The sequence below is a fragment of the Clostridium intestinale genome (genome assembly GCF_035905475.1).
Classification (GTDB): domain Bacteria; phylum Bacillota; class Clostridia; order Clostridiales; family Clostridiaceae; genus Clostridium_T; species Clostridium_T intestinale.
On the sequence record NZ_CP121166.1, the window covers coordinates 1611856 to 1669526 of the forward strand.

The 57671-nt window shown below is 30.5% G+C and carries 53 protein-coding genes (1 of these 53 running past the window's edge); 6 read left to right on the plus strand and 47 right to left on the minus strand.

Annotation, left to right across the window (positions count from 1 at the left end; all coding sequences use genetic code 11):
- Positions 1–2 precede the first annotated feature (2 nt).
- Positions 3–908, minus strand: a complete 906-nt coding sequence (locus P8F83_RS08410; protein WP_326514243.1) for a helix-turn-helix transcriptional regulator — start codon at positions 906–908, stop codon at positions 3–5.
- Between the two features lie 94 nt (positions 909–1002).
- Here P8F83_RS08410 and P8F83_RS08415 point away from each other — a divergent pair, with 94 nt between their 5' ends.
- From P8F83_RS08415 to larA, 4 genes are all read left to right on the plus strand, one after another.
- Positions 1003–1581 (plus strand): 5' nucleotidase, NT5C type, encoded by a 579-nt coding sequence (locus P8F83_RS08415; RefSeq protein WP_326514244.1) that lies wholly within the window; start codon positions 1003–1005, stop codon positions 1579–1581.
- Between the two features lie 105 nt (positions 1582–1686).
- Positions 1687–2271: a DUF2238 domain-containing protein gene (locus P8F83_RS08420; protein ID WP_326514245.1), complete on the plus strand. Its 585-nt coding sequence runs from the start codon at positions 1687–1689 to the stop codon at positions 2269–2271.
- Between the two features lie 152 nt (positions 2272–2423).
- Positions 2424–2900 (plus strand): hypothetical protein, encoded by a 477-nt coding sequence (locus P8F83_RS08425; RefSeq protein ID WP_326514246.1) that lies wholly within the window; start codon positions 2424–2426, stop codon positions 2898–2900.
- A gap of 177 nt (positions 2901–3077) precedes the next feature.
- Complete coding sequence (gene larA / locus P8F83_RS08430) at positions 3078–4352, plus strand: nickel-dependent lactate racemase (protein WP_326514247.1); 1275 nt, start codon at positions 3078–3080, stop codon at positions 4350–4352.
- An 85-nt stretch (positions 4353–4437) separates the two neighbouring features.
- Here larA and P8F83_RS08435 read toward each other — a convergent pair whose 3' ends face one another.
- The 34 genes from P8F83_RS08435 to P8F83_RS08600 form a co-directional block, all read right to left on the minus strand.
- Positions 4438–6129 carry a methyl-accepting chemotaxis protein gene (locus P8F83_RS08435; RefSeq protein ID WP_326514248.1) on the minus strand — a complete coding sequence of 564 codons (1692 nt, stop codon included), beginning with the start codon at positions 6127–6129 and terminating at the stop codon, positions 4438–4440.
- A gap of 25 nt (positions 6130–6154) precedes the next feature.
- A complete protein-coding gene (locus tag P8F83_RS08440; RefSeq protein ID WP_326514249.1) occupies positions 6155–6745 on the minus strand; it encodes a TetR/AcrR family transcriptional regulator in 591 nt (196 codons plus the stop codon).
- A 162-nt stretch (positions 6746–6907) separates the two neighbouring features.
- On the minus strand, positions 6908–8920 hold the full coding sequence (locus P8F83_RS08445; RefSeq protein ID WP_326514250.1) for a Na+/H+ antiporter: 2013 nt from the start codon (positions 8918–8920) through the stop codon (positions 6908–6910).
- A gap of 239 nt (positions 8921–9159) precedes the next feature.
- On the minus strand, positions 9160–10380 hold the full coding sequence (locus P8F83_RS08450; RefSeq protein WP_326514251.1) for a Zn-dependent hydrolase: 1221 nt from the start codon (positions 10378–10380) through the stop codon (positions 9160–9162).
- Positions 10381–10393: 13 nt separating this feature from the next.
- Entirely contained in the window at positions 10394–11899 is a 1506-nt protein-coding gene (preA, locus tag P8F83_RS08455) for an NAD-dependent dihydropyrimidine dehydrogenase subunit PreA (RefSeq protein WP_326514252.1), read from the minus strand.
- A 25-nt stretch (positions 11900–11924) separates the two neighbouring features.
- On the minus strand, positions 11925–13292 hold the full coding sequence (hydA, locus tag P8F83_RS08460; RefSeq protein WP_326514253.1) for a dihydropyrimidinase: 1368 nt from the start codon (positions 13290–13292) through the stop codon (positions 11925–11927).
- Between the two features lie 131 nt (positions 13293–13423).
- Positions 13424–14452, minus strand: coding sequence for an ABC transporter substrate-binding protein (locus tag P8F83_RS08465; protein WP_326514254.1), 1029 nt, complete (start codon positions 14450–14452; stop codon positions 13424–13426).
- 30 nt (positions 14453–14482) lie between these two features.
- Positions 14483–15250, minus strand: coding sequence for an ABC transporter permease (locus P8F83_RS08470; protein WP_238907131.1), 768 nt, complete (start codon positions 15248–15250; stop codon positions 14483–14485).
- Positions 15251–15268: 18 nt separating this feature from the next.
- Complete coding sequence (locus tag P8F83_RS08475; protein ID WP_286904133.1) at positions 15269–16045, minus strand: ABC transporter permease; 777 nt, start codon at positions 16043–16045, stop codon at positions 15269–15271.
- A 2-nt stretch (positions 16046–16047) separates the two neighbouring features.
- On the minus strand, positions 16048–16857 hold the full coding sequence (locus tag P8F83_RS08480; protein ID WP_326514255.1) for an ABC transporter ATP-binding protein: 810 nt from the start codon (positions 16855–16857) through the stop codon (positions 16048–16050).
- Between the two features lie 70 nt (positions 16858–16927).
- Positions 16928–18079 (minus strand): iron-containing alcohol dehydrogenase, encoded by a 1152-nt coding sequence (locus P8F83_RS08485; RefSeq protein ID WP_326514256.1) that lies wholly within the window; start codon positions 18077–18079, stop codon positions 16928–16930.
- Positions 18080–18093: 14 nt separating this feature from the next.
- Entirely contained in the window at positions 18094–19419 is a 1326-nt protein-coding gene (locus P8F83_RS08490) for an aminotransferase class III-fold pyridoxal phosphate-dependent enzyme (protein WP_326514257.1), read from the minus strand.
- 169 nt (positions 19420–19588) lie between these two features.
- Positions 19589–20737 (minus strand): PucR family transcriptional regulator, encoded by a 1149-nt coding sequence (locus tag P8F83_RS08495; protein ID WP_326514258.1) that lies wholly within the window; start codon positions 20735–20737, stop codon positions 19589–19591.
- A 211-nt stretch (positions 20738–20948) separates the two neighbouring features.
- A complete protein-coding gene (locus P8F83_RS08500) occupies positions 20949–21764 on the minus strand; it encodes a hypothetical protein (RefSeq protein ID WP_326514259.1) in 816 nt (271 codons plus the stop codon).
- Entirely contained in the window at positions 21758–22453 is a 696-nt protein-coding gene (locus P8F83_RS08505) for an ABC transporter ATP-binding protein (protein WP_326514260.1), read from the minus strand. The genes P8F83_RS08500 and P8F83_RS08505 overlap by 7 nt, the downstream gene beginning before the upstream one ends.
- A complete protein-coding gene (locus P8F83_RS08510) occupies positions 22440–22814 on the minus strand; it encodes a GntR family transcriptional regulator (RefSeq protein WP_238907139.1) in 375 nt (124 codons plus the stop codon). Before P8F83_RS08510 ends, P8F83_RS08505 begins: the two co-directional genes overlap by 14 nt.
- Positions 22815–22961: 147 nt before the next feature.
- Complete coding sequence (locus P8F83_RS08515) at positions 22962–23873, minus strand: AEC family transporter (protein WP_326514261.1); 912 nt, start codon at positions 23871–23873, stop codon at positions 22962–22964.
- Positions 23874–24223: 350 nt separating this feature from the next.
- Positions 24224–25975 (minus strand): ABC transporter ATP-binding protein, encoded by a 1752-nt coding sequence (locus P8F83_RS08520; protein ID WP_326514262.1) that lies wholly within the window; start codon positions 25973–25975, stop codon positions 24224–24226.
- The gene (locus P8F83_RS08525) at positions 25968–27743 is read right to left on the minus strand and encodes an ABC transporter ATP-binding protein (RefSeq protein WP_326514830.1); all 1776 of its coding nucleotides are present in this window, start codon (positions 27741–27743) and stop codon (positions 25968–25970) included. Before P8F83_RS08525 ends, P8F83_RS08520 begins: the two co-directional genes overlap by 8 nt.
- Positions 27744–27982: 239 nt before the next feature.
- On the minus strand, positions 27983–28972 hold the full coding sequence (locus P8F83_RS08530) for a helix-turn-helix transcriptional regulator (protein ID WP_326514263.1): 990 nt from the start codon (positions 28970–28972) through the stop codon (positions 27983–27985).
- A gap of 181 nt (positions 28973–29153) precedes the next feature.
- Positions 29154–29831: an NlpC/P60 family protein gene (locus P8F83_RS08535; RefSeq protein WP_326514264.1), complete on the minus strand. Its 678-nt coding sequence runs from the start codon at positions 29829–29831 to the stop codon at positions 29154–29156.
- A 114-nt stretch (positions 29832–29945) separates the two neighbouring features.
- On the minus strand, positions 29946–30953 hold the full coding sequence (locus tag P8F83_RS08540; RefSeq protein WP_326514265.1) for a sugar ABC transporter substrate-binding protein: 1008 nt from the start codon (positions 30951–30953) through the stop codon (positions 29946–29948).
- 165 nt (positions 30954–31118) lie between these two features.
- Entirely contained in the window at positions 31119–32105 is a 987-nt protein-coding gene (locus tag P8F83_RS08545; RefSeq protein ID WP_326514266.1) for a LacI family DNA-binding transcriptional regulator, read from the minus strand.
- On the minus strand, positions 32105–33574 hold the full coding sequence (gene gtfA / locus P8F83_RS08550; RefSeq protein ID WP_326514267.1) for a sucrose phosphorylase: 1470 nt from the start codon (positions 33572–33574) through the stop codon (positions 32105–32107). Before gtfA ends, P8F83_RS08545 begins: the two co-directional genes overlap by 1 nt.
- A 20-nt stretch (positions 33575–33594) precedes the next feature.
- Positions 33595–34551, minus strand: coding sequence for a carbohydrate kinase family protein (locus P8F83_RS08555; protein WP_326514268.1), 957 nt, complete (start codon positions 34549–34551; stop codon positions 33595–33597).
- A 243-nt stretch (positions 34552–34794) separates the two neighbouring features.
- A complete protein-coding gene (locus P8F83_RS08560; protein WP_326514269.1) occupies positions 34795–35334 on the minus strand; it encodes a GNAT family N-acetyltransferase in 540 nt (179 codons plus the stop codon).
- A 55-nt stretch (positions 35335–35389) separates the two neighbouring features.
- Positions 35390–36487, minus strand: coding sequence for a phosphomevalonate kinase (locus tag P8F83_RS08565; protein WP_326514270.1), 1098 nt, complete (start codon positions 36485–36487; stop codon positions 35390–35392).
- 21 nt (positions 36488–36508) lie between these two features.
- The gene (locus P8F83_RS08570) at positions 36509–37870 is read right to left on the minus strand and encodes a tripartite tricarboxylate transporter permease (protein WP_326514271.1); all 1362 of its coding nucleotides are present in this window, start codon (positions 37868–37870) and stop codon (positions 36509–36511) included.
- 1 nt (position 37871) lies between these two features.
- Positions 37872–38138, minus strand: coding sequence for a hypothetical protein (locus P8F83_RS08575; protein WP_326514272.1), 267 nt, complete (start codon positions 38136–38138; stop codon positions 37872–37874).
- 13 nt (positions 38139–38151) lie between these two features.
- Positions 38152–39129: a diphosphomevalonate decarboxylase gene (gene mvaD / locus P8F83_RS08580; RefSeq protein ID WP_326514273.1), complete on the minus strand. Its 978-nt coding sequence runs from the start codon at positions 39127–39129 to the stop codon at positions 38152–38154.
- Between the two features lie 5 nt (positions 39130–39134).
- Positions 39135–40109, minus strand: a complete 975-nt coding sequence (gene mvk / locus P8F83_RS08585; protein WP_420022607.1) for a mevalonate kinase — start codon at positions 40107–40109, stop codon at positions 39135–39137.
- A gap of 4 nt (positions 40110–40113) precedes the next feature.
- Entirely contained in the window at positions 40114–41160 is a 1047-nt protein-coding gene (fni, locus tag P8F83_RS08590) for a type 2 isopentenyl-diphosphate Delta-isomerase (RefSeq protein ID WP_326514274.1), read from the minus strand.
- A 255-nt stretch (positions 41161–41415) separates the two neighbouring features.
- Positions 41416–41799, minus strand: coding sequence for a ribosomal maturation YjgA family protein (locus P8F83_RS08595; RefSeq protein WP_326514275.1), 384 nt, complete (start codon positions 41797–41799; stop codon positions 41416–41418).
- Positions 41800–41826: 27 nt separating this feature from the next.
- Positions 41827–42435, minus strand: coding sequence for a copper homeostasis protein CutC (locus P8F83_RS08600; protein WP_326514276.1), 609 nt, complete (start codon positions 42433–42435; stop codon positions 41827–41829).
- A gap of 245 nt (positions 42436–42680) precedes the next feature.
- Here P8F83_RS08600 and P8F83_RS08605 point away from each other — a divergent pair, with 245 nt between their 5' ends.
- Together P8F83_RS08605 and P8F83_RS08610 are read left to right on the plus strand one after the other, a co-directional pair.
- On the plus strand, positions 42681–44912 hold the full coding sequence (locus tag P8F83_RS08605; RefSeq protein ID WP_326514277.1) for a HelD family protein: 2232 nt from the start codon (positions 42681–42683) through the stop codon (positions 44910–44912).
- Between the two features lie 28 nt (positions 44913–44940).
- On the plus strand, positions 44941–45177 hold the full coding sequence (locus P8F83_RS08610; RefSeq protein ID WP_326514278.1) for an acyl carrier protein: 237 nt from the start codon (positions 44941–44943) through the stop codon (positions 45175–45177).
- A 128-nt stretch (positions 45178–45305) separates the two neighbouring features.
- Here the strand turns inward: P8F83_RS08610 and P8F83_RS08615 are convergent, their stop codons facing one another.
- The 12 genes from P8F83_RS08615 to P8F83_RS08670 all read right to left on the minus strand — a co-directional run.
- Positions 45306–47174, minus strand: a complete 1869-nt coding sequence (locus tag P8F83_RS08615; protein WP_326514279.1) for a PAS domain-containing sensor histidine kinase — start codon at positions 47172–47174, stop codon at positions 45306–45308.
- A gap of 213 nt (positions 47175–47387) precedes the next feature.
- Positions 47388–48263 (minus strand): aldose 1-epimerase family protein, encoded by an 876-nt coding sequence (locus tag P8F83_RS08620; RefSeq protein ID WP_326514280.1) that lies wholly within the window; start codon positions 48261–48263, stop codon positions 47388–47390.
- A gap of 72 nt (positions 48264–48335) precedes the next feature.
- Complete coding sequence (locus tag P8F83_RS08625) at positions 48336–48974, minus strand: class I SAM-dependent methyltransferase (protein WP_326514281.1); 639 nt, start codon at positions 48972–48974, stop codon at positions 48336–48338.
- Between the two features lie 268 nt (positions 48975–49242).
- Positions 49243–50073 (minus strand): phosphoenolpyruvate hydrolase family protein, encoded by an 831-nt coding sequence (locus P8F83_RS08630; RefSeq protein ID WP_326514282.1) that lies wholly within the window; start codon positions 50071–50073, stop codon positions 49243–49245.
- Between the two features lie 12 nt (positions 50074–50085).
- Entirely contained in the window at positions 50086–51294 is a 1209-nt protein-coding gene (locus tag P8F83_RS08635; protein ID WP_326514283.1) for a Tm-1-like ATP-binding domain-containing protein, read from the minus strand.
- 127 nt (positions 51295–51421) lie between these two features.
- A complete protein-coding gene (locus P8F83_RS08640) occupies positions 51422–52615 on the minus strand; it encodes a phosphoenolpyruvate hydrolase family protein (RefSeq protein WP_326514284.1) in 1194 nt (397 codons plus the stop codon).
- Between the two features lie 137 nt (positions 52616–52752).
- Positions 52753–53766 (minus strand): substrate-binding domain-containing protein, encoded by a 1014-nt coding sequence (locus tag P8F83_RS08645; protein WP_326514285.1) that lies wholly within the window; start codon positions 53764–53766, stop codon positions 52753–52755.
- Positions 53767–53851: 85 nt separating this feature from the next.
- A complete protein-coding gene (locus P8F83_RS08650) occupies positions 53852–54901 on the minus strand; it encodes a substrate-binding domain-containing protein (protein WP_326514286.1) in 1050 nt (349 codons plus the stop codon).
- A 131-nt stretch (positions 54902–55032) separates the two neighbouring features.
- Positions 55033–55317 (minus strand): toxin-antitoxin system YwqK family antitoxin, encoded by a 285-nt coding sequence (locus P8F83_RS08655; RefSeq protein WP_326514287.1) that lies wholly within the window; start codon positions 55315–55317, stop codon positions 55033–55035.
- Positions 55318–55538: 221 nt separating this feature from the next.
- A complete protein-coding gene (locus P8F83_RS08660; RefSeq protein ID WP_326514288.1) occupies positions 55539–56405 on the minus strand; it encodes a ketose-bisphosphate aldolase in 867 nt (288 codons plus the stop codon).
- 20 nt (positions 56406–56425) lie between these two features.
- Positions 56426–57277: a class II fructose-bisphosphate aldolase gene (locus P8F83_RS08665; RefSeq protein WP_326514289.1), complete on the minus strand. Its 852-nt coding sequence runs from the start codon at positions 57275–57277 to the stop codon at positions 56426–56428.
- A gap of 22 nt (positions 57278–57299) precedes the next feature.
- On the minus strand, positions 57300–57671 hold the 3' portion of the coding sequence (locus P8F83_RS08670) for a PTS fructose transporter subunit IIC (RefSeq protein ID WP_073019535.1). The gene runs 705 nt beyond the window's last position; only the last 372 of its 1077 coding nucleotides appear in the window; its start codon lies off the right edge, out of view; it ends in the stop codon at positions 57300–57302.

Below are 57671 nucleotides of genomic sequence, written 5' to 3' on the forward strand. Positions count from 1 at the left end.
ATTTATAAATAATTTCTTACAGCATCACTTAATCTATTTTTTATTTCTTCTCTTATATATTCTGGTTCTATAACCTCAACATCTGCACCAAAAGATAGTATATATCCATATACCCACTCCCCCTCTGCAAATGAGGTGTTAACTTCTATATATTCATCATTTTTATTATTTATATCTTCAATTTTAAACTCGTCATAAACTCTATGGGTTATTTTACGATTAAACCTAAGTATAAGGTTAATCATATTATTCTTTGAGGAGGAACTATCTATAAACCTTCCATCTCCATCTACAAAATCAAACACTTCATCTCTTATGATTAGTTCTCTTATTCTTGAGATTTTAAAGGTTCTATTAGCATTTCTAATTCTACAAAATCCAACCACATACCAAGCTTGCCCTTTAAATATTAATTTATAAGGCTCCGCTTCCCTTTTAGTTTCCTCTCCATCGTAATTTATATAATTAAAACTTATAACCTTATGACTTAAAATTGATGTTTTAATTTTATTAAACTTATTTTTTTCTTCTTCCCCACTTCCCCAACTAGAAAAATCAACTTCCAACCAGTTATAGCTGTTTGCATTTTTAAATAAAGCTCCTAGTTTAGTCAAAACTCCATCAATTTCAGGATATTTAACAGCCTTAAGATTATGCAAGGCATTTAACATTTCTGATTGCTCATCTTCTGAAAAAATAGATTTATTAAGAGTAAACTCTGGTAATATCCTAATTCCACCTTTATTACCCTTGTTTGTGTATATAGGAATATTAGCTAAACTAAGTGCATCTATGTCTCTATAAATAGTTCTAGTAGATACTCCAAACCGTTCAGCTAGTTCCTTTGCTGTGATATTTTCTTTATGTAAAAGAATCATCACTATTTCTAACAATCTATTAATCTGCATACTTTTACCATCCTTACTTATATATATTTAACCTATATTTAATAAAACCTTAACTTCCAAATGATAATATAAATCACATAAGGAGAGTGATTAAATGAAAAATTTAAACATCTGTATTGATATTGATGGTACAATAACTGATGCGTATTATTGGTTAAATCTTTCTAATAAATATTTTAATACCAATGTTTCTAAAGAACAAGTTACTGAATATTCAATTCCCAATGTTTTAGGTGTAGAAGAAAGTGTTTATGCTGAATTTTATGAAAATCATAAATTTCAAATTCATCTTGAGCAAGAACTTCTACCAAATGCTCGCAAACTAATAAATAAACTTAATATATATAATAATATATATTTTGTAACTGCTAGAGATAAAAGCTTAACTATGTTAACCCATGGTTATCTTAAGAAAAATGAAATTGCTTATGATGGTCTTTATGTTTTAGGTTCACCAGATAAAGTTGAAACAGCTAACCAACTTAATTGTGACATATTTATTGAGGATAGCTATGATAATGCACTTCAGCTTTCAAATGCTGGCTACAAGGTTCTACTAATTGATACGAATTACAATAGACTTCCTCTAAATGATAATATTACTAGAGTGTATAATTGGAAAGAAATATATAAAATAATAAATAAACTGTTATTACAATATGAGGCAATGTAATAACAGTTTATTTTTTCGTTAATGAGAATATTTTCTTCTGTTTATAAAGATATTAACTAAAGAGATACTATTTACTAAACTACTTACCTACGAGGTGGATTAATTATGAAGAATAAAAAAGATAAAACTTCTGTACAATTAGCTATTTTATTTGGAATTATTATTTTAATTACTTGTATATTCAATATTATAGAAAAACAATGGGAGAATATGTTTTTATCTTTATTAGCCTTTCTTTGTCTTCCTATTCCATTTATAATTAGCTTTATTTCTAAAGTCAAAAAAGTTCAATTACCTAAAAACTTTCTACTAATAGCCCTAACATTTAATTTTTCAGCTCAATATTTGGGTGAAATTTTACACTTTTACGAAAAATTTTGGTGGTGGGACTTATTATTGCATGGAGCATTTGGTTCTTATGCTGTTATAATTGGTATGAACTTAATTAAAGGAATTATACGAAAAGAAGCAGAAATAAGCGAAGAAAGATTTTTTGCATTTAAGACTATTTTTGCATTTACCTTTTCCATTACCTTAGAAACATTGTGGGAGATGTTTGAATACATTGGAGATCTTATACTTAAAACTGATATGTTGACAGGCGGAATACACGACACTGCTTCTGATATTCTTATAAATATTTTCTGTTCATGTATAACCCTAATTATTTATCGTATTCATAATAAATAATAAAGCTATAGTATTAATAGAATTTTAAATATCAAGACTTTTGTTACTATATTCAGTACCAAAGTCTTTTTTCTTAATATTTAAAAAGGTACACATTACTAATATATATTAATATATTAGTAGTAGTTAAATTAATTCTTGGAGATGGATATATGCCTTCATATAATTCCCCTGCAAATAATGGATCTACAAATAACTCCTCTATAAATGGCACTTCTATACGTCAAACTGGTAATGTACAGCTTGATTTAGAATTAATAGATAAAGAGATTGCCGCAGCATACATTGCTATTTTTGCTTATATAGTTCTTCTTTTTTCAGCACATGAAGATAAACAAATTATATATAATAGATTAAAAGGAACTGAACCTAATAATGCTGTTAGCCCAAATAGATTAGTTGCTTTATCAAATAGTCTAGTACTTATTGCTTATATTATTTTTGGCAACGTAGCGGATAGGAGATATGCTGAAATTGTTGAATCAGAAGCCATAGTAGATACTCCTCTAACTCCAACCCCTAACTTAAACATAAGTAAAGGATATAACATAGCAATTGTAGGCTGCATATTTAAAGTTCTTGGAGCTATGCAACGAGTAAATGAGGAGGACATTATAACTCTAGATTAGTTTAAATCTCTTTTTAACTTGCTATTAAGCTTTAATCTACTCTAAGATACCTTTATATGAGTATATATTTAAAAATCTCTGCCTTGCTAATCTTATGTACTACTAGCAAGGCTTTTTTATATTTTATTATATGTGTTAAAATATGGTTATCTATGATTTTTAAGAGGAGGAGAATTTATGAATACAATTGATATCCCTTATTCTAATAAAACACTAAAAATAACTATCGAGGATAAAAATTTAAAAGGTATTTTAGAATCGAAAGCAAATAATTACAGGGCTTCTATTTCTCAAGATGAAATCGTAAACAAAGCCCTTGACAACCCTGTAGGCAGCAATTCTTTAGAAGAACTAGTAAAAGGTAAAAATAACATTGTTATCATCACAAGTGATCATACAAGACCAGTTCCAAGTAAAATTACCATGCCTATATTATTAAAAAGAATAAGAAAGGTAAATCCGAGTATCAATATAAAAATACTTATAGCCACAGGTTTTCATAGACCAACTACAAAAGAAGAGATGATTAATAAGTTTGGCAAAACAGTTGCAGAAAATGAAGAAATAATAAATCATATCTCAACAGATGAGAGTACCTTAGTTAATGTTGGAACTCTCCCTTCTGGAGGGGAACTTTATTTAAATAAATTAGCTATTGAGACTGAGTTACTTATATCAGAAGGTTTTATAGAACCTCACTTTTTTGCTGGATTTTCTGGAGGCAGAAAAAGCGTATTACCTGGAATAGCTTCCGCAAAAACTATAATGGCTAATCATTGCTCTGAATTTATAAATAGCAGTAAAGCTAGAACTGGAATAATAGAGGACAATCCTATTCATAAAGACATGCTTTACGCTGCTGAAAAAGCAAACCTTGCATTTATATTAAATGTTGTTATAGATGAAGATAAAAATATTATAAATGCCTTTGCTGGAGATAGTAAACTAGCCCATGAAGAAGGTTGTAAGTTTGTAATGGAACTTTCAAGTGTAAAAAGCATACCTTCTGACATTGTAGTTTCAAGTAATGGTGGATATCCTTTAGATCAAAATATATACCAATCTGTAAAAGGAATGACAGCTGCTGAAGCTACTTGTAGAAAAGGTGGAGTAATTATTATGATAGCAGCCTGCAATGATGGTCATGGTGGACAATCTTTTTATGATAATGTTGCACAAGCTAAAAATCCTCAAGAACTTTTGGACAAGGTATTAACTGTTCCTCGAAATGAAACCATTCCTGATCAATGGGAATTTCAAATACTTGCAAGAATTTTATGTAACTATACTGTAATTATGGTTACTGATATGTGTGATCCAGATATGATTAAAAGTATGCATATGAAACATGCAAGTACATTTGAAGAAGCTTTAGAAATGGCTTATAAAATAAAAGGAAAAGATGCAGAGGTTGTTGTAATTCCAAACGGCGTAGGAGTAGTAGTAAAATAATAATTTTTAATACTAAAAGTATATAAATATTAAAGACACATATATCTTGTAGTCAACTATGGCTACTATACATGTGTCTTTATAATTATACTTTAAATTTGTCTATTAATTTATTTATATTTATAGTCATATCACTTAAATCTTGAGCTGTACTTGTAACTTCTTGAGAAGAAGCACTCATCTCTTCTGATGATGCAGCTATTTCTTCTGACGATGCAGAAACCTCCTCAGATATAGCTGTTAAAGATTCTATGTTTTTAACTATCGAATCTTTTTCATTTTTTATTGATATTGCTGAGGTATTTACAGACTCTATCATCGGTATTATACCATTAACAGACTGAATTATATTTTTAAAGGAATCCATAGTAGTATTTATTATGTTTATCTGATTACTAAGCTCAGAATTCATTCCATCAGCAGAGTTAATAATGTTCTCACTATCTTTTGATATATTGTTTATTAAACTATTTATATTCATTGAAGAATTTTTTGATTGCTCTGCAAGTTTTCTTATTTCATCTGCTACAACTGAAAATCCTTTTCCAGCTTCACCAGCTCTAGCAGCTTCAATAGCTGCATTTAATGCTAAAAGATTAGTTTTATCAGCTATACTATTAATTGCATTTGTTATATCATTAATTCTTAATATATTACCTTCAAGCAGGTTTATCTTATTCATGAATTCATTAAATGTAGTATTTATATTTTCAACTGATTTAAATAAGTGACTCATATCTTCGTTACTTGTATTTGCCATAGAACTTATATATTTAGAACTTGAATCTATTTCATAAATATCATTAACAATTTCCTCAACTTCGCTACCAAATTTCTCAAGTACAAAGGATACTTGTACTAGGTCTTCTGCTTGAGTTACAGTTCCTTTTGCTACCCCTTGTATAGCCATAGCTACTTCTTCAGAAGAGGATGCCATTTCCTCTGATACAGCAGTTAAATTTTCTCCTTTTTCTTGTAAATAATTTGATGTTGTTTTGATTTCTTTAACTAATGAAAATATATTTTTATTCATGCTATTTAAGCTTTCTGCTATATCTCCTGTTTCATCTTTTGCATCTATGTTGCAAACTTCCGTAAGATCTCCATTTGAAATCTTATTTAAGGAAAATACAATTTTTTTAATATTTTTTGTTATAGAATTAGTAAATAATATTGATATTAGGATAGCTAGTCCTACTATTGAAAAAGTTATTATTCCTATTGTTAACATTAAAGCATTAACTTCTGAATTTATCTTTGATTCCTCTATTCCTATGAATAATATTCCTATAACCTTATTTGAGCTATCTTTTATTGGTACATACTTTGCCCTATATTTAGAGTCAAGTACTTTAGCTGATCCAATATACTCTTTTTCTTTTGTTAAAACTTCATTTGCTACTTCCTCGGATACCTTTGTTCCAACAGCTCTTTTACCATCTGTTATAACATTTGTAGCAACTCTAGTATCTCCAAGAAATATTGTAGTTGGTGAATTTGTTGCTTCTTTAACGATATCTACAAATTCAGTATTATTATTTATAATAGTATTCCCTTTATAAAGCTTGTCTCCTTCTACTTTCCAATTACCAGGGTACTTCTCGTTTAAAATACTCTCTGCCAAATTAACATAGCTATTAAGGCTAGTATTCAAATTATTTACAACTAGATTTTTTATTTGAGAAAATACAACTCCAAAAACTGAAACTCCTAAAACTACTAATAAAGATATTGTCATTAATAAAATTTTGCCTTTTAATTTTAACTTGCTAACCACTTTCTTTTCCCCCTTAAGCTTTTATTTATGTGCCATAAAATTTATTTCTTACACCGTCCCAAAAATAATTCCAACTTTTATTAACTTTATCCATATTAAAAATATCTGAATTTAACTCCATTTGTATATTTCCTCGTAAGAGACAATAATAGAAATATGTTATAGCATCAATTTCCTCTTTTGTTAATTCTTCTTTGTTAATTCCATTTTGAATTATTTCAGAAATTAAATCATTCATTAAATTTTTGAACTTTTCTATTCTATCAATAATTTTTTCTGGTAAATCGTAAGATGTAACAAAAAACAAATAAGCTAAAAATCCTCCAATGGGTTTATTCTCTCTAATGTAATTAATACTTTCTATTAAAATATTTTCAAGAATAACTTTAGTATCACACCCTCTATTCTCATTAATAAGATTTAAAAACTTTGAGTAAATCTTTGAAGACTCATCTTCAAACACCTGTAAAAATAAGCTTTCTTTACTATCGAAATGTGCATAGATAGAAGGTTTTTTTATTCCTGCTTTTTGTGATATTTCAGAAATACTTACACTGTTATAGTGACCTTTTGAAAATGATTCAAAGGCCGCATCAAGTATTTTTTGTTTAGACAAATCCTCACCTCTTCCTACCTATCGTTAGTTCTTGTAAAAATATTAGCACCTTTTTACTTAATAGTCAATTCTAATTAATAATTTTTATTTATAAATATTTATTTCTATAAAAAGTAAAAACTCACAAATCTAACTAGATCCTGTGAGTTTCTAACTGTATATTTATTCTAAAAATAGTTCTTCTCCTATATTTGTAGCTTCCATGTAATTAAGTATACTTCTTAATTTATTAGCAGTTTCTCGATTGATTTTATTGTTTTCAAGAAGGTTTTGTATTTTATTTCTAGCCATTTGTAATGCCTTAAACTGTAATTCAGTTTTTTGTTTATTTAAACTCTCACTATCCTTTTTGTCATTTATAAGAAGCCTTCTAATAAAAGTTTTATAATATTCAATAACAAACATTGAGGCATTTCTATTTTCTTCATTTATTTGAGATTCTATTGCCTTTATAGCTGCCTTGGATGTTTTAATTTTAATTTTTTTTATACATTCCATATCTATATTATTTACTTCTGTATCTCTATTAAATAATCGTTTTAATGTTCTCTTCGTGGAATTAATATTATCATATACTCCAAGTGAAGGGTTCCTCGATAAAGAACTCTCTATTTTTCTTATTCTTTCCTTGACTATGGATATTATTTCTGAAGGAAATTCTGCATGTTCTAATAAACGTTTTAATTCTATATATTCTGCCTCCATACCAATTTTGAATATATCTTTTCCTATACGTCTATCTTGTATTGTTAATTTTATTTCCTCTTTATTACTTAAATTTTCTGACTTTATCCTTCTATAATCATAAATTAGCGACTTTGCTGCTGCTTTGTTATCATCACTCGTTTCTTCATTTATGGCCTCTATGGCAGTGTCGATAACTTTTATAAAAGCTTTTTCATTAAATGTACTCTTCTCCTTCTCCTCATCTTCCTCTTTTGCTATGATTGGTAAAACTGCACTTGCCATAATTATAGTAACAAGAATTACCCCCGCCGCAATAAAGATGATTAAATCTCTCTGCGGAAAAGATGCACCATTATTTAAATAAAATGGTATTGAGAATGCCCCTGCAAGAGTTACAGCACCCCTAACTCCAGAAAGTGATGTAAGTAGAGAGTGAAATAATCTACTGTTCTTTTTCTCTTCTTTATCCTTATTAGGTTTGTCTTTCCAAAAAACATAAACCCATAAAAATCTTAATAATATCAAAGTTGCTGTAATAACCAGTATATAAATCGATAATTTCAAATTGCTGACAGCATCGTCTCTTAATATGACAAACATAGCATCTGGTATCTGCAGTCCCAATATTAAAAATACAAGCCCATTTATTATAAATAGAACAACTGACCAAGTACTTCTTGATACAAATTTTAATTTTGATATTATAGGTTCAGAATTTTCTGCTGTTATGCTATAAACTATTCCTCCCGATACTACCGCTAATATTCCCGAAACTCCAATTTCCTCTGAAATTAGGTAAATTATAAAAGGTGTTATAAGCTGAATAAGCATGTGAAATGTTACATCCTCTAATCCTACCCTTCTTATAACTGAACTTAATTTTGAAATTAAAAAAGATATTAAAACACCGCTAAATAAACCACCTAGTGCAATTATAAAAAAACTAGTAGTAGCATGTGTTATTGAAAATACACCTGTAACAGTAGCTGCAATAGCAAATTTAAACGCTACTAGCCCAGAGGCATCATTCATAAGAGCTTCACCTTCTAAAAGAGCCATTATTGATTTAGGTAACTTCACTCTTTCAGATAAAGAGCTTACAGCAACAGCATCTGTTGGAGATAATATAGCCGCTAAAGCAAAACATGCTGACATTGGCATTTCCGGTATCAGCCAACTTATTACATATCCAACCACAACAACTGTTACTAAAACTAAACCAAGAGCCATTAAAATTATAGGACTTCTTATTTCCCATAGTTCTTCTTTTGATGTCATTTTTCCATCATTATATAAAAGTGGCGCTATAAATAGAACCATAAATAGCTCTGGTTCCAAAGTCATATGTATCCCCATAGGTAAGCTACTTAAAATAATTCCTATTATAATTTGTATCAAAGGTACTGGTATAAATGTAATTATTCTACTTAAAATATTGGAAGCCAAAATTCCTATAAGTAAAACTAAAACTGCTATAAATACTTCCATAAATATATCCCTCTTTCTTTAAAACATATCAAATTTATTATGCACATCTGCATTACATATTACAACTTTACTATAAAAATTTAAACTCTATATAAACTGCTATTTGTTAGACGCTCTTTTCAGAGTCTGTCTAATCCTTTTATTAAATTCCCTTAATGATCTATTACTAGTTCCTCCATTCCTTTATAAAAAAGAGCTGTCTGCAACTTGTGCGACAGCTCTATCCCATTTATTTCGATTTAGTTTTTATCAATATCTAATATTGTTTGTAATAATACATTAGCACCTTTTAAGCAATTTTCAAGTGGAGTAAACTCTTTTTCACAATGACTGTGCCCATTTTCGCTTGGTACAAAAATCATGGTTGTTGGAATTATTTCTGTTATAAATTGAGCATCATGTCCTGGCCCACTATACATTTTTTTTGTGGAATAACCATACTCTTTTGCATTTTTTTCTACATAATCTATAAATTCAGGGTTAAAGCGAACTGTATTACGTGACCATGCCTTTTCATAACTAGCTTCACACTTTTCAACCACCTTAGGAATTTCATTTATAATATCAAGAACCTTACTTATAACCTCTGAATCTTGATGTCTTGCATCTAAAGTAAACTTAACACAATCTGGAATAACTGTATGGATGTTAGGATGTGCTGATATTTTACCAGTTGTATATACTAACTTGCTATCAAGTTTATCAAGCTCATCATGTAGATATTGTATGGTTTTTACAGCTGCATATAAAGCATCTTTTCTATACTTCATTGGTGTTGTTCCTGCATGGTCAGCTTGCCCTATAAATGTAAATTCATAATTTATCATTCCGCAAACCCCTTCTACAACTCCTATATCTATTTTTTCATCCTCAAGTACTGGTCCTTGCTCTACATGTAGTTCTACTAAAGCCTTGTACTTCTCTAATGTAGCTCTGTTTTCTATTTCGCCCATGTAACCACTAGCTTCTAAAGCTTCTTTAAATGTAATTCCTTCAATATCTTTTGATGCTAACATAATATCCTTATCAAACTTGCCAGTTATAACTCCTGAGGACATCATTGCAGGTTCAAAGCGAGCACCTTCTTCATTAGTCCATACTACTACCGTAATTGGATGTTTATGTTTTATATTTTCAGTAACAATAGTTTCTGCTGCTTCTAGTGCCGTAAGTACTCCTAATATACCGTCATAATTCCCTCCTTGCTTAACTGAATCCATATGAGAACCACTCATTATAGCTGGAAGTCCTTCTTCACCAGGTATAGTTGCATAAATGTTAGCCATATCATCAGTTTTTATTTCCATTCCTAGCGCCCTGCATCTTTTGCAAAACTCTTCTCTTGCCTCTAGAGCTTCCTTAGATAAAGATAATCTTGTAATGCCTCCTTTTCCTGTATCTCCAAACTTACTAAAAGTTTTAATTTTGTCTTCAAGTCTTTCTTTACTACAAGTTAACATCTCAGTATCCCCCTTATATTTTTTGATTAACCCTTTTTCCTGGTGCCACAGCACTAGCTGGACAAACAGTTACACATAGTTGACATCCCACACACTTATTTGCAATAAGTATAGGCTTTTTACTTTTTTCATCCATTTTTATTGCTTGATGTCCACCATCATAACAGGATAAATAACATCTACCACAACTTACACATTTTTCTCTATTAAATCTTGGATAGCAGATACTATCCCTTTCTAATTCATCTGCTGGAACTATCTTAGGAAGTGCTTTCCCTACAATTTCAGAAATACTATGGTATCCTTGTGAACTTAAATATAACTTCATCCCATTTATTAAATCCTCAATAACTCTATATCCATACTGCATTACAGAAGTTGTAATCTGAACATTTTTACATCCTAATGCTAAAAACTCTGCTGAATCTCTCCAGGTTTCTATTCCACCCATTCCACTAAACTCTGCATCTTTTAACTCTTCACAACTACTCATGCTATGAATAAAACGAAGGGCTATAGGTTTTACTGCCTTGCCTGAATATCCACCAACACTTGTTTTACCTTCTACATTTGGTTCCGATTCAAAGGTTTCTAAATCTAAATTCATTATGCTTTTAATAGTATTAATAGCTGCTATCCCTGTAGCTCCTGCCTTCATTGCAGCTATTGCTGGAACTTCCATATTGCCTATGTTCGGTGTCATTTTAGCTAATATAGGTAGATTAGTTCCTTTTCTTGTAGCCTTTGTATAAAGATCTACTAAATCTGGATCTTGTCCAACATCAGATCCTACCCCTTTATTTGTCATGTGGGGACATGAAAAATTACATTCTATTATATCTGCTCCTGCCTCTGTCATTAATTTAGCTAAGGTAGTCCATTCATCTTCGTTTTGTCCCATAATTGATGCAACAATAACTTTAGTTGGGTAGTTTTTCTTTAATTTTTTTAAGAATTCAATATTTTCTTCTAATGTGTGATCAGAAATCTGTTCAATATTTTTAAATCCTACAAAAGGTAGATTCTCTTTTGTAAGGGCTGTAAACCTTGGAGAAACCTCTTTAGGCACAAACATACCTATAGTTTTAAAAGCCACTCCTGACCATCCCATATCAAAAGCCTTAGCCACCATCTCATAGTTACTACCAACTACAGAAGAAGATAAGAAAAATGGATTTTCACATTTAACTCCACAAAAATCTATTGATAAATCAACCTCTTTTTCTTCTATCTTTTGTTCACTAGATATACCTTTTAGTATTCTATCTATATTAACTGAATCGTTAATCTTACCTTTTAAACAGGCATCTTTACAAGCTTTAGATTCACACATATCACAAGGCAGGACATCAGGCAATTTGTTTACTGCTCCAGCCTTATTTTCAAATCTTAAAGAAAGAATAATACTATCAACTTCTACTGAATGAGGGCAAGCTTTTCGGCAAGGTGCCTCATGACAAAGTAAACATCCTGCAACATCCTCTCTAAGTGAAATATCTTTATATAATAAACTATTCATTTCATTGCCCCCTCCTAATACATCTTTATTTACGTCCTACTCTTTTAACAAACTTACCAAGTCCAGGTGTTCCAACAAAATCACCATTATCATATACTAAAGCTCCACGTACATAAGTTTGTACTGGATATCCCTTAAGTTTTTTACCTTCCCAAATAGTATGATCATAATCTGAATGCATGTTATCTACTGAAATTGTGAACTCTTTTTCTGGATCATATATAACTATATCTGCATCCTTTCCAACAGTTATAGAACCTTTCTGCGCACATCCAAATATTTTAGCAGGATTAGTTGAACATAGTTCCACAACTCTATTAAAACTTAACTTTCCTTCATTTGCTTTAGATAACATGTATGGATATAAGTTTTCAACCCCTGCACATCCATTAGGAATCTTAGTAAAGTCATCTTTACCCCAATCTTTTTCATAACTTTGGAATGGACAATGATCTGTAGCTACAGTATCTATAGCTCCTGTGTTAATAGCTTTCCAAAGTGCATCTTGACTTTCTTGTCCTTTAATCGGAGGTGAACATACAAAGTTTCTTCCATCTTCTCTTTTATAAACTTCACTAGTAAATTCTAAATATTGAGGACAAGTTTCTATATATATGTCATGACCTTCCATTTTAGCTTCTACAGCAGCTTCAAGTCCTTCCTTATCTGCCATATGAACTATATAAAGAGGGGCATCTACGGATTTAGCTATATGAACAGCTCTCTTATCTGCTTCTGCCTCAACATACTCAGGTCTACTTAAATAATGATACCAAGGGGAGGTTTTTCCTTCTTTTAAAAACTTTTCAATATTTAAGTCTATTAAATCTGGATTTTCTGCATGAAGATTTGTTATGGCACCCGTTTCCTTAGCTTTTAATAAAATTTTAGTGAAGGTTGCATCGTCTACCATCATTCCTTCTTTTTTATATACAAAAAAACATTTAAAGCTTGTTATACCGTAATTAACTGCATCTTCAAATTCATCTAATATCTTCCCATCATTTAAATCTGTTATAATGCAATGGAAGGCATAATCAACACAAACTTCTGGATCAGCCATTTCTCTTCTTCCCTTTACAGTCTCTAAAACACCACTGCCTTTTCTTTGCATTGGATAATCAAAAACTGTAGTAACTCCACCACAAGCTGCAGCTCTTGTTCCTGCCAAATAACTATCTGATGAAACAGTACCTCCAAAAGGCATTGCCAAATGAGTATGCACATCTATAGCCCCAGGTAAAATCATCTTTCCTTTAGCATCAACAACCTTTGCTCCTTTTTCCTCTAAATCTGTACCTATTGCTATTATCTTTCCATCCTTAACAGCTATATCAGCTACATATGTCTCACTTGATGTTATAATCATTCCATTTTTTATAATTAAATCCATACATATTCTCCTTTCATTTATATACCATTACTGCCACTTACACATCACCCATTTAGATGATGATAAGTCGCACTAAGCTTGTATATTTATGGTTCAGATGAGAGAATTCCCTCATCTGAACTTAAGTTTAATTACTTAGTTGCTTCATCCCAGTATTCTGAAGTAAATGTTGTTTTATCAACTACTGGATCTTTAGCTAAGTCTTTATTATAAAGTTTTAAGAATTTTGCTGTTTGTTTAACTGCATCCATATCTATTTGTCCTATTTTGGCTGAGTCAAAACCTTGTGGAGCTGCAAGTTTAGCTACTTCTTTAGCCATATACACCTGATGTTCTAAAGATACTGATTTATCAACATCATAAACAATTTTTCCAGCTGCTTCTGGATTTTTAACAGCTTCCTGCCATCCTTTAATAGTAGCTTTTAAGAAGCGAGTAACCACATCTTTATTCTTAGATGCCCATTCAGAGTTTACAAATAAACAATCTTCAAGCATTGCAACACCTTCATCATTCATGTTTATAACATTTAAATCACTTTCTGGAATGCCGCTTTCTAATAATAATCCAAATTCGTTATAAGTCATTGCAGAAGCTGCATCAACTGAACCTTCTTTTAATTGATCCATTGTATAATCTTGTTGAACTAACTTTAGGTCTGAATCCTTATTTAATTTATATTTTTCTAATAATGCAAGAACTTCATATTCATTACCACCAAACCAGTTAGCAACTTTTTTACCTTTTAAATCTGCTGGAGAATTAATTCCTGAAGATTTTTTAGAAGCTAATAATAAACCTGATTTTTGGAATACTTGTGCTATTTCTTGTAACTCATATCCTTGAGCTTGATAGGTCATTAAACTTGATACCCATGTAACTCCTATATCTGCTGCCCCGTTATATACATTTTGCTCTGGTATAATATCACTTCCACCTGGTAAAAGCTCAATATCTATTCCCTCTTCTTTGTAATAACCTTTCTCAGCGGCTACATAAAACCCCATAAATTGTGATTGAGGAAGCCATTTTAGTTGAAGTTTTACCTTATCTAAACTTCCATCTGTCTTTGTTGTATCTTGTGCCTTAGTCCCGCAGCTTACAAGGGTTAATCCCATCATTACTACGCTTAAACATAGAGTTAATAATTTCTTTTTCATTTTTATATCCCCCTTTTTAAATAAAATAATTTATCTTTGAGAAGCATGCCATTTTATAGCTCTGCGTTCTACCAAAAGAACAATTAAATATAGAACAATTCCTACTAAGGCTGCCATAACTATGTAAGACCACCCCATTGCCATCATCCCTTTTCTTAAGTTATCTTTTACTCCAAACCCAATACCTGAAGTAGATGCAGCAAAATATTCACTTATCATTGCTGCCATTATTGCTGCTGCAACATTTATTTTTAGTGCAGTTAACACACTAGGCAAACAATTAGGTAATCGAAGTTTAAAAAATATAACCCTCTCTGAGGAAGCATAGGATTCCAATAAATCTTTAGAGAAAGGCTTTAAATCATTTAACCCTCTATAAGCGTTAATTGCCATAGCTGCCATACAAACTACTGTTACTACGCCTACCTTTTGAGCAAATCCACTAGTAAACCAGCGATTCATTATTGGAGATAGTGCAACTATTGGTATTGCATTAAATGCTGCTATTATACTAAGTCCTGTGTATCCCCACTTTGGAAATTGTGTAGCTATTACAGCTACTAAAAATCCAATAAGACATCCTAAAGCTAGTCCAACTAAAGCTCCTGAAATTGTTACTATGGTATCTGCTATAGCTTTATCAAAATTCTTTTGCAGAGTCTCTATAATTTGTGATGGTATAGGTAGTTGAAAAGGCTTAAAACCTAAAACATCATGTATAAGTCCTTTTTGCCATATAAATATAACTAATATTCCAAATCCTAAAGGCAATAAAACATTTTTAACTTTTTCTTTCATGACTTCTTCTCCTTTCCCTTATGTAGTTTGTTTTCTCCATGGCATACATATCTTCTCAAAGAAAATCACTACAAAATAGCCCATAATACCCATAAGCGCACTAGTTACAACTGAAGCCCAAAATACATCTTTTGTTCCAGAATATAATGAATAAAGAAGTTTAACACCTATCCCGCCACTTGAACCTAACATATCAACTAATATTGATGCAGTTATTGCCATTGGCGCTGCTATTTTTAATCCTGCAAATAGATAAGGTAAACTATAGGGAATCATAAGCTTGTAATATATGCTTTTTTTCTTAGCTGCATATGAATATAGTAGTTCCTTCTTATCACTCTCAACACTATTAAGTCCACTCAACATATTAACTGAAACTGGGAAAAACGTTATATAAGCGGCTATTACTATTCTTGAAGTATTCATATCCTTAACTAAAGTGAATATTATAGGAGCAAGTCCTAATACTGGTATCATTTGTGACACTATCAAATAAGGCAACGCTATCTTTTCTGCTATCTTTGATAAACTCATAATAATTGCCAACACAAAACCTATTAAAGCTCCTAGTGCAAATCCTAAAACAGCTCTTGAAAAAGTAAGTCCAGCTGCTGAAACTAAATCGGTAAAATTCTGAGTAATAGATACAATAATACTATGTGGATAAGGTAACTTCGCATCAGCCATAGGGTCATTAATCACTTTATCTAGAAAGAAAGCAATCAATTCCCAAACTAAAAATACTCCAATAGTCCACACTAAATTGACTTTGTATTTTTCTTTCTTACTTAGCATTATCACACCCCCTCAAAGCTGTTTCTAATTTTAGTTATATAGTCATAGAATTTTTGTGTTTGTTTTGATTCCATATTTCTTGGTCTTGGAATATCTATATCTATTACAGCTGAAACACGTCCAGGATGTGGTGATAAAACAACAACTCTATCAGATAGGAAAACCGCTTCTGAAATATTATGAGTTACAAATACTACTGTCTTTTTTGTTTTACTCCAGATATCCAAAAGATCTTCATGAAGTTTTTCACGAGTAAATTCATCTAAAGCAGAAAATGGCTCATCCATAAGAAGAATTTCTGGATTAATTGCTAAAGCTCTTGCAATTCCAACCCTTTGCTGCATACCTCCACTTAACTCATAGGGATAATGTTTCCCAAACTTTGATAATCCTACTAGATCAAGCATTTCTGAAACCTTAGCTGTACGATCCTGCTTCTTCATACCTAAAATCTCCATTGGCATACATACATTTCTTCTAACTGTTCTCCAATCATATAAAACTGGATTTTGAAATACTACCCCAAACTTCTTTTGTAGTCTTATATCTCTTGGACTTTGTCCTCTTACTGTGATATTTCCAATAGAAGGTTGTAATAAATCTGCTATGATTCTAAGCAATGTTGTTTTTCCGCAGCCTGATGGTCCTAATAATGAAATAAATTCTCCTTCTTTAACCTCTAGATTAACATCCTTAAGAGCGGTTACCGGCTTTCCACCATTTTTATCTTGATATATCATGCTTAAATTTTCTATTTTAATTTCTATATTATTTGACTCTTCTTGAAATGTAGTTTCTATTTCATTAATCATACTTACTACGCCTCCCCTAAATATAAAAAATGACGCAAAACCTTAAGTTTTGCGCCATTGCAAATTATTTCTACCATAATCTTTCGTATATCTTTAATAAATCATCTTTTGAAACTTCTTTTATTGTATTTGATGGACTTCCACTGTTCATTGCATCTTGTGCCATCTTATCTACAAATTTATTAAACTCATCTTTATCTATACCATATTCTTTTAATGTAGGTATTTCACATACCTTACATAGCTCTGAGAGTTTATCTAAAAAAGCTTCTGAAGCTTCCTTATCACTTTTGCTTTCATCAGCTGCCCCGATTGCTCTTCCAATCTCACCAAATCTCTCATAGCTACCATCTAAAACATAGCTTAAACATTCCTTTATAAGCATTGCATTTGAAATACCATGTGGTACATGAAATAAAGCTCCTATAGGTCTACTCATTCCATGAACTATGGTTACAGAGGAATTGTTTATACACACTCCTGCTTCATAAGCAGCTATTGCCATTTCTTCTCTTGCTTTTTTATCTTCTCCATTTTTATATACAAGAGGCAAATACTTAAATATTTTTTTAATTGAAGATAAGGCAAAAGTATCTGTTAATGGATTAGCTTTTCTTGAAGTATAAGCTTCAACTGCGTGAGTTAATGCATCCATACCAGTAGCTGCTGTAACTCCTTTTGGAGCTGTAAGTGAAAACTTAGCATCAATAATTGCTAAATCAGGAAGCAGTGCTTCTCCTTTTAATAACATCTTTATATCTTTTTTTGAATCTGTAATAACTGTAAACTTTGTAGCTTCAGAGCCTGTTCCTGCTGTAGTAGGAATTAATACTAAGGGTGGAAACTTTCCTTCCATAGTTTGTCCCATGTAATCTGATATTTCTCCTTCAAGTTTTGTCATAGCTACTATTGCTTTTCCACTATCTAAAGGACTTCCTCCTCCTACTGCTATACAGAAATCACATTCGCCTTCTTTGTAAGCCTTAACTCCAGCTTCAATCATAACCTCTGTTGGTTCACCAGTTATTTCATTAAAAATTAAATAATCTATTTCCCATTTCTCTAAACAGTCAGTAATAATTTTAACTGTACCCATCTTAGTTACATTTTTACCTGATACAATAAGTGCCTTTTTTCCAAAGGATTTTATTATATTTTCACTTTGTTCAAGTGCACCATCTCCCATAATCGTACGTCCTGGTAAACTAAATTCATATGCCACTATTTTCACCTCATCTAGATAAATTCTTTGTCCACAATCTCAAGCACTTCATCTAATTTAGCTAACTCTTCAACTAGCTGCTCTTCTGTAATAATTAATGGTGGTGCTACAAGTATCATATTTTCATGAGTATAAGTCATAAACTTTCTTTCTTTAAGCATTCCTAAGATTTTTCCCATAACTCCTTCTGGATCTTTTCCATAAGGTACTAATGCCTCTTTTGTCTCTTTATCCTTAACTAATTCCACAGCTGAAAATAACCCAATATATCTTACATCCCCGACAGATGGATGTTTTTCCTTAATCTCTTCAAGTTTTTCGCCAAGTACTTTCCCAACCTTATTTACATTATCTAAGATGTTTTCTTCCTCATAATAATTAATACAAGCAAGTCCAGCTGCACAAGCTAGAGGATGTCCACTGTATGTTAAGCCACAAGATAATAAATTATCATCAAAATATGCTGCAATTTCACTACTTACTGCTACTCCCCCAAGTTGAACATACCCACAGGTTACACCTTTTGCAAAAGTTACGATGTCAGGTTTTACTCCAAAATTCTCAAATCCAAACATCTTACCTGTTCTACCCCATCCTGTCATTACTTCATCACATATCATTAAAATACCAAACTCATCACATAAAGCTCTAACTCCTGGTAAATAGCCCTTCGGTGGAATTATTATACCATTTGAACCTGTTATGGTTTCTAAAACTATAGCTGCAACACTGTTTGGACCTTCATATACTATCTGCTCTCTTAATTTTGCTAAATAGTATTTTGTTGCCTCTTCTTCAGATTTAAAATCTATAGCTTCCCTATAAATATACGGATCAAAAAACTTAACAAACCCTGGTATACCAGGTTCTAAAGTATATCTTCTAGGTTCACCAGTTAAGTTTCCTGCCCCAAATGATGATCCATGATAACTACGATAACGGCTAAATACCTTAGACTTACCTGTAAACATTCTTGCTATTTTAACAGCATTTTCATTAGATTCTGCACCTGCATTTGTAAAAAATACTTTTCCCATATTATCAGGCATTAATTCAATTATTTTCTTTGCAAGCTTGGCACGAGATTCTGCTCCAAAGGATGGACCTACAAAACAAAACTTGTCTACTTGTTCCTTAATTGCATCTCCTATTGCTTTATTCCCAAATCCAAGATTCATATTAACAAGTTGAGAAGACATATCTGTATATCTATTTCCATCATAATCCCAAAAATAAATTCCATCAGCTTTTTCAACGGATATTGGATTTAAATTTCCCTGTTTGCTCCATGATTGTAAATTATATTTCTTTAATGTACTTTTAATTTCCTCACCATTCATATCATAACACGCTCCCCTTAAATAAAAAGACGGAACTTATTCTATTGAACAAGCTCCGTCGCTGTTTATCAAATTTCTATTATTCATCTTTAACATGTTTATATTATATACCTGTGTTTTAATTAAATACAATGAATAGGTGACTAAATTTTTTTGTGCATATGCACACCTACATCAAATCTTTAATATAAAATCCTAAATAAAATCTTAACTTCTCATCTAATTCTAACGGATTAAATCCAGTTATTTTTTCAATTTTTTTAAGCTGATTATTAACTGTATTTCTATGAATATATTGTTTTTCAGCAACAAGACTTTGACTTCCGTTATTTTTTAAATATGTATATAAAAACTCCATTAAATCTGTATTATTTTCCTTATCATATTTCTCTAATTTACCTAAGGTCTCCTCATAATATGACTTTAGAATATTTTTATCCTTTGTATTTAATAAAATTTTATAAATATCTAATTTATCATAAAAAATTATCTCTTTGCCTTTTTTCTTAGCCATATTCATAGCTGTAAAAGCATTATTAAAATTTTCCGCCTGAACCTTTATTCCTGCCTTGTTTTCACCTACACCCATATAAATCTTACAGGAGTGCATATCCCATTCACTAAAGAAATTAGTTACAAAACTATTTATATTGTAGTCACTATAATTAACTAAAACCAAAACCCAGCAATCATTATGGGGAAAAGATATATAAAGCTCATGAATACTTCTAGCAATTCTTTCAGAATACATTCTAATTCTATTCATATTAAACTCTTCATCTTTTTCTCCTTCAAAAGACATTACAATAAAACAGAAATTACTATCCCTTAAATATCCATACCTCTCCATTTGAAGTATATGAGTCTCTAAATCTCCAATTTGAAATATAATATTTTTAATAGTTGTCGCAAGACTTATCTCCACTTGCTCACTTTGCATAATCCTAGAACATACATCCCTAGTTATATCAACCATCCTTGTTTCCCAAGGAATAGTATAAAGAGGCATGTTTACACTATTACAATATTTTATTACCTCTTCTGGAACCTCTTTAGTATAGGGCCCAATATTTATAACAAAGGCACTAGTTCCAACGTTATATAGTTTTTTCGTGTAATTTAAAAGCCAACCTTCTGTTTTATTAAGTATACCCGCAGTAAATACAACTTCATTTCCATGAAGAAATTTACTTACATCATCATCCTCTACGATATGTACCCACTCAACTAATTTGTTAAGTCCCTTGTTGCCTGCTATTAATTTCATTTGATAGAGTACAGCCCCATTTCCAAATAATTTTCCTACTGTAATTGACATTATATCGCCCCCAAGCAATTACATATTTTTATTTATTATATAACAAAAAATTTATCAAAGCGAATGTTAATATGCGTTATTTCATTTCCTTAAAATAAAAATAGAGATATAGAAATAGTAATTAGAAAAACTATTTCCACATCCCTATATATTTTTAAATTCTTTTGTTCTTATATTCCCACCAATTATTTTATACCAAAAGGCTCTTTCATTAGTATTCTATTCTTTTCTCCATAATATAAGATGTTCCTGCAAAAAAGAAGCTTAATATAACTATATCCAATATTATAGAACTTAAGCTACTTGCCATTCCTGTTGCTAATCCTTTAAAAAATGTAAAAGTTACTATTGGATAATTTTCAATTGCAATGGATAAGTATGTCATTATAGCTACTAACACTCCAAATGTTATAATACTTATAAAGGTTGAAAGCTTATTTTTATGAGTGATAGCTTTCGCTACAGCTGTACAAAAATTTATTAACAAATAAAATGCTGCGTAAGATAAAATCACAAAAATAATTGTAAATAGCAAAGAAAATGGATAATCAAGTATGATTTTAAACCAGTTATAAATTTGAGTTAATACAACTTTATCAAAATTACTCATAACTAAGATAAACATCATTACAGATGCAAGAGATATTATTGAACACCCAATAGTTACTACTATAGTTGATATTAACTTCGACAATACCTTTTTCCAAGAAGGTGCCGGTATCATAAGCTCTAAAGGAGCTTGCTTACCAGAAAGCTCTTTTTCATATCTTGTTACACCTTCAAAAAAAGGATATATACTTATAAGAAGAATAAATAAAAAATAAAATATTATACATATAAGAAATAAAAACCCGACTTTTTCACTTGTTATACTACCATCACCAAATAGCATTTCATTACCATTTCTACTGAGTAATATTCTGTTTGTAACTAATAATATTACTTCAATAAGAGCATACCCCAATAAAATATACTTCATACTTTTCCATTTTTTCATAAATTCATATTTTAATAAATTAATTAACATGCAAAAACCTCCCTATAAAGTTCATCAAGGGTTATACCTCTTTCTATTCTTAAATCCTCTGCATTTCCATAAAGCTCAACCTGTCCTTCTTTAAGAAAGTAAACTTCATCTAATAAACTCTCTACCTCATTAATAAGATGGCTTGTTATTATCATAGAACTTTCAAAGTTAAAGCCTTTTAAGATTGCCTTTAAGATTTGTTCTCTAGCTACTGGATCTACTCCATTTAAAGGTTCATCAAGCACTATTAATTTAGCGTCTCTAGCTAAGGTTAAAGCTAATGCTAACTTTTCCTTCATTCCTTTTGAAAGTCCTTTTACCGACATATCTAGCTCTAATTTCATAAAATCTAATAGTTCATAAAACTTTTCTGAGTTAAAATCCTTAAAAAATGATGTATATACCTTCTCTGCATCACTAATTTTCATCCAAGGATATAAAAAATCGCTATCTGGTAAATACGCAATCAACTCTTTTGTTTTATAACCTATCTCAGTATTACATACTTGAACTTTTCCATCAGTAGGTCTTGTTAAACCAGCTATTATCTTTAAAAATGTGGTTTTTCCACTTCCATTTGGTCCTAAAATACCTACTATTTTTCCTTTATCAACAGTTAAATCAACTCCATTTAAAGCTTTTTTGGTAAGATATTTTTTGCTTATTCCATTAACTTCAAGAATTTTCATTTAATTTTTCCTCCAATACCTTTAATAAATATTTAGAAATATCCTCTTTGTTCATTCCAAGTTCTTTCATTTCATCAACAAATCTTTCTGTGTATCTTTGAGCCTGGGTATCCTTAAGTTCCTTCAAAATGTCATCTCCCTCAACAATAAATGTTCCTATTCCTCTTTGAGAATATGTTATTCCTTCCCTCTCAAGTTCTTGAAAAACTCTCTGTACGGTATTTGGATTAACTTTAAAATTCTCTGAGAATTCTCTGACAGATGGCATTTTATCTCCCCCTTTAAGCCTTCCAGATACTATATCAGCCTTAATTTTTTGTATAATTTGCATATAAATCGGCGTACTTTCATTAAATTTCATAGCTGTTACAGCTCCTATCTATATTACTAGTGTACCACTATAATAATACACTCATATTTTAATGTCAATAGGCTCCATAAAAATTCTTTAGATAATTTTAAAAGCTACTATGAAGAAACCTCCTCATAGTAGCTTTTAAACTAATTTTTATGTAAATAACACTAATAAACCTGTCATTACGCAAATTGAAATTATAATACTTATTGAATTAGATAGAGCTGGCGCTGGGTTATCTGGATCTATCATTTTACTATAAACTGCTGAAATTGTTGATAGGGGAGCAAATAAAATGAGAATAATCATTTGTTTGGCCAAAATAGGAAGTGGTATTAAAAAATATACTAATACTGCTATTATAATATTTCCCATGTACCTAGTTCCTAATATCTTCATAACAGATTTAGCTTGCTGTTTAGTAATATTTATCTCTAACATAATCCCAATCATAAGCATTGCAAGAAATCCATTAGCATTTCCAATCATGGCTGCTATAGAAATAACTTCTTTTGGAATTACTATTTTAAAAATTGAAAGAATAAGCAAAAGAAGATATATATCAAATGGAAAAGATTTAAACAAAACCTTGAATAGATTCTTAAAGTTTATTCTCCCATTTCCTTCAACTTCATTTTTTGCAAGTGCATAAGAACCGCCTAAAACCATAAAGGAATTTCCTATATCAAACATACACATATAAACAAGAGCTAAGGGTTCAAAAAAACTTGCTGCAAAAGGAATAGCAAAATTACCAACATTATAGCCTGTACAATTAATCATATTAATTGCTTTTCCAATAGAAGAATTCTTATAACTTGTAAATTTAGAAAAATATAAATTAAATAAATTACTTAAAAACCCTACCAAAATTATTATAATTGCTGAAGAATTTATACTCATTCCACTTGCTCCAGATATTAAAGCTGCTGGAAGAGTTATATTCATAATTATCTTAGATAAAAAAATCCCATCATCTCTCTTAAAAAATCCTTTTCTCTTAAGCATGTACCCAATAAAAATAATAAAAATAAATCCTGCTGATTTAACCAATACTGCTTCCATTCTCATCACCTTTCTTCTTTTAAACTATAACTTCTACTTAATATTTTCTACATCTATTTCTATAAATAATTTCAATAGATTTTATTATAACATTAATTCACTCGTATTGTTTTCAAAATCAGCAATTGCATACTTTAGAGGATTCTTCCTTAATCAACTTACTTTTAATTTCTGATGTTCTGATGTTCTGATGTTTTGCGCAATTACGCAATTGCGCAATTGATTAATTGATTAATTGCGCATTGATTTTTTATAATGAAATAGATTTCTCTTAGGAAGCTTAAAAAGTTAAACTTATCTACTGAAAAATAGCAGAGAATTTCATTAAAAATCCTCTGCTACTATTTACTTTATACACTCCAGCCTAAACTTTCCTTTTGGATGTTATAAAGTTTTTCATACAATCCTTTATTTTTTATTAGGGTATTATGAGTGCCTTCTTCAACGACTCTACCATTATCTAAAACTATTATTTTGTCAGCTCCAACTACAGTTCTTAGTCTATGTGCAATCACAATAACAGTTTTTCCTTTTATTAATCTTGAAATAGCCTGCTGAATTAAAACTTCATTTTCTGGATCTAAAGAAGCCGTTGCCTCATCAAGAAGAACAATTGGTGCATTTTTAAGTAATGCACGTGCTATAGATATTCTTTGTCTTTCTCCTCCAGATAAAGTGCTTCCATTTTCTCCAAGCAAAGTATCATAGCCATTTGGTAAGCTGGCTACAAATTCATCACAGCAAGCAGCTTTAGCAGCCTCCATAATCTCTTCTCTTGTAGCATCCATATTACCAATTTTTATATTGTTATATATACTATCATTAAAAAGTACCACATCTTGAAATACAAAAGACATGTAACTCATCAAATGCTCAGGATCAAGGCTTTTTACATCAACTCCGCCTATTTTTATTGCCCCTTTATTTACATCCCAAAATCTAGCTATTAATTTTGATATAGTACTTTTACCAGAACCTGACGGGCCTACTAAGGCTGTTATACCATCAGCTGGAATAGCCATTGTAATATCTTTTATAACTGCTTTTTCTAAAGAATTCACTTCGTTATAAGAGAAAGTTACATTTTCAAAATTAATGTTATAATTTCTTAATTCAATATCTGTACTTCCTTCCATAATAGGTGTGTTAATTAAAGTTCTCATTCTTTTTGTTGATAATCTTAGATATAAAAGTTCTGGAAGGAGTGTTAATTCCACAAGTACTGGACCATATATTCTCACAACAATTAAGAAAAACATAAGTAAGGGAATTAATTCAATTTTCCCACCTGTTAAAAGATAAGTTCCTACAAAAACAGTAAGTCCTACACCAGCTTGTACAACTATTTGAGCTCCAGTAACAAATATTCCAGTTCCAAATTCCATTTGAATGGCCATCTTTTTCATATTTTTAAGAGCGTCATCTAATTTTTCAAACTTCTCTCCATCCAAACCACAAGCTTTAATTACTTTAATACCTTCTAGGTACTCTTGTACTTGGTCAGAAGCTCTAAGTTTAGCCTCTATTTGTTTTCCACTTAACTTATTTTGTATTTTTTTACTACCCAATATAATGAAAAATGCTATTGGTACAGTACAAAAAACAGTTAAAGCTAATCTCCAATCAAAAAATCCAAGAAGTATGGTTATAACTGATATAGAAATTCCATTAGAAATTAATTGAGGAATAATATGACTAAGAACATGCTCAGTAGTTGCACAATCCCCCATCATATTTGTTGTAAGCTCTGATAAATCCTTCGAATTAAAAAAGCTCATTGGAAGTTTTCTTATATGTTCAGCTATACTAATACGTGTTGCCTCTGCCTCATTATAAGAAGTTACATAGGTTTTCTTATAATCATTTTTGTTTGCAAGAAAAACTAAAATTGCAGCTACTATTCCAGCCCCCAAAAGCATCCACATCTTTTCCCAAGATATCTCCTCTTTCATAAGTGGTTTTAAAAGTTCTTTAAATATCTCTATCGTTATTCCAAAAGGTAGCATAAGAGAAAAATTTGTTATGGTACATGCTAAAATTGCCTTCTTTAAGTCTGAATATCCTTTATCACTTAGAAATAACACTTCTTTTAATTTAAGCATTTACTTCCACCCCCTCTTTAGTACCTATTTTCCAATCAAGAGATTTTGTATACATTTCCCACATATCATGGTATTTGCCTTTTTCCCGAATAAGTTTCTCATGTGTACCTTCTTCAACTAATATTCCTTTTTGCATAACTAATATTCTATTTGCACTCCTTATTGTTGATAAGCGATGTGCTATTATTATAACTGTTTTATTTTGAATTAATTTTTCAAAAGCTTTTTGAATCAAATATTCATTTTCTGGATCAGAAAAAGCTGTAGCCTCATCTAGTACTATTATAGGTGCATTTTTAACGATAGCCCTTGCTATTACTATACGCTGTCTTTCTCCTCCAGATAGATGAACTCCTTTTGTTCCAACTACAGTATTATAACCATTTGGAAGTTTCATTATAAACTCATGGCATTGAGCAGCTTTAGCGGCTTCAATAACCTCTTTATCTGATGCATGTTGATTTCCTATTCTTATGTTATCCATTATACTTTGCTTAAATAGAAACACATCTTGAAACACAAAACTAACCATGTCCATTAAATGAGAAAGACTAATATTGCGTATATCTACTCCTCCAATTTCTATGTTTCCTTCAGTTACATCATAAAAACGAGGAATTAAATGAGCAATTGTACTTTTCCCTCCTCCAGAAGGTCCAACTATAGCAGTTACTTGTCCCTGAATAGCTTTAAAGGATAAATCTTTTAAAGCTGAAGTTTCACTATCTTCATCATATGAAAAAGAAACCTTATTAAAGGAAATAGAATAATCTTTTGGCTTTTCTAAACTATCTTTATCTTCTAATACTTCTTTATTAAGTATTCCATCCATTCTCTCTACTCCCCCTATAATCTGCATACCATTACTGGATACATACATTATTTTCATCATTACGGAAGATATTGATGGAACAAAAATAAGATAAAATATAAAAGTTATTGCAAAAGATTCATAATCATTGGTTTTACTACCAATTAATATTCCCACTGGAATTAAGAATAAGTATATGTTATTTACTATTGTAGTAAAGCCTGACATATAGTTTTCCCAGCTTAAAGTATATGGAATTACAAAACTAGTATACCTTTTGATAGTCTCATGGAGTCTTCTAAAAGAATATACTGTCTGCTTAAAGGCTTTAACTACTGAAATACCACGAATATATTCTACAGATGCATTATTCATATCTTCTAGAGACATCTGATAGTTTTTCATCATAGCTTTTGCGCCTTCATTTCCATAAGCTTTAAATTCTAGCATAAAAGCTATTACTATTCCTACTAATGCAGCGAGTCCAAATCTCCAGTCAACTCCAAGAAGAATTATAAGCATAACTATAGGAGCTACAAAGGCTGCTACTATATCAGGAAGCTGGTGGGCTATAAACCCTTCTATTTTTTCAATATTTTCATCCATTATTTTACGCATCTTACCACTGCCAATGGTCAAATGAAAACCTAGTGGAAGTTTAGCTAAATGAGATGCAAAATTTACTTTTAATTCATAAAGTGTTCCAAAAGCCGCAAGATGAGAGCATACTAAAGCTCCAAAATACAATAAAATATTTAATATTATTCCTCCAAAAGCTATCCATCCAAAGTTTAATGTTCTTTCTACATCCAAACTATTGAAATCTCCATAACTCCCCATTATTTCGCCTATGATATAATAAATAGCTATATATGGAACAAAAGAAGCTATTGATGCTAAAGCTGAAAGTATGACCGAGCTAATCATTAAAGGTTTTTTAGTTGTAGCAAGTTCCATAAGTCTTGCTATACCAGTTTTTTGTTTTGTATTTTTCTCCACATTTATCCCTCTTTTCAATTTTTAAGTTTAAAAAGTTTATACCTCCTTATTATTGATAATCATTATCATCATATAACTAAAAAAAATATCCTATTTAACTAGGACACTTTTCCTTACTCACCTTATAATAGCTAAAACTCTTTATTCTTATCTACTTCTAAAAGACATTTATCTAGTTCTTAAAGACATACTATCTTTTATTTTGTTCTTGATTTAGAATATTCGCTTGGACTAAACCCATATCGTTCTTTAAAACTCCTACTAAAGTAACCTATATTACTGTATCCAACCATACTTGCCGCTTCTTTAACCTTAACTTCTGATTTATCTAATAATTCTCTAGCTTTATCCATTCTCTTGTCAACAACGTATTCGTATATGTTTTTCCCAAATACTTTCTTGAAATTATTTTTAAGTTTTGTTTGACTTATAAATGCTAACTTTGAAAGTTCATTGATAGTTAAAGGCTCAACATAATTACTATCTATTATTTCCTTTATTCTAGTTATATTTTGAAGATCTTCTCTACTAATGTTTCCTTCTATTTTCTGAATAACACTATTATCTTTTAAATCCTTTGCCATAGTAGTTAACAATTCAAGAATTTTCCCTTCTATATACAAAGGTTTTAAGCTTCCTGAATAATTACAATCTAAAATATCTTTAAGAATTAATTTACTGTTAAGAGACATAGATATCTTACTTAATTTTCCTACAGAAAAATCTGAAATAAATTCTTTAGTAAAATGTTCATCTATTACATTTCTAAATCTCTTTTCATCTATTCCCATTCCAAGCCCCATATATCTTTCTCCTGCATTCATTTGGCTTTTTGTAATAAATTCATAGCTATTATGTATAAAACACTCATTTTTTTCTAATATAAAACTTTCTTTATTATTTACATTTTTCCACTCAAAAAAATCAGAAACACAAAAGGATAAAAATAAGCAATTAACCTTAGCAACTTCATTAAAAATAATGTTTTCATTAAAAGTAAAATCGCAAATAGTTATCTTCATACTTTCATTTGGAATAATTGAAGAAAAGTATCCTCTACCAAAATCTTTAGGCAATTCATAAAAATAATCATAACTATCTGAATTAAATATATTTTCAATATTATTTTTTTTGAGCCTATCTTTTTTATCTATAACTTCAACATAAGTACACATTTTATCATACATATTTATCCACCCCTTAAGGATATCAATTTTACATTATAACTAATTGAAAATTATTATCAACTAAATATTAACTCTATGTCTCTATACTGTCAATGATTAAATGTAATTATTTGCCTAATAATTACATAAAAAAGAAACTATTCTAATGTCCTTTGAATAGTTTCTTACACAAAACTCGATTTTACTTTTTCATTAATCTTATTGGAATATAGCCATCCTTAATTAGAGCTTTCTTAGATCGTACATCTTTTCTTGCAACTGGAACAGATCCATTAGGTGTATTTATAACTACATTTTGTTCATATATTATGAGTTCATCTTTATTTTCCTTATTAGTTTCAACATATAACATTACGTGACCTTTTCCTTTACCGTCATCTAAAAGAAGGGCATCTGCTGGTTTAATCTCATTCCATGAAACTTTTTTAATATATCTTCCGTCTATCTTTTCTTTTTTCTCTACTGCATTATATAATGTTAAGGTAGTTTGTCTACTTATCCCCCAAGCTGCACTTACATAGCCCGAACAGTCATTACCATATAACTCACTACTATCTTTTATCTTTTTTAAAAACTCTTTGGCTGATGTTGCTTGGTAGCCATCCATACTATAGGGTATTCCCATATAAGTTTTTCCTTTAGAGAAAGTAAACTTTGCACTTTTGTCATTTAAGTCATATTTAGGAGTCCATTTTACATTAGCCATTTCCTCTGCTTTTTTAAGAATTTCTTTTCTAGTAGAATCTGATATTTCCTTATTGCTTGAACCACTAAAAAGTATAAATACACAAAAAGTAATAAGTAATCCTATTGGTATTAAAAATATGTTTATTATGTTCCTATAACCTTTAGTTCTCATGTATTCACCTTACCTTAATACTAAATTTCTGTCTTTTCAATCTTATTCAACATAAGGTAGGTATATTCACTTATTAGAAATATTTTATGTTTACTACAATATACTTTTTATTCGTTAAAATCCATCCTTATAATATTCAGTTTCTTTAAAAGTAGTGTACAAATTAGATTTATCTATAGCTATTGGTTCAATTAATATAGATGGTACATCTTTTTTTCCGTTATTTTTAATAGCATTGTAATCTATATATTTTCCTTCAACCAATTTTATAGCTGTCTCTATTGCTACTTTCCCGAGTTCTCTTGAATCTTTTAATACAGTCATGCTTTGTGTTCCTTGAATTATTCTTTGGATTGCAGCTAAATCAGCATCTTGCCCAGTAACTGCAACTTTTCCAGCTAGTCCTTGATTTTCTAATGCCTTAATTGAAGCCCCAGCTATTGCATCATTTGGTGATAATATAGCATCAACTCTATTAGCGCTTTTAACCAAGGCCTCCTCAACTATTTTAAAGGCATTATTTGGATCCCAGCCCTTTACCACTTGATCTGTGACAACTCGAATTTCTCTCATAAAAATAAGCGGCTGAATATAAGTCATAGCTCCCTCTCTAAGTAGTCCTTCACTTGGTTCTCCTGATAGAAGTATATAATTACCTTTAGGTACATTTTTAGTTAAATATCTTCCTTGAAATTCTCCAACTCTAATTATATTAAAACTTATATATACATCTACATTTGAGCTTTTTATCAATAGATCATAAGCTATAACCTTTATTCCAGCTTCTTTAGCTTTATCAACTAATGATGCTTCATCACCATGATCTATAGACGTGATAATCAAAGCATTTACCCCTTCAGACATAAGCTTCTCTACAGCAATTCTCTGCTTTTCTATATTAAAATCATTAAATTCTATTTTTATATTAACTTCTCTAAGTCTTGCTTCTCTCTCCATTGCTTCTTTATCTCTAACCCATCTAGACTCTCTTTGATTAGGCAAAATAACTCCTATAAACACATGATGTCTTGCTCTTTTTATATTATTTTTTTCTAAGCCTAATATATCAAAATTAATATACCTTATTGGAACACTAAAAACTTCTGGTTTTGATAAATACATATTTACCACCTATCTAATTTTTATCCTATAATTTAATATTCAAATTATAGACTTATAAGTACAACTTTCATTACCTAAATGAAACATTTTATGAAATTTATTAGCTTACACTAAAATAAACCTCATACATTATAAAAATGCGAGGTTTATTTGTTTAATTTATTATTAAGTTGTTTTTCTTTCAATTAAAGTTATAGGTAAAGTATTTTCAAGTTCTACTTCTTTATTTTCAATTTTATTTATTAATACCTTTATAAGAAGCTTTCCAATATCCTCTATCGGTTGTTTTATCGTAGTTAAAGGTGGAACTATTAAAGATGCTATATTAATATCGTCATAACCTACAATTTTTATATCCTCAGGTATTTTTTTGTTGAACTCATTACCAACTTGAATTAGGGATGCAGCTATCATATCACTACTTGCAAATACTCCATCAATATCTGGATGTTCCTTAAAAAGTTTATATGCAAGTTTTTTATAATTCTCAACTATATCAAGTTTCTCCTCCATAACTACGTAGCTAACTCCTCTTTCCTTTACTACATCCATAAAAGCTTCATATCTTCTATTAGCTGGTGTACTTAGTTTTAGTGGACCACTTATATGAGCTATTTTTCTACATCCTTTATCTATTAAAAGATTGGTTGCAAGTACTCCACCTCTATAATTGTCAGAGGTTACAAAGGGTATATCCATAGAAAAATCTCTATCTATAGCTACAATAGGCAATTTTGAACTTAAATACTCTGATGGATCTAGGGTATGACTTCCTATTATTATCCCATCTACCTGATTTCTTTTAAGCATTTCTATATAATCTTTTTCTTTTTCCTTCTCTTCATATGAGTTGCATATAAGTACCTTATAGTTTTCCTTATAAGCATAGTACTCTATGTAATTAGTTAACTCTCCAAAAAATGGATGAGCTACATTAGGTACTATTAACCCAATGATGTTAGATTTTTTCTTTAGTAAAGAACGTGCTACTTCATTTGGTTGATAATTAAGCTCTCTCATAGCTTCATATACTTTGTTTCTCGTAGCTTCACTTATATATCCTCTGTTATTTAAAACCCTTGAAACTGTTGTTACTGTAACCTCTGCTACCTTCGCAACATCTTTTATAGTTGCCATAATAATTCCTTTCATTAAACTATATATTGTGCTTCCCTGTCATCCTCATCTATATAATCTATTATAGTCTTATTGTTTTTAAGGTCTATAAATAATGTGCAATATTTATCTCCTTTTTTCCAATTAAGTTTAACTTCTTTTTTTGAAGAATCTAAAACCTTAAATTCTCCGTTAAAAGCGTCATAATTATTCCTAAAATCAATAAGTTTTAAAAGCCTTTTTACAACATCTTTATTTATGGCTTTATCTATTTCTTCTAAGGTAAAGTTGTGACGATTAATTTCACGTCCTTCACCAGTTTCTTTCACTGCTTCAACATCATTTTCTCCTGCTAAAAGCCCTACATAATAAACCTGTGGAATGCCTGGAGTAAAAAATTGAATAGCTCTAGCTGCCAAATATGCATCATCGTCGCAATCTAAAACAGAATAATAGGTGCACCTTATTTGGTGTACATCAAAACCATCTTCATCTTTGTGTTCATCTGATAGAATAAGGCTTAAATTAGATCCTCTTTCTAAACATACATCAACAAGTTTTTTAGCTTCCTTTGTATCTATAAGTCCATCCATATCAGGTTTAACTGGTATTCCATCATGACAATCAAGCATAGTGAATTGTTTCATTGGACGTACCTTTAGATATTCACAAAGTTTTTCACTAGATTTATTTAAAAGTGTTTCTAAAATCATATAAGGCAAAATAAAATCATATATCCAAAAACCCTTCTCAGCTAATTTATATTGAATAGAATAATGAGAATGAACTTCTGGAAGTAGTTCAATATCTAAAGAATCTGCTAATTCTTTAATCCAATTAAGAAAATCATATATCTCAGGTTCTACAAAAAAGCAACTGCTACCTAACTTTTTAATAACATACCCTATAGCATCTAACCTTACTATTTTTACTCCATTTCTACTAAAGTTTATAAAAAAATCTTCAAATAGCTTTTTAACTTTAGGTGAATTTATATCTAAATCTATCTGCTCTGAGGGAGTTGTTTTCCCAAAAGTCGTCCATACCCTCTCTTCTTCACCAGTTTTTTCTATTTTAAATGTTGAATAAGGCACTTCTCTTCTTAAAAACATTTTGTTTATATCTTCTTTAATAGGCTCTCCATCTTTCCATAACTTATCTAAGGTTATAAATAAGTCAACATGTTCTGATTCTCTTCCACTTTTTAAAAAGTCCTTAAAGTAGGAAGATTGTCTAGAAATATGATTAACCATTAAATCCACTAATATATCAAATTTTTCTCCTATAGCTTTTACATCTTCCCATGTTCCAAAACTAGGTTCTATCTCTAAATAAGTCAAGGGCGCAAAACCTCTATCTCCTGAGGATGGAAAAGGAGGTAAAATGTGAATTCCACCTTTAAAAGTATCAGGGAAATATTTTAATAATACCTTATTTAGTTTTTTTAAATCTCCACCTAATGAATCTGGGTAAGTAATAAGTTGTACTTTATTTTTAACTGCCATTCTTATTTCCTCCTAAAATATTATAAGCTATACAGCTTTTTTATTTCCTCTAATACAGGGAGCTCAACTACAGCGCCAGTAAACTTAAGTTTATATGCACTAACCCCAAGGCCTAAATCTAAAGCTTCTCTTATGTTATAGCCTTTTATAATCCCAGAATAAAATCCAGACCAAAAAGCATCTCCAGCACCCGTAGTATCTACTATATCCTTTGCCAATGTATCAAGCTTAATAGTTTCATTTCCATTTGAAATAAGTGCTCCTTCGGCTCCTAAAGTCATTATTACAAGTTTTGCACCTAGCTTTAAAAACTTCTTAATTTGATTTTCGTGGCTATCTTTGCCAAATAACCTTTCAGCATCATCTTCTGAAGGTTTTATAATGTCAACCTTACCTATCATTGATTTTATATATTCTATTCCATCTTCACCTTTTTCCCATATCTTTGGATGATAGTTAGGATCAAAACAAACTAAAACTTCATTTTTTCTAGCTTCTTCTAGAATTTTTTCAACAGTTAAACGTGATGGTGTTTTAGAAATAGGCCAGCAAGAAAAATGAACTATTTTAGAATTCTTTAACGCTTTTTCTAAGGATTTATTATAATCAAGATGGTAATCTGCTTCTCTATAAAATATAGGAACTGGACTTGTTTTGCTTTTTGTAACTAAAACCACACTAGTAGAATAGTCAACTTTTTGAATAAACTCTGTATTAATATCAGCATTTTTTAAATGATTAGTTAAAAATCTTCCAAGTCCATCATCCCCTACAGCAGATGCAATAAGAGAATTAATACCTAGTCTTTTACAGTTCATGGCAATGTTAGCTGGCGAACCACCAAAAAACTTATTATAACTATCACATTCAAAATCCTCACTATAGTCAGCAGTTATCATATCAACTAAGATTTCTCCTATAGTTAAAATATCATTTTCTTTATCCCTAAAATCTATTTTTTCATTAAAGTTAAACATCATACCCCTCCTTATATAAAGGTCATCTTATATAAAAAGTATACATTTTCACAAAACATATGTCAAACGATTGACATGCGCTATAAATATATATTGAAGTGACAAATAAAAAATCTAGCAAAACCCAAAGGCTCTACTAGATATCTTACTTATTAAAGTTCATATGCTTTTTTTAATTTCTTAATATCAATTTTTTCATTTTAAGAAAAGCTTCTGTAACTTTATCAAAAAAACTATATAATTTTAGTTAAAAATCTTACCATAAATTAAAGAATCATAATAACTTCCATCTATAAGATAAAAATCTTTTGATCTTCCTTCAAGTATAAATCCGTTTTTTTCTAAAGCCTTGGCTGAACCAATATTTACATCAACTACAAAAGCATTAAGTCTATGTAAATCAAGATGCTTAGAAACATACTCATTTACTAGTCTTATAGTCTCTACACCATAACCTTTTCTCCAATGATCCTTATCTAAAACATATCCAATTTCAGCATGTTTATCTTCCTCATTAAAGCCAAAAATCATGACTGTCCCAATGAGCTCTTTTCCTTCTTTAGTAAAAATAGATGCATAAAGATGAGTTCCATTATTAACTCTTCTTATGATTTCTTCAACAAACCTATAGGTCTCCTCTTCACTATTCATAAGTTTCCATCCAATAAAACGGGAAACATCTTCATCTGAAGCATATTTATGTATTGCTTTTACGTCTTCTATTTTTACAGGTGCAAAATATATCTTATCCCCTTCTAGACTTTGAAAAATTTCTTTATTCATAACTCTCCCCCTAAAATTCTATCTTATATTAATCTACTAATAATCAGAGTAACTATCAAGTAATGTCTTTAATATATACACCCATCTCTGATACTTCTAAATCTAAGGCTTCAATATCAGCTCTCTCCCATTCCCTATATAGTTCTTGCTTTTTATAATCTCCTTTTAAAAATGCTATTCCACAATCTCCTCCACCTGCTCCTGAGGATTTAGCACTTCCATATCTTTCTCCAATAAAACATAAATCAGTTAGCTTTTTTGTTTCTATTGTAATATAAGCCTTTTCTCCAAAGTTTTTTAAGGCTTTTCTATTTTCTGAAAGAGAACTGATACTATCTTCAAAACTATTTTCATTAAAAGCTTTGATTAGATTAGCTACAGCAATAGAACTTTCTTTTAAAAACTCCTTATATATATTAGGAGTTTCTTTTTTAAAGCTTTCTGCCTTTTGTATCATAGGGGAGGTTGAAGCCGTTTCTTTAGTCCATCCTACTGCTAACTTTAATTCCGAAGGAGGAGTTAATTTTCTAATAATTAGATTTCTCCAAGGCTTCTCTATAATATCTTTGATTTCACTTAAGTTCTCCAGCTCATTTAATAACCACTTTGAGTCAAATGCTGAATATTCAAGCCATCCTCCATAAACTCCAGCTGCTATATCTGCACCTGACCCATTTCCTTGGGTCTTTAAGTGAGCAATAGCAGAAAGTTTAAAGATTATATCAGGCTTAAGAAACTCATCTTTATTATGTAGTGCTAATATGGAGGAAACAGCTGCTACTACAATTGCTGCACTAGATCCAAGTCCATATTTTTTACCAGATGAGGCATCATCCAGTTGACTTTTTATTGATAACTTAAATGGAATAATCTCAATTGAATTTTCTTTTAAGAACCTAATAGCTACAGAGATTGAGTTTCTTAAAAAACTTAGCCTAAAGTCCTCTATACTAAATTCTACATTCCCATCTTTAATTTCAAAAAAAACATCTTCAAGTTTAATATCAGGGAGAAATAATTGATTTTTAATGCTAGGTTTAATACTTCCCTCTACATACCTGTTTATTGCAGCTACTATGCACTTTTGATTTTTCTCCAGCACAGCATACTCCCCAGCTATCATAAGTTTTCCTGGAACCTTTATATTAATCATTAATATCTCCCCTCTCTTAAATTAATATAAACCTGATAATGCTTTTACAATCCATGGAGCTGAATAAAGAATCATAAACATAACTCCATAATTAACTCCTAACCTATATAAAACCCCTGAAAAAATACCTATTAAAAGTACACCGACAATATTAATAACTCCTCCATCCATAAAGGCTAAAAGTAAAACCAAGCTGAAAAACACGCCTAAAATAGCTTCATGAGGAATCTTTTTAAATACAAAGGAACAAATCTTTTGAGAATACTTTACGGTGATAAAATAAGTAAAAGCTGATGCAATAACTGCTCCTATAAGAGTTGCAACAATAAAATCTGTTCTTGATAATATATGATGCATATTATTTTCTAATGTAAATACTGGTGGTGCATTAAACAATGGATTCCCTGGACCTAACGCTACGGGAGATAATGGAATACCTAACGCTAGGAGAGGAATTAAAATTCCTGAAATATAGGTTGCCTGTGCCAAAGCTTCCATACAAGAAACCGCAAGTGAAGCTTTCTCCACAGGATCTTTAACTCTACTTGAGAATAATTCCCCCAAAAAGGTGGTTAATCCTACTGGGCTTAGAAGAAAAGTAACTGATCCTATAAGTGAAGCTAATGTACTATACCCTACTTCTTTTTTAGTTAAGATTTTAAAGGGATTTGGAAACTTCTTTATCTCCTCTTCCTCTTTTATATATATTTTCTTTGTATCATATTTTTTCAAAGCATCTCTTTTATCTTTATTAAGAAGTTCAAATAAACTTAAGATAACAGGTCCTATAGTAATACCTAAGAAAAAAGAAACAAAAACATTAGTTTCTTTAGGTACTGCATTTATTCCCCAATAAAGATATCTAAGTCCTTGAATTAAAAGCGCAAAAGGTAATATAGAAGCAAGTGCTATCCATCTTTTTTTGCTCATTAAAGCTAATACTATGGCTCCAACAAAAAAAATAGCATCCCCATATTCCTTAATCGTCGTTGCAAACGGCACAATAAAACTTGCTAAAAATAAACTTACAGGTATAGAAACGAAGGTTCCTACGATAGCTCCTGACGCAATCTTTCTTATGCTTGTATTAGTTAAACCGTGCTTTTTAAGCACCATTGCATGCTCAACCATTGGCGTAGACATAACACCTGCTGGTATTCCTGCAATAGAAACAGGAACTGCATCAATAAGCTTACATGCAACTATTGCCGAAATAAAGAAAGATAAAACCACAACAGGTTCTACTCCTGATAAAACAAGTACTAATATTACCGGAGCAATAGTTGCAGTTTCATCTGCACCTGGGGCTGCTCCAATTATAGAATAAATCACCGCAGCTAAAGCTGCTGCTAGTATCATCTGTATAATTAAACTAATATCCATCCTAATTCTCCTTATCTTCCTTAACAAATATCCTTTTAGGCTTTATTAGAACAGAGCAAACAACAAACCCAATAATTGCACCAGCCAAACCAAAAAATAATGGCTTAGGTGGTTCATTTGGCGCAATAAAGTATCCTCCAAGGGTAGTAACACTGCATATAATAAGTGCCTTAACTAAGTCCTTAATATTTACAACATCCTCCCAAATTTCAATATTAACTTTATTATCATCTATATGTTTCATTGTTTCTTGGTTTATATCTTTCATAATTAAACTCCTATTATTCTAAATAAGTAACTCCTGAACCTGGATGACAAACTAAAACCTTCATAACACTTGAAAGTTTTAAAAGAGATTCATATACCATATTTTCATTCTCCTTAAGACAAAGCACCTTAACATTTGCTCCTGCATCTATGGTGAAAAATACTGGTATACCTGACTCTCTTAGATTTTGAATATGCCCCATAACTTCTAGAGTTCCATGTTCCCAATATAAAACAGGTGGTTTTGCTCCAAGCATTGTAGCATGCATCTTTAGAGCATTTTCTTCTGCAATATTTCCTAGGCTATAAAAATCTTTTAATCTTATGGCCTCTTCTGCTATTTTAATATCTTTTTCTACAGTATCTAGCCACCCTGAATAAAAAGGCGAGGTTTCTACTGTACGCTTCATTCCTTCTCTACTAGAAACCTTCTTTTTCCCTGAGGCTACCATTACTGAAAGTATGCTTATATCCCAATCTTTTTCTGATAACAGCCTAACTCCATGAGAATCTGTTCCATCAAATTTTTCACCTTTTTCCCATTTAACATATCCACCAAAGATTGAACGACAAGCAGAACCTGAACCTCTACGAGCTAACATTGATAACTCTCTTTCACTTAAGTTTAAACCTGCTGCCTTTGAAGATGCACAAGCTAAAGCTGCGAATCCAGATGCAGAAGATGCAAAACCAGCAGCTGTTGGTACTTTATTTTCTGAATTAACTTCTGCATATAATTTAGTTCCTGATAATTCTCTTACAATATCAAGAAACTTTGAAATTTTTCTCTGTTCTTTCTCTTCTGTTTCCTTATTATCTAATATAAAAATATCATTTTTAAGTTCTTCTTTAAACTCAACTGAAGTTATGGTATAAAATCCATCTAAGGTTATTGATATGCTGCTATTCATAGGAAGAATCAATTCATTATCTCTCTTTCCCCAATATTTAATTAATGCAATGTTTGTATTAGCTTTTGCCTTAGCTTTCATTTAGTTTAATCCTCCATTTTCTCGAAAGTATAAAGTTTGTTTTCCTTGGTAGAGAAACACCAGCTTTTAACTGCGCCAGAATTTATTAATTCTTGTGCAATTGATTTCCCATCCTCTAAACTATTTGAAAGTGCAATTATGCATCCTCCAAGTCCTCCCCCAGTTAACTTAGCTCCCAAGGCTCCATTTTTTCTAGCAGTCTTTATTAATATATCTAAACTTTCATCGCTTACACCCATATTTTCAAGTATCTCTTGGTTAGTATTCAGTAGTTCACCTAATAAATCCATATCTCCAGCTAAAAAAGCATCTTTGCTTTTTTCAACAAGCTTTCCCATTTCATCTATATAAGATTCCATTTTATGAGGATTTAATAAACTTCTATGGTGTACATTTTCTACAGCCTTACGTGTATCCCCAATCTTCCCACTATCTCCTACTACTATATAAAATGGTTTAGCACTTTTAATATACTGAACCTTCTTGCCTTTTTTAAAATATATAGCTTCCTCACTAGATACCACTTCCATATCAATCCCACTTGGGTTTCCATGGGCATATCTTTCCCCTATATTAACTAAATAAAATAATTGTTCTTTAATAAGATTTTGTCCATAAAATGAAAATAAACTTCTTACTATAGCTGTAGCAATTGATGCACTTGAACCTAAACCTCTTCCTATGGGTATTTCTGAATAAATATTAATAAGAAGCCCTTCATGTGGTTTATTTAAAATAGCTAAAGCCTCCTCTAAAACCAAAGAAAGCCCTCTAAGCTTAACTGGCATATCATTAATATCACCAGTATAAATTGATGATTCGAACCTTATGCCTCCATCATAGTTTTTTGTGATACATTTCACCTTAAGTGGAAAAGGAATTGCAATGGCCGGTTTACCATACACAACTCCATGTTCTCCTGTTAAAATTAATTTACTATGTGAATACCCTTCACCTATATCCTTTAATTTCTCATTCATGTCTTCACCTTTTATAATCCACAAGCTCTTTAAGTTCACCTTTTATCCTATAAGGTACACTTTTAAGCTCTTCTATATTCTTTTTACCTAAAAGAAACATCATTACTTTAGATTTATATATTATATTTTGAAGATACTCAAGTGCACCTTCATAACCACCATCTAAAAATGACTTTAATATAGGGCCGCTTATACCAGTCATATTGGCACCTAAACATAAGGCTTTTATTACCTCATCAGAATCTTTAACCCCACCGCTACACACAATATTTAAATCGTCACTTAAACTTCTTGCTTCAATAAGACTTAATGCTGTAGGTATTCCCCAATCAAATAGTTCCTCAAAGTGAAATTCTTTATTTCTTTCACTTTCAATTTTAATAAAATTGGTTCCCCCACTTCCTCCTACATCTACGTACTTTACGCCAACTTCTAAAAGTCTTTTAACTACATCTTTTGACATGCCAAAACCTATTTCCTTTACTATTACAGGTTTATCTATTTTCTTAACTATATTTTCAATATTCTTTAAAACACCTTTAAAGTTTCTATCTCCTTCAGGCATGCATATCTCTTGAGCAGGATTTATATGAATCTGAATCCCATCAGCCTCAATCATATCTATAGCTTTTTTAACATCATCTAGAGTTGAAAAAGCATTTATATTAGATAAAACAACACCATCTTTTAGTACTTGTCTTACAACTTTAAAAGAAGCTGAATAATTTTCATCATTAACTGCTATTGCCTGAGATCCAACTGCCATTGGTATGTTTAATTCCTTTGCAACCTTTGCGAGATTACTATTTATTTTTACAGCATCATTAAACCCTCCTGTCATGGCATTAATCATTACAGGGAAGTTTATTTGTTTACCTAAAAAACTCACTCTTGTATCTATCTCATTAAAATCAATCTCTGGTAATGAATTGTGCTCTAAATATATATATTTAAAATAATTATTTCCTTCAAAATCACCTTTAGAAAAATGCTTAACATGTTCCTTTTTTCTTAAAGATCTTATTTCACTTTTGGACGTTAAGTCTTCCATAATCACATTTCCTCCTCTAAAATATTGATTATATTTCTAGCCTTGTTGTGAGGATTTACAAACATAATAGCATAGGGAAATTAGTTTGTAAATGATAAATATTATCATTTAATATTAAATAAAAGGTGTTGCAAAGTAATTTTGCTAACACCTTTCAAAGTCTATTTCTATTTTACATCATTTTACCATATATACACATTACAAATAATTATCTTTTTGATGATATTTTTAGGAAAGCAGTTCTTCCTCTTAAACCTATTTATCTATTAATTTTTCATACCCACATAATAGAATACATCCAACTCCATAACACAATATATCTTTCCAATCAAATACTGAACCTATTACTATTCTAGCAAACCTATTGTCTTGTAATCCCAATACCTCAACTAATTTAAAATATTGAAGTATCTCAACAAAAGCTGAAAATATAAATATGTACAATGGCATTAGTTTAACCTTATAAGGTACAAATATTTTAATAAAACAATATAAGAGAACTACAACAAGTATATCTCCAACATAGGGCCTTATGAAATCATCATGAACATATGCCGCAATTAAAACTTCTGTTATAAAAAATATAATAAAGTCTACCAAATATTTAATTCTGCTATAAATAAATTTTTCTCTACTCATTTCTTTTACCCCATTAAGCCTATATAGCTAGACCACCTTACTTCCATGTATTTCATTAGCCCCTGTGTATTCTAATATTAAATCTCTGTTTTCTATATTTACACCTTTACCTGGCATAATAACAATTCTTCCATCTGCATAATCAACTAATTCTTTTAAAAAATCCTTGTTGCTAATTGCATCACCAGTTCCACCTTTAGTAAGAATTCTATCAACTTTAAGTTCTACAAGTTCATCAATAGCAGATTTTTTGTCCTCTATTTCATCAAAAGCCATATGAAAAGTAATTAACATAGGCTTAGCTATAGAAACTAGTTCTTTAATTATCTTTTTATCGATTTTAAAATCCTTAATTGCACCTATAACAACCCCATGGGCCCCTAAATCCTTTGCTATCTGAATATCATATTTCATTATTTCTAGTTCTTCATCATTATATATAAAATTTCCACCTCGGGGTCTTATAATAACCATCACAGGAATGTTTAATTTCTCTACAGTCTTTTTTATGGTACCATAACTTGGAGTTGTTCCGTCCTCCATAAGATTATCACATAATTCTATTCTATCTGCACCTTTTTCAAAAGCTAATAGAGCTTCTTTATAATTTCCAACACAAGCTTCATATATTTTCATTTTATTCCTCCAAAGCCCTATCTAAATCATATCTAATATTATAACATCTAAATCTCTAAAACAATAAAGGATTGTTATTATCCTAAATACATAATAACAATCCTAGCTCTTAATATCTTAAAGGGAAAATAACTCTCCCCTCACTTATATTATACCATATTAAAAATCTTAATATAAGACTTATACTGGCACATTTTTAGGAGTATCATAGAAAAGCTATCATACATTGAAAGGGGATTTTGAGATTGAAAAATAATTATGATCACTTAGGTTTCGAAAACAATCGCTTAAATCAAACTATATCAATAGCTGAAGAGCAACTCTCTTCCTTAAGAAAAAATAGTGAAAAGGTTCGTGAAGAAATACTTGAAGCTAAAAAACAGCTTAGGGAAGAAACAAATCACTCTTTATCTAACCTTTGGGTAAAGGATAATTTTTATGACCTTATAGAAATAGGACAATATGCTAAACCTATATCTCATAAAATTTCTGAATATGAAGTGGAAGCTGCTAAAATAATAGCCTTAGAAAAACTGCTTAACTCTCCTTACTTTGCTCGTATTGATTTTAAATTTCAGGATGAAGATGAATATGAGAATATATATATTGGTCGTTCTTCTCTTATAGATGATGATTCAAGTGAAATTTATGTTTATGACTGGCGCTCCCCAATATCAAGTATATTTTATCGTTTTGGAATCGGTGAAGCCTTTTATGAAGCTCCATCTGGGAAAATAACAGGAGAAGTTAATCTAAAACGTCAATATGAAATAAATAAGGGTAAGTTAGAATACTTTTTTGATGCAGATATACAAATTATAGATGAATTTTTAAGAAAAATGTTATCTCAAAACACTTCCTCTAAAATGAAGACAATAGTTGAAACAATACAAAAAGATCAAGATATGATTATAAGAAATATGGAAATGGACTTAATGATGGTACAGGGAGTTGCAGGAAGCGGAAAAACTTCAGTTGCACTACATAGAGCAGCTTATCTTATGTATCAAGGGTTATCAGATAAGCTATCTTCTAATAACATACTAATTATTTCACCTAATACCCTATTTGAGCAATATATATCAAATGTACTTCCTGAGCTTGGTGAAAAGAACGTAAATTCTAAAACCTTTGAAGAATTAATTATCAATATTTTAAATGGTCCTAAAATAGAAACTAGGAATGAACTTTTAGAAACATTACTTTCATCTAATGATAACTTAATAAAATGTAGTATGGAATTTAAATGTTCTAGTGAATTTGTTGAGATACTAAATCGCTTTATTAATGATTTGCCTAGAAGATGGATAGATTTTAAAGATGTTTATTATGATGGAAAACATATATCAAACAGACAACTATCAAAAAATAGAATACTAAATGAAAAAAGAGCAATAACTTTAAGTTCACGACTAAAGCAATTGGAAGCATCAATTCTTGAAGAAGTTCATAAAAATCATAAAAGTCGTCTAGAAAAGTTAACAGACTTTGTAACGACTTATAAAGAACATTCATTTGAACTTGAAGAAACAGCTCGTATGTTATCTATTTCTGAAAGTACAAATTTAATTAAAGAAATACGAAAGTTTACTGAACTAAACCCTTTAGAATTATATAGAAAACTATTTACTAACAAAAGCTACTTTTATAGTTTAGCTAAAGGTATGGATTTACCAGAAAATATTGAAGACATATTAGACTTTACCTTTAAAAATCTTGATAATGATGTTTTATCTTATGGGGATGCAGTAGCACTTTCCTTCTTAAATTTAAAATTAAATACAAACAATGGGTACAGTGAAATAAGACAGATAGTAATTGATGAAGCTCAGGATTATTATCCTATTCATTTTGAAATATTAAACTTACTATTCCCAAAATCAAGATACACAATTTTAGGAGATATAAATCAAACCATTGGAAAACAAGAAAATTTATCTTTATATGAAAGAGTAAATAAAATATTATGTAAGAAAAAATCCAGCTTAATTACAATGGATAAAAGTTTCCGATCTACTAGTGAAATACTTGAATTTAGCAAGAAATTTCTTTATGATGACATTAAAATCAATAGTTTTAGTAGAAAGGGTGAGGCCCCTATAGTTCATTCCTCTTCTACTTTAGCTGAACTTAAAGATAATATCATAAATGAAATTAAAACCTCTAGAGAAAATAATTATCAATCTATAGGCTTAATATGTAAAACTGAAAAAGATGCCTCTTCATTATATGAAAGCTTAAAAGATGAAATCCAAATAAAACTTATTAAAAGTGACAGCATGGCTACTTTAGATGGAACCTTTATAATTCCAATATATCTTTCTAAAGGTTTAGAGTTTGATTCTGTATTAATATTAAATACTGATAAAAATACCTATTACTCTAAAGATGATAAAAATCTCCTCTATATTGCATGCACTAGAGCCCTTCATAGACTTAGCTTATTCTATACTGGAGAAATGAGTCCCTTACTTTAATTACGCTAAAAATGAAAGGAGGAATACTATGATTTTTGAAAAAGTAGCTAAAATTATTTGTGAAGTTATTAATATTGACTACGAAGACATCACAGCTGATACTCAATTAACATCTGATCACGGAGTTGAACCAATCAGTATTGCAAAAATAGTTATTGAGTGTGAGAAAAAATTTAAAATAACTATTCATGATGAAGATGTTCATAAATTTAAAAGTATTAGTGATATTGTTAAATATATTGAAGATATATTAGATGAAGATTAACAAAAAAATTCATTAAAATAGAAGAAAGGAGTATATTAGATTTACTATTTAATCTAATATACTCCTAATTATTTTTTAGTTTTAGAAACAGAATAAAAAATGTCTGATATAACTTGTTGAGACACTTCTCATTCCACATTGCTTTCTTTCATTACTTCCCCATATACGTCTGCAAGCTCTAAATTCACCTTTTCAATAAAGTCTCCCTCTATTTCTTTCTCCATAATACATTCCTGATTATCCACTAATCTTATAGGTAAATTTACTAAAAACTCGCTTCCCTCATTTATTTTACTGACTATTTGTATATCTCCTTCATGGAGTTCTACAAATGATTTTACAAGAGATAAGCCTATACCTGTTCCCTCATGATTTCTTCTTAACGTCTTGTCCACTTGCATAAATCTTTCAAAAATTAACTCTAATTTATCTTCTGGTATTCCGATTCCATTATCCTTTACAGATATTATAATAGAATCCTCTGTATTTGATATAGATACGTATATTTTTCCTCCAGTATCCGTAAATTTTAATGCATTTGAAAGGAGGTTTAACATTATTCGCTCTATTTTGTTAGGATCAACTGCTACTATCTTTTCTTCCACATAGGTATCAAATATAAGCTCTATCCCCTTATTTTCTGCATACGGTATTACAGACATCGTAATATTTTCAATATAGCTTATAATATCAACATTTTGTAGTTGAAGAGTTATAAAACCTGAATCTAACTTAGTTACATCTAATATGTTATTTATTAGTCTTGTAAGCCTATAGCAATTTTGCTTCATGCTCTTAAGATACGCTTTCTTTTTTGAGATTCCCATTGGTTCATCATTTTCAATATATATATTAAGCAATTGGACCGATGAAAATATTATATTTAAAGGTGTTTTAAACTCATGTGATATATTTGAAAAAAAGTCAGTGATGTATCTATTGTATTCTATTGTTTCATTTAATAAGGCAACATTTCTTTTTACATCTTCTTTTAACTCCTGAACCTGCTTTATTGGAGTAATATCCCTCATTGTAGTTAATATGGCTGCCTGCTTATCATATATACAGTAGGTAGATATATTGTGGAGGACATACTCTTCTCCTTCACTATTTTTTATAACTTCTTCAAAGGAAATATTCGTATACTTATTTAATAAGATTTCTTTATAATAGCTATTTGAAACCTTATCTTCTTTTTTATATCCTGAATCAATTACATACTCATATTTATTAGCACTATCATCCCCTTGATTAACCCCAAACAGATTTAATGCTTTTTCATTTAGAAATAGTACCCCTTTTTCATTATGAATAATGATAACCTCTGAAGAACTTTTAATTAATAAATCATAACAAGCTTCATTTTGTATCATCATATCCTCAATATAATTATGCTGCTTTAGTTGTATCTCTAATTCATCCTCTAACGCTTGTATCTGCTTTTGCTCTGATATCACATAATTACCTAATATCCAAGCTATTACTCCAAATATAACGCACATAAACAAATCATTTTCAAATCTGTAGCTTTTAGTTATATCAGTAATATTATAAATTAAACTTAATCCCAAAACTATAAATGATGAAATTCCAGCTATTTTTAAACCATACCTTTTCCCAAAAGAAATGGTTGATGAAATAATAATAACCATAAACATAACCTTATACTCGCCACTGCTATTATTTTTATTTAATATCATTAAGGCAGTAGTAAATATTATAAAAATACTATCTTCAATAATCTGATTATTATAACTTTTTCTCTTTACTCCAATGTAAGAAAATAAAAATCTCAAAAAAAATCCTATTCCAATTGAAATAGGAATAATAGCCACCTTAAAGAAAGGTAGATACTCCATAACATTTATATCAACTAAATTTTTTTCAATATAACGTTTGTTACTATTTAATAATATAATAGCAATTAAAATAGTGTATTTTAAAACTGCTAATATAAGAATATTATTATTAGTATTTTTACTTTTTATATATTGCACTTTTTGACCTCGTAAAACTTTTTATTTTGCCAAAATTTATTATGTATTATATTATGTGGATAATATAGATGATTATAGCATACTTCGACATGTAGAAACAATATTTTGTATCTCCTGTACATTATAATATAGAAATAACTATACTTTTTTAATATTTAAAGAAAAAAGCTGTACACCATTATTTAGTGCAACAGCTCTATCACTTACATATTATTATTTTATTTCTATAGTATAATCACAATTATAGCTTGACCCTTTTTCTAATGTGATTATCATCTCTTTATCCTTAAACTCACCAGTATACCCATCTGTATCTGCTATACCATGCCAAGGTTCAATACATACAAAGTCAGCAGTTTTTGCTTGCCATAACCCCATATAAGTAAGATCATTATAAGATAAAGTTACAGTTTTATCTGAAGTTTTGCTTTTTAAAGCAACTTGTTTTGAATTCATATTCTTAAATACAAGCGCACCATCTTTAAATAACTCACGTGTTATTGGCAATATGTTGTTATTTTCTAATATAACTTCTGATTTATTATTTATTAATACATTAGCATCATTCATAAATAATCTTTCAAGAGTTTCATTACATTCAAATTCAAGATAATAATCCTCAAATTTACTTTCTTTATCTAATGGACAATTAAATCCTGGATGTGTTCCTATTTGGAAATACATCTCCTTGTCATCTACATTTTCTACCTTATACTCTATATTAAGTTTGTTTCCATCAACAGTATATGTAATAAATAAATTAAATTTAAAAGGATACATTTTCAAAGTATCTTCATTATATGAAAGCTTGTAAACAGCTTTTGTATCAGTTTCTTCAACTAATTCAAATTCACTTTTTCTAGCAAAACCATGATTGCCTAGTTTATATATTTCTCCATCAACTTTTATTTCTCCATTATTCACTGCACATACATTTGGAAATAATACAGGTGCTTTACCATTCCAAAGCTTCTCGTCTCCACTCCACATGTATTCACAACCGTTTTCAAGTCTTTTAAAACTAACTACCTCAGCTCCTAATGTTTTAATTTCAGCAACTACTAAATCATTTTTTATAACTTTATTCATTTCATAGCTTCCTTTCTTCATTTAGACTTTGATAATATTTTATCAAAGTTTTAGTTAATAAGCAATAGAAGCTTATTTTTCCTTTGTTATTTTCTTCAAAACAAATTCAATAGCTTGTTTCTCATATCTGTATTTATTAATCTTTGTTTCTTCACAAAACTTAATCTCAAATTCACCAAAATAATATTCAATACTCTCTTTATCAAAAAATCTTTTATAACCTTTCTCTGTTAAAAGGAAGTTCTTTTCAATTTCCTCACCATCAAAAGCTCCATAGTTTACATCATTCACAGAATTTACTCTGCCTATTAAATAACCGCCTAACTTTAATACTCTGTTTAGTTCATTAGCTATGCTTTTAGTTGTTTCATCATTAAAATAATGAAGAGATAAATCAGCTATAATTACTTCAAGACTTTCACCCTCAAAAGGTAATTTCTTAGAAATGTCTAACTTTATTGTTTTTGCACTAAGAATATATTTATTAACCATATCTAACGATTCATCCGAATAATCGCAAGAAATAACCTTATATCCTCTCTCCACCAAATATAAACTGTCTCCACCAGAACCACAACCTAAATCAATTATATATTCATCTTTGACTTTATTCAAAATGTCTTTATATTTATCAAGCCATAGGTCATATGTTGGTTTTTGTTCTTTAACGGTTTTGTAGATATTGTTCCAGTAATTGTTGTTAGTATACATCCTAATACCCCCTTACATTTATCATTATATCTCTTTTTAGAATATTAATCTTAATTTTCAATAAGATAACTGTATAATAACTACTTCTATAAATTCCCCTTATCACTTTAATTCCAATATCCTCAATAATAGCGCCTACCTTCGTGATTCTCTTACATTCTTACCCTTGCTATGCAATATGAAAATAATTATAAAAAATTAGTCTGTGCAGCTAGCATAAGATGATTTTTACACCATCTTATGCTATCTGCACAGACTTTTAAATTTATTATTTACTTATTTCCTTAAACATAGCTGTTTGCTCTTTGATTCCTTTTTCAGCTGCAAATCTCTCAATACTAGATGCACCAAAGAATCCATCTATTCCTGCTGTTCTTTCTATTACATATGCAGCATCTTCTGGTTCTGCAATAGGTCCACCATGACAAATCACCATGATATCTGGGTTAACTTCTTTACCAGCTTTAATAATTGCTTCAATTTTTTCTACACAATCATCTAGAGTAAGGGCTGTTTTTGCTCCAATTGTACCTTTTGTAGTTAATCCCATATGTGCAACTAATATATCTGCACCTGCTTCTGCCATTGCTTTGGCTTGTTCTGGATCAAATACATAAGGAGTTGTAAGCATGTCTAACTCATGTGCTTTTCTTATCATATCAACTTCTAAATCATATCCCATGCCTGTTTCTTCTAGGTTTTGTCTAAACACTCCATCAATTAAACCTACTGTTGGGAAGTTTTGAACTCCATTAAATCCTTGCTCTTTTAATTGTTTTAGGTATACTTCCATAACTCTAAATGGATCAGTTCCGCAAACTCCAGCTAGCACTGGCGTATTTTTAACTACAGGTAGAACTTCTGAACCCATCTCAACTACGATTTGATTGGCATCTCCATAAGATAATAAACCAGCTAATGAACCACGTCCCGCCATTCTATATCTTCCTGAATTATATATAATAAGCATGTCTGCTCCACCAGCTTCACTACTCTTTGCAGTAATACCAGTACCTGCTCCAACTCCAAGTAATATCTTTCCACACTTAACTTCTTCTCTAAATTTATTAATTATTTCCGTTCTTGTCATTGTATTCATTTCGTTTCCTCCTTACAATTTCATTAAATCTATTAATTTTTGTGCAGCTGCCTCTGCAAATTCTATGTCATTAATGGCGCAATCCATTTCAACAATTTCTACTATATCTTTATTTACACCCGCTCTTAAAGTATCAAACAACATCTTATCTTCCTCAGCACCATAGAAAACTTGTCCCTCTACATCAATAGCTGATACCCCTTTTAAAGGTAAGAACAAAACAGTTTTATCTTTTGCCATATTTAACTTTTCAACAAGCTTTTTACCTATGGCTTCATTTTCCTCCACAGTAGTTCTCATAAGTGTTACTGTTGGGTTATGTTTGTAAAGATTACGTCCTTTAAATTTCTCTGGCACTGTTTCGTATGGTCCAAAGTTACACATATCAATTGCACCTACTGACACAACTTGTGGAATATTATTTTTAGCTGCCCCCTCTAATCTATGTGGTCCTGCATTTAACACTCCGCCAATAATCTCATCTGCCCACTCTGTAGTTGTAAGATCTAATACTCCTTCAATAAAGCCACCATCAATCAGACTTTCCATTGTTTGTCCACCTACGCCTGTTGCATGAAACACAAGCACTTCATATCCTCTATCTTCAAGATATTTTGAAGCTGCTGTTACACATGGAGTTGTAACACCAAACATAGTTGCAGCTACCAGCGGTTTCTTTTCAACAACTTTTTTATTCTCAAACTTAAGCATACCTGCTATTGCAAATACTGCATTTGTAAAAATCTTAGTTGAAATTGAGTTAAGTCCTGCAACATCTACAATTGATGGTATCATAACAATATCGCTTGTTCCTACATATTGAGAAGTATTTCCTGACGCTACTGTAGATACCATAACCTTTGGTACCCCTATTGGCAAATTTCTCATAGCAGGAGTTACTAATGAAGTTCCCCCTGTACCACCAAAAGAAATAATTCCATCAAATTTACCTTGTTTATATAATTCAGGGACTAAATTTTCCATACCTTTTGATAACATTTCTGTTGCCAAGGCTCTGTCTTTTTTTCTAACAAGAGTCTCAATGTCTATCCCAGAAGCCTCTGCTATTTCTTTATTAGATACATCAGGTTCAAATATTGGTTCAAACACCCCAGTATGAATTGTAAAAGTACCAAACCCCAAACTTTCAATTAACTCTTTAACATAGGCATATTCATTCCCCTTAGTATCAAAGGTTCCTGCAATAGCGATTGTTTTCATTTTTTCCCCTCCCATTTAAAATTCTTGAGAACGTTCTTCCATAAAAAAATAGTATGATCAACTTATAAGTCAATCATACCTTTTTCATCTTTTCATGTAAACGTTGTTATGTCCTATGTTTTTGTGCTTATGTTATATTTCTAGTTTTATGTTCTTTGGGAGAATAGCCTTTATACTTCTTAAACATCTTACTAAACTGAGTATAATCTTGATACCCAACAAGTGGAGCTAATTCAGATAGCTGAATATTTTTTCTACTTAAAATCTCTGCGGCCTTATTTATACGAAACTTAACTAAATACTCTGGAAAACTGCATCCAACCTCTTTTTTGAACAAGCTGCTTAAATATCCTCTAGATACATGAGCAACCTTAGCTAAATCCAAAAAGGAAATCTCATTCATATAGTTTTGAGCAACATATTCCTTTACAAATTCCACATAATCATAATGCTTTGTTATACCATCTAACATTTTTACCATTAAATCATCTTCATCAAGTTTTCCAGATACTTTAAAAGTTTTTGTTATATTAATAATTGACTTTTCAGAAGGAATCCTTTCAAAAGCTGAGCCCCCTATATATCCCATTAAATCCTTATTATTGTTATACATATATTGAATATCAACTGGAGTTTTAACAGGCCCTCCATAAATTAATTTAATTACATCAGGCTTTAACTCATTACACTTTCTAAATATCTTTTCAGCTTTCCTCTTAGCACCTTCCAGTGAAAACACCTTCTTCGCACCTAATAATCCTCCTCCAGTTAAACCTAAATGTACACAGATAACATCAGCTCCAACATTAATCATTTGTTCTGCCTGGATTTCATCAAATACAAATGCAACAGTGAACAATCCTTTATTATGAGCTATTTTTATTGCCTCAACCTCATTTAAGTAATTGAAGCCCTCTTCCTCAAGAGCCTCTCTAAACTTTCCATCTATAAGTCCTACTGTTGGATAATTATTTATTCCTGAAAATCCAGCATCAATTATTTCATCTATATAGCTATTCATCTCTTTTGTAGGGTCCATGGCATTAACCCCAAAAATAATTGGTATATCTTTTACTAGTGGTATTATTTCTTTAGACGCAAAATCCATCACCATATCATTGCTATTACAAAAAGGTAAAAACCCTGCTAGTGAACCTCTCCCCATTTGACGGAACCTGCCTGAATTTAACATCAAAAGTAAATCTGCTCCAGCATTTTTGGCATGTTTAGCAGTCATTCCAGACCCCGTAGCCACTCCAATTATATGGTTTTCTTTTTTTATTTGTAACTTGAGATTTTCTAAGATTTTTTTACTGTGCATACTCTATAAATCTCCTATTTTTATATGGATGAAATAAGTTCATAATTATATTATAGCTCTATTAAAAACAGCTAGTAAACCTATTATCTCTACTAGTTGTAATTTATATCTTAAAATTATACATACCTTAATTTAATTTACATAAGATATTCTTTAGCGTAACCCGTTTCCTTAAGTTTGCTATAAACATTAGATTTGTCTATAAGTATTGGATCTATAAGTATTGTTTGCACGTCTACCATTTCATTATTAACTATGTAATCATAGTTAATACTTTGTCCTTCTATTAAATTTATTGCAGATTCTATGGTTATCCGTCCCAATGTCATTGAATCATTAAGCAATGTCATAGCTTGGGTTCCTTCTAGAATTCTTTTTATAGCTTCTGGATCTGCATCTTGCCCTGTTACAATAACTTTTCCTTGTAAATTTTCTTCAGATAGAGCTTTAATCACCGCTTCAGCTATATTGTCTGTTGGAGCTAAAACCGCAACTATATTTTTGTCTTCAACTATTATTTTTTTTACTACATCATATGCCCGATCAGACATCCATCCTTTAACTGCTTCATCAGCAACAACTTTAACTTTTCTAGTATCAATAAGAGGAGTGATATACTCCATTGCACCTTTTTTTAATAATTCACCATTTGGACATCCATACAAAATAATGTATTTCCCTTCTGGAACTTTATTAATTAAAAATCCTCCTTGAATCTGTCCTGCTCGTAATATATTAAAACCTAAATATAAATCTACATGACAATTATTAATAAGAGCATCTTGTGCTATTATCTTAATCCCTGCTCTATTTACTTCATCAAGTATTTCTTTTTCCCCCTTGTGATTTACAGATCCTAACACCAAAACATCTATCTTCTCCAAAATCATTCGTTTAATTATTGCTATCTCTTTATTTATATCAAAATCGCTATACTCAATACTTATATCTACCCCTTTAAGTTTAGCTTCATGCTCCATGGCATATCTTATCTTACTCCATCTAAACTTTTCTCCAGAAGGTAAAATCGCACCAATCTTTATACTTTTATCATGTCTTTCACTTACACAAAGAGGGGGATTGATCTCTAAAATACTTTTATTTACATATTTAACTGAGCAATAAAAAACTTCTGGTACCGACAAGTACATAAATATCCCCTTTTTTTAGTTATCTATTATTAGGATATTCTTTTTGCCTATATATAAGTACATTTTTTATTACGATAACAAATCATTACTCTTTTAGTTCATTGGTTTTACTAAGAACATTCTCTTTATCTATAAGTGTTGTATCAATTAGTTCGTTAATTTTACTAAAGACATTCTCTTCATCTATAAGTATTGGATCAATTAGTACAGATATTACATCAGCTTTCCCGTTATTTATTATATAATCATAATTTATACTTTTTCCCTCAATTAAATTTATCGCTAAATCTATAGTTGTCTTCCCAAGCTTTATGGAGTCATTTAATAATGTCATAGCTTGTGTTCCCTCAATAATCCTTTTTATTGCCTCAGGCTCTGCATCTTGTCCTGTTACAATAACTTTTCCTTGCATGTTTTCTTCTGTTAAAGCTTTAATCGCCCCTCCTGCAATTTTATCCACTGGAGCTAAAATCGCATCAATATTTTTATCTTTAGATATAATTTTTTTTATTATATTGTACCCATTCTCCGGTAACCAGTTCTGAACTTCTTCATCTGCTACAACTTGAATTTTACCTGTATAAACTAGTGGCCTAATGTATTCCATAGCACCTATTTTAAATACTTCGCCATTTGGTGAACCATGAAGTATAATATACCTTCCCTCTGGAACCTTTTTAGTAAGGAAACTTCCTTGAAGTTGCCCTGCCTTAAGCATATTAAACCCTACAAATAAATCCACATGTGAATCATATATAAGTGCATCCATAGCAATTATTTTTATTCCAGCTTTATGCACCTCATTTAATATTTCATTACCGCCTTTAAGCTTTACAGAGGTTAATATTAAAATATCTATATTCTCTAATATAAATCCTCTTATATTCTCTATTTCTTTATTTATATCCCAGTTACTAAATTCAACTCTTATTTTTATACCTTTGATATTAGCCTCTTTTTCCATAGAAGCTTTAGCTATATTCCATCTCTTTACTTCACTTGAAGGCAAAACTGCCCCTATTTTTATTTTTTTGTATTCATTTTCTCTTACGAAAAAAGAATAATTTATATCTAAAATATCTTGTTTTACATATCTAACTTTGCAATAAAATACCTCTGGTATAGATAAGTACATATATATCACCTTTTCTAATTATCTATTACTAGAATATTCCTTTAAGATGTATATATGTACATTTTTATCATCATAACTTTACTTAAATGATTATATTCTTCACTTTAGAGATTATGTTTTAGATAATATTATTACTCTTTTTTCTTGCGATTAGTAGTTTTGTACTTTTCGCCTTTATTATCATAGGTAATCCACTCACCAATAGGTTCTCCATTTTCGAAATACCCTGAGCGTTTAATTGTACCATCTGGCCTATACCATTCCCAGTAACCATCTGGCTGATCATTTACCATCTTCCCTTTTGACCAGGGAGTTTTTCCATTAGAGTGATATTTTATTGTGTATCCATCTATAACTTCCATCTTCTTTTCTTTAACGCCATTAGCATGAACTAAATCACATTTCTCCTTATCCATCTTACTTCACTCCTATATATAAATTTAAAACTTCCATAATTATGTTTTTTATGTTCAGATGTTAACATTTACCTATATTAATGTCAATGATATTCTCTACAAAACTTAATGTATTTAAACAACCTAAAGTTAACAAAAGAAGCCCTCTTTTATTCCGTAGAAACTTTATTTCAAGTCTCATTAACATCCTAAAAGAGCACTTCTTCTTTAAAACTTATATTCTATTTATAAAACTTTACTTTATCACCATCATTAAATAGCTCTATCTTGTTATATATAACCTTCTTCATTTCTTCAATACATGGAGGATATATTGCATTAGGTTCACGAGCACTTAAGTCTTCCTTTAATATTTCACGACATTTTCTGTAGAAAGCATCCTTAATATCACTTGAAATATTTATTTTACATACTCCAAGTTTTACTGATTCTGCTATCTCTTCGTCTGGATTAGCTGACCCTCCATGTAATACTAAAGGTATATCTACAACATCTCTTATTACCTTTAACAAATCTAGCTTAAGTTCAGGCTTCATATCCTTAGGATATATTCCATGACATGTCCCAATTGCCACTGCTAAAGTATCTACTTCAGTTCTTTCAACAAATTCTTTAGCTTTATCTGGATCCGTATAGATTATTTTTTCTGTTCCATATTCTCCACCATTACCTGTTGTTCCTATGGTTCCAAGTTCTGCTTCTACAGAAACATTAAGTGGATGCGCTACTTCTACTACTTTTTTAGTAAGTGCAATATTTTCTTCAAAAGATAGATGTGATGCATCAATCATAACTGATGTAAAACCACATCTTATAGCTCTTAAAATCTGTTCAAAACTTCCGCCATGATCTAAGTGTATAACCACTGGTACTTCTGACTTATAAGCTTCTTCTTTAACTGCTGCTATAAAACTATCCTCAATAAAAGATAATTCGTCTGGATGGATAGCAATAATAACTGGTGCCTTCTTTTCACTGCATGCCTCCATAACTCCCTTTAATATCATATTGCTGCTTGTATTAAAAGCTGGTACTGCAAATCCTTCTTTTTGTGCTACCTTTAATAGGTCTTTCATATTCATTAACATAATCCATACTTCCTTTTCTTTTAATTTTTATTATTTGATCCTGATAATCTAATATAATCTCTTACAATTTGAATACTTTCCTTCTCTACCCTATGCATCATTACATAATAATTTATATCTGGCTCATTTTCTAATATTGATTTAATAGCACTAACATTATAGTTCATGAAATCACAACCAACATTAATTTTATTTATTCCATTTTCAACTGATTTTAAGATATTGCTTTTCCCAGAACCAGATCCTCCATGAAGAACTAAAGGCATTTTTGTTAGCTCCTTTATGGTCCTTAGTCTGTTAAAGTCAAATTCTGGTACCATTCCATCAGGATAATTTCCATGGGATGTGCCAATTGATATTGCTAGAGTATCTATACCAGTTTCTTTTGCAAATTTTAATGCCTCCTCTGGGTCAGTATACATTTGCTCACTTGTATAGGCTTCCCCTTCTGTTCCACCTAAACATCCAATTTCCCCTTCAACACTTACGCCTTTTGGGCGAGCATAATTTACAACTTCCCTTGTCATCTCAATATTACCCTGAAGATTAAAACGTGAAGCATCTACCATTACTGAAGAAAATCCATCATCTATTGCTTTTTTTAGAAATAAGACTTCTTGTCCATGGTCAAAATTTAAAGCAACCTTAATATTAGTCCTTGCTGCTAGAGTTTTTACAATAGGTGTTATAAGTTCACTATCACAGTGATCTAAAAGATGCTCCTGAACAACATTTATTATTATTGGTGCATTTTCAAGTTCTGCTGCTTTTATTACAGCTCTTGCTGTTTCTAGATTAAAACAATTGATAGCCATAACTGCGTAATTTTCTTTATTTGCTTTATCTAGCATCTCTTTCATCGAAACATACATAAGCTTTCTCCTTTTGATTTAATTATTTTATCTCTATTCCAGATAAATCTACCTCTTCTTCCTCTTCATCTAGAATCAAGTCTTCCTTTGCATCCTTTTTAAGAACAACAAGTAATAATGCAGTTACTACAGATCCTACTGTTAATGCTATTAAAAAGCCTAAAGGATTTTGCATAGCTGGCACAATAAACATTCCACCTGAAGGCACTGGTGAACCTACATTTAAAAGCATTATTAGCATTCCACCAATAGCTGCCCCAAAAGAACAAGAGAATATTACTCTAAGTGGATCAACAGCGGCTATTGGTATAACACCTTCTGTAATCATACATATACCCATTGGAAAGGCTATTTTTATATTATCTGATTCCCCTTTAGTGTATCTTGATCTTCT

Coding starts and splice junctions, on each gene's coding strand:
- P8F83_RS08410 (WP_326514243.1), bottom strand. CDS start 908: ATGCAGATTAATAGATTGTTAGAAATAGTGATGATTCTTTTACATAAA.
- P8F83_RS08415 (WP_326514244.1), top strand. CDS start 1,003: ATGAAAAATTTAAACATCTGTATTGATATTGATGGTACAATAACTGAT.
- P8F83_RS08420 (WP_326514245.1), top strand. CDS start 1,687: ATGAAGAATAAAAAAGATAAAACTTCTGTACAATTAGCTATTTTATTT.
- P8F83_RS08425 (WP_326514246.1), top strand. CDS start 2,424: ATGCCTTCATATAATTCCCCTGCAAATAATGGATCTACAAATAACTCC.
- larA (WP_326514247.1), top strand. CDS start 3,078: ATGAATACAATTGATATCCCTTATTCTAATAAAACACTAAAAATAACT.
- P8F83_RS08445 (WP_326514250.1), bottom strand. CDS start 8,920: ATGGAAGTATTTATAGCAGTTTTAGTTTTACTTATAGGAATTTTGGCT.
- P8F83_RS08450 (WP_326514251.1), bottom strand. CDS start 10,380: ATGTTAACTTGTAGTAAAGAAAGACTTGAAGACAAAATTAAAACTTTT.
- preA (WP_326514252.1), bottom strand. CDS start 11,899: ATGAATAGTTTATTATATAAAGATATTTCACTTAGAGAGGATGTTGCA.
- hydA (WP_326514253.1), bottom strand. CDS start 13,292: ATGGATTTAATTATAAAAAATGGAATGATTATAACATCAAGTGAGACA.
- P8F83_RS08465 (WP_326514254.1), bottom strand. CDS start 14,452: ATGAAAAAGAAATTATTAACTCTATGTTTAAGCGTAGTAATGATGGGA.
- P8F83_RS08470 (WP_238907131.1), bottom strand. CDS start 15,250: ATGAAAGAAAAAGTTAAAAATGTTTTATTGCCTTTAGGATTTGGAATA.
- P8F83_RS08475 (WP_286904133.1), bottom strand. CDS start 16,045: ATGCTAAGTAAGAAAGAAAAATACAAAGTCAATTTAGTGTGGACTATT.
- P8F83_RS08480 (WP_326514255.1), bottom strand. CDS start 16,857: ATGATTAATGAAATAGAAACTACATTTCAAGAAGAGTCAAATAATATA.
- P8F83_RS08490 (WP_326514257.1), bottom strand. CDS start 19,419: ATGAATGGTGAGGAAATTAAAAGTACATTAAAGAAATATAATTTACAA.
- P8F83_RS08495 (WP_326514258.1), bottom strand. CDS start 20,737: ATGTCAATTACAGTAGGAAAATTATTTGGAAATGGGGCTGTACTCTAT.
- P8F83_RS08500 (WP_326514259.1), bottom strand. CDS start 21,764: ATGTTAATTAATTTATTAAAATATGAATTTATGAAAAAATGGAAAAGT.
- P8F83_RS08505 (WP_326514260.1), bottom strand. CDS start 22,453: ATGAAAATTCTTGAAGTTAATGGAATAAGCAAAAAATATCTTACCAAA.
- P8F83_RS08510 (WP_238907139.1), bottom strand. CDS start 22,814: ATGAAATTTAATGAAAGTACGCCGATTTATATGCAAATTATACAAAAA.
- P8F83_RS08515 (WP_326514261.1), bottom strand. CDS start 23,873: ATGGAAGCAGTATTGGTTAAATCAGCAGGATTTATTTTTATTATTTTT.
- P8F83_RS08520 (WP_326514262.1), bottom strand. CDS start 25,975: ATGCTTAAATTAAAAGAAGTGTTATTTCTAAGTGATAAAGGATATTCA.
- P8F83_RS08525 (WP_326514830.1), bottom strand. CDS start 27,743: ATGGAACTTGCTACAACTAAAAAACCTTTAATGATTAGCTCGGTCATA.
- P8F83_RS08530 (WP_326514263.1), bottom strand. CDS start 28,972: ATGTATGATAAAATGTGTACTTATGTTGAAGTTATAGATAAAAAAGAT.
- P8F83_RS08535 (WP_326514264.1), bottom strand. CDS start 29,831: ATGAGAACTAAAGGTTATAGGAACATAATAAACATATTTTTAATACCA.
- P8F83_RS08540 (WP_326514265.1), bottom strand. CDS start 30,953: ATGTATTTATCAAAACCAGAAGTTTTTAGTGTTCCAATAAGGTATATT.
- P8F83_RS08545 (WP_326514266.1), bottom strand. CDS start 32,105: ATGAAAGGAATTATTATGGCAACTATAAAAGATGTTGCGAAGGTAGCA.
- gtfA (WP_326514267.1), bottom strand. CDS start 33,574: ATGGCAGTTAAAAATAAAGTACAACTTATTACTTACCCAGATTCATTA.
- P8F83_RS08555 (WP_326514268.1), bottom strand. CDS start 34,551: ATGTTTAACTTTAATGAAAAAATAGATTTTAGGGATAAAGAAAATGAT.
- P8F83_RS08560 (WP_326514269.1), bottom strand. CDS start 35,334: ATGAATAAAGAAATTTTTCAAAGTCTAGAAGGGGATAAGATATATTTT.
- P8F83_RS08565 (WP_326514270.1), bottom strand. CDS start 36,487: ATGATTAATATAAAGGTTCCAGGAAAACTTATGATAGCTGGGGAGTAT.
- P8F83_RS08570 (WP_326514271.1), bottom strand. CDS start 37,870: ATGGATATTAGTTTAATTATACAGATGATACTAGCAGCAGCTTTAGCT.
- P8F83_RS08575 (WP_326514272.1), bottom strand. CDS start 38,138: ATGAAAGATATAAACCAAGAAACAATGAAACATATAGATGATAATAAA.
- mvaD (WP_326514273.1), bottom strand. CDS start 39,129: ATGAAAGCTAAGGCAAAAGCTAATACAAACATTGCATTAATTAAATAT.
- mvk (WP_420022607.1), bottom strand. CDS start 40,109: ATGAATGAGAAATTAAAGGATATAGGTGAAGGGTATTCACATAGTAAA.
- fni (WP_326514274.1), bottom strand. CDS start 41,160: ATGGAAGACTTAACGTCCAAAAGTGAAATAAGATCTTTAAGAAAAAAG.
- P8F83_RS08595 (WP_326514275.1), bottom strand. CDS start 41,799: ATGAGTAGAGAAAAATTTATTTATAGCAGAATTAAATATTTGGTAGAC.
- P8F83_RS08600 (WP_326514276.1), bottom strand. CDS start 42,435: ATGAAAATATATGAAGCTTGTGTTGGAAATTATAAAGAAGCTCTATTA.
- P8F83_RS08610 (WP_326514278.1), top strand. CDS start 44,941: ATGATTTTTGAAAAAGTAGCTAAAATTATTTGTGAAGTTATTAATATT.
- P8F83_RS08620 (WP_326514280.1), bottom strand. CDS start 48,263: ATGAATAAAGTTATAAAAAATGATTTAGTAGTTGCTGAAATTAAAACA.
- P8F83_RS08625 (WP_326514281.1), bottom strand. CDS start 48,974: ATGTATACTAACAACAATTACTGGAACAATATCTACAAAACCGTTAAA.
- P8F83_RS08630 (WP_326514282.1), bottom strand. CDS start 50,073: ATGAATACAATGACAAGAACGGAAATAATTAATAAATTTAGAGAAGAA.
- P8F83_RS08635 (WP_326514283.1), bottom strand. CDS start 51,294: ATGAAAACAATCGCTATTGCAGGAACCTTTGATACTAAGGGGAATGAA.
- P8F83_RS08640 (WP_326514284.1), bottom strand. CDS start 52,615: ATGCACAGTAAAAAAATCTTAGAAAATCTCAAGTTACAAATAAAAAAA.
- P8F83_RS08645 (WP_326514285.1), bottom strand. CDS start 53,766: ATGTACTTGTCGGTACCAGAAGTTTTTTATTGCTCAGTTAAATATGTA.
- P8F83_RS08650 (WP_326514286.1), bottom strand. CDS start 54,901: ATGTACTTATCTATACCAGAGGTATTTTATTGCAAAGTTAGATATGTA.
- P8F83_RS08655 (WP_326514287.1), bottom strand. CDS start 55,317: ATGGATAAGGAGAAATGTGATTTAGTTCATGCTAATGGCGTTAAAGAA.
- P8F83_RS08660 (WP_326514288.1), bottom strand. CDS start 56,405: ATGTTAATGAATATGAAAGACCTATTAAAGGTAGCACAAAAAGAAGGA.
- P8F83_RS08665 (WP_326514289.1), bottom strand. CDS start 57,277: ATGTATGTTTCGATGAAAGAGATGCTAGATAAAGCAAATAAAGAAAAT.